The organism is Janthinobacterium violaceinigrum (genome assembly GCF_009208555.1).
Taxonomy (GTDB): Bacteria; Pseudomonadota; Gammaproteobacteria; order Burkholderiales; family Burkholderiaceae_D; genus Janthinobacterium; species Janthinobacterium violaceinigrum.
In genome coordinates, this window is record NZ_WFLI01000005.1 from 218,619 (window position 1) to 263,439 (window position 44,821).

The window sequence follows — 44,821 nt, forward strand, 5'->3', positions numbered from 1 at the left end:
CCAACTTCATCATCATGTACCGCCACTCGCTGCTCGACCTGGTCGAGGGCGGCAATACCTGGGACGACGTGGTGGCGGTGGCCAAGGCCCTGGAGCAGGCGGGCGTGACGATTCTCAACACGGGTTTCGGCTGGCATGAGGCGCGCGTGCCCACCATCGTCACCTCGGTGCCGCGCGCCGCCTTTGCCAGCGTGGCGGGCCGGCTGCGCCGCGAAGTCGCCATTCCCGTGGTTGCGTCGAACCGCATCAACATGCCGCACGAAGCGAACGCCATCCTGGAGCGGGGCGACTGCGACCTGGTGTCGATGGCGCGGCCGTTCCTGGCCGACCCGTTCTTTGTCGCCAAGGCGGCAGCGGGCCGCGCCGACGAAATCAATACCTGCATCGGCTGCAACCAGGCGTGCCTGGACCACACCTTCGCCAACAAGCGCGCCAGCTGCCTGGTCAACCCGCGCGCCTGCCATGAAACGGAACTCGTGTACGCGAAAAAGGCCGTGCCGCGCCGGGTGGCCGTCGTCGGCGCCGGTCCCGCCGGCCTGTCCGCCGCCACCGTGGCCGCCGAATGCGGGCACGAGGTGACCCTGTTCGACAGCAGCGACAGCGTGGGCGGCCAGTTCAAGGTGGCCATGCAGATACCGGGCAAGGAAGAATTCACGGAAACCATCCGCTATTTTGCCCGCCGCATCGCCTTGTCGAATATCAAGCTGCGCCTGGGCCAGCGCGTCACGCGCGAGCAATTGCTGGCCGGCGGCTACGACGACGTGATCGTCGCCACGGGCATCAAGGTGCGCCTGCCGGCCATTCCCGGCATCGACCACCCGAAGGTGCTGTCCTACCTGGATGTGCTGCAGGAGAAGAAGCCCGTGGGCGCGCGCGTGGCCATCATCGGCGCGGGCGGCATCGGCTTCGACGTGGGCGAGTATTTGCTGCACGACCCGGCGCACCCGCTGCCGCAACCCGTGGCCACGTGGGCGGGCGAGTGGGGCGTGGACCTGGATGCGGCTACCGGCGGCGGCCTGGTGCCGCCCGTGGCGCCCGATCCCGTGCGGCAGATTTTCCTGTTGCAGCGCAAGACGTCGAAGGTGGGCGCGGGCCTGGGCAAGACGTCGGGCTGGGTGCACCGGGCGGCGCTGGCGAGAAATGGCGTGGCCATGCTGGCCGGCGTCACCTACGACAGGATCGACGAACAGGGCTTGCACATCACGGTGGGCGGCGAGCAGCGCCTGCTGGCCGTGGACAACGTGGTCATCTGCGCGGGCCAGGACAGTTTGACGGAATTGATGCCGCCCGTGGACAAGGATGGCAAGCCCCTGCAGGCGGGCGGCCCCCGTTTCCACAAGATCGGCGGCGCCGCGCTGGCGGCGGAACTCGATGCCAAGCGGGCGATACGGGAAGGGGCGGAGCTGGCCGCCAGTTTGTAAATTGAGGGCTGGGGTCAGACCCGACGGGGGGATGCGCCCCAGTGGGGCACATCCCGATCCCGCAGGGACCGACCCCGGCATTTGCATGGGCTAGCGGTTCGGCATCAAGGAACCTTAATGGCCATGCCCCTTCTTGGCCGCATCAAAACTCTGCAGCACGTGCTCGGCCATGCCATTGGCCAGTTCGTGCTCGCCGATAAACACCTTGCCCGCGTTTTCCGCGCGCAGCAATTCCGCCTCTTCCTCGCTGTGCGTACGCACCACCGTCATGATGGTGGGGTTGAGCGCGCGCGCCGTCTCGATCATGGCGCGCACGTGGAAGGTGTCCGGCGTGGCGATGACGAGCATGGTGGCGTGTGTGATGTGCGCCTGGATCAGCACGGCCGGTTCGCCCGCATTGCCGGCCACGGCCGGAATGCCCTGCTTGCGCAGCTGATCGACGATTTCGCGGTTTTCCTCGGCCACGACAAAGTGGATGCCCCGTTCCATCAGGGCGGCGGCGATGCGCCGGCCCACGCGGCCGTAGCCGACCAGCACGATCTGGCCCGACAGTTTTTCTTGCGGCACCGTCATCGGCAGCTCGGCCAGCGGGTCGGTCGTGCGTTCGAACTTGCGGGCGAAATCGCTGTTGCTCATCACGCGCAGCAGCGGCTTGGCCATGCTGAACACGAGCGGGTTCAGGGCGATGGACAGGATGGCGCCGGCCAGGATCAGGCTTTGCCCTTCCTGCGGCATCAGGCCCAGCGACAGGCCCAGGGCGGCCAGGATAAACGAGAATTCGCCGATCTGCGCCAGGCTGGCCGAGACGATGATGGCCGTTTTCGGCGGATAGCGCAGGGCCATCACCAGCAGGAAGGCGGCGATCGACTTGCCGAAGATAATGATGGCGCACACGGCCAGCACTTGCAGGGGCTTGTCGATGAGGATGTTCGGCTCGAACAGCATGCCGACGGAAACAAAGAACAGCACGGCAAACGCGTCGCGCAGGGGCAGCGATTCTTCCGCGGCGCGGTGACTGAGTTCGGATTCGCGCAGCACCATGCCGGCAAAGAAGGCGCCCAGGGCGAACGATACGCCGAACAGCTTGGTGGAAGCGTAGGCGATGCCGACGGCGGCGGCGATCACGCACAGGGTAAACAGTTCGCGCGAACCGGTGCGCGCCACTTGCCACAGGATCCACGGGAACAGCTTGCGGCCCACCACCAGCATGAAGACGATGAAACCGGCCACTTGCCCCAGGGTCACGGCCAGGGTTTGCCACAGGCTGACGGCTTCGGCGCCAGGGGCGACCTTGCCGCCCAGCGCGCCGGCAAACGCGGGCAGCAGCACGAGGACCAGCACGGTGACGAGGTCTTCCACCACCAGCCAGCCGACGGCGATGCGGCCATTCAGGGAATCGAGGATGCCCCGTTCTTCCAGCGCGCGCAGCAGCACCACGGTACTGGCGACGGACAGGGCCAGGCCAAAGATCAGCCCGCCACCGAGAGTCCAGCCCCACCAGTGGGCCAGGCCCATGCCCATCGCCGTGGCGACGGCGATCTGCAGGATGGCGCCGGGCAGCGCAATCTTGCGCACGTCCCATAGATCCTCGATGGAAAAGTGCAGGCCGACACCGAACATCATCAGCATCACCCCGATTTCCGCCAATTGCCCGGCTATTTCCGCATCTGCCACAAAACCGGGCGTGGCCGGTCCGATGATGATGCCGGCGGCCAGATAGCCGACCAATGCCGGCAGTTTCAGGCGCGCGGCGATGAAGCCGAAGATGAGGCCGAACCCGAGGGCGGCGGCAATGGTGGTGATCAGGCTGATGTCATGGGGCATGCGTGGTGGGTTCCTTATGGAGACGTGCGGATGAAAAAGATGTTACTCAGCGATTGAGTATAAACGCAACAAAGCTGCGGCTGGAATTTTCCTGCCGCTTTTTTGCAAAAATTTTGCGCTGTATCTTCGTTCAGGTGGATGCGAACGCATGCCATCCACCCGCATCTGCGTCTAATTCAAGGAATCAGGCGCGACTACGTCCGCATGCTCACACCTTGCGCACGACCACGCAGCCGATGGAATAGCCGGCGCCGAACGAGCAGATGACGCCCATGGCGCCTGCCGCCATGTCATCCTGATACTTATGGAAGGCGATGATGGAACCGGCCGACGAGGTGTTGGCGTAGGTGTCGAGAATCACGGGCGCCTCGTTCGCTTCGGCGTCGCGGCCCAGGATCAGGCGCGCGATCAGCAGATTCATGTTCAGGTTGGCCTGGTGCAGCCAGTAGCGGCTCACTTGCGCCACTTCCACGCCGGCCTTGGCCAGGGTCGCCTTGATCATCTCAGCGGCCATCGGGCACACTTCCTTGAAGACCTTGCGGCCTTGCTGGCGGAACAGTTTGTCGGCCTTGCCCACGCCGGACTCGTCGAAACGGTTGAGGAAGCCGAAATTGTTGCGGATGGCATTCGAGAAGCGCGTTTTCAGTTCCGTGCCGATGATCTCGAACTGGTGCTTGGACACGGCCGTGTCTTTCGCTTCGACGATGATGGCCGTGCAGGCGTCGCCAAAGATGAAATGGCTGTCGCGGTCGCGCCAGTTCAGGTGGCCGCTGGTGATCTCGGGATTGAGGACCAGCACGGCGCGCGCCTGGCCGCTTTGCACGGCGGCCACGGCTTGCTGGATGCCGAAGGTGGCGGACGAACACGCCACGTTCATGTCAAAGCCATACCCATCGATGCCCAGCGCATCCTGTACTTCCACGGCCATGGCCGGGTAGGCGCGCTGCATATTGCTGCAAGCCACCAGCACCATGTCGATATCGGCCGGCGTGCGGCCCGCGCGCGCCAGCGCGTCATGCGCGGCAGCGACGGCCATTTCCGCCTGCAAGGACAGTTCGTCATCGCCCCGTTCCGCGATGCGCGAGACCATGCGCGCCGGATCGAGGATGCCTTCCTTTTCCATCACGAAGCGCGACTTGATGCCGGACGCCTTTTCGATGAAGGCCACGCTCGACAGGTCCAGCGCCGTCACGGTGCCCGCGGCGATCGCGTCGGCATTGTCGGCATTGAACTTTTCCGCGTAGGCATTGAAGCAGGTAACCAGCTCTTCGTTGGAGATCGAAAATGGCGGCGTGTACAGTCCGGTACCGCTGATGACGACTTGTTTCATGATTAAACTTTCAAATTTGGCAATCGGCGCGGCGCCGATAAGTGAAGCAAATTTTACACAAACAGGCTCGACTGTAGAGAGTTTCGTGTTGCGGGGACGGGGAAGTGTGGCGGAAGATTGATTTTTGTCGCGTGGACGGTTGCCGGGGGGCATTATGCCCCCCGCGATTCTGCTGGCGCTGCTGCTTACTTCTTCTGTTCCTTCTTGACGTCGGCTTGCACGACCACGGGTTCGGCCTTGGCCAGCTGCACGGGCAAACCTTTCAGGTGGTTCAGCGCCTGGTGCAGCTGGAAATCGTCCTGGCTGCCGAATTCCAGCGGCTTGCGGGTCTTTTCCAGCGCGATGATGCGCAATTGCTCTTCCATCTCGTCGTTGACGGGGGCGGCCTTGGCGCTTTCCTTGTCGCGGTCGTTGCTCAGGTGCTTGGAGAGGTCCGCTTCGCGGATGCGCAAGCCGTTCAAGCCGTCGCCATCCGCATTTTCATCGACCAGCAGGTCCGGCACGATGCCCTTGGCCTGGATCGAGCGGCCATTCGGCGTGTAGTAGCGGGCCGTCGTCAGCTTGACGGCCGTGTCGGCCGTCAATTGGCGGATGGTTTGCACGGAACCCTTGCCGAAGGTTTGCGTGCCGATGATGGTGGCGCGCTTGTAGTCCTGCAGGGCGCCGGCGACGATTTCCGAGGCCGAGGCCGAACCCGTGTTGACGAGCACCACCAGCGGTACTTTCTTGATAGCGGCCGGCAATTTCGCCAGCGCATCGCCTTCCGAGCGGAACATATAGTATTCGGCGCGGCCGTAGAACACCTGTTTCGAGTCCGGCAACTGGCCGTTGGTCGACACGATGGCCGAGTCCTTCGGCAGGAAGGCGGCCGAGACGCCGATGGCGCCCTGCAGCACGCCGCCCGGATCGTTGCGCAGGTCCAGCACCATGCCCTTGATGTTCGGGTCTTGCTGGTACAGGGCCGTGATCTGCGCGGCCATGTCGTCGACGGTCGGTTCCTGGAATTGCGACACGCGCAGCCAGGCGTAGCCCGGCTCGACCATCTTTGCCTTCACGCTTTTCTGGTGGATTTCCTCGCGCGTGATGGTAAAGGCCAGCGGCTGCGGTTCATCCTTGCGGGCAATGGTCAGCGACACCTTGGTACCCGGTTCACCGCGCATGCGCTTGACGCTGTCGTCCAGGCTGACGCCTTTCACGGGCTGGCCATCCAGGCGGGTGATCAGATCGCCAGCCTTGATGCCGGCGCGGTAGGCGGGCGAATCCTCGATGGGCGAGACGATCTTGATGTAGCCGTCTTCGCTGAGGCCGATTTCGATGCCCAGGCCGACAAACTTGCCTTCGGACCCTTCGCGCAGCTCGGCGTAGGCTTTCTTGTCCAGGTAGGCGGAATGGGGGTCGAGCGAGGCAACCATGCCGGAAATGGCGTCTTCCAGCAGTTTCTTGTCTTCCACGGGTTCCACGTAATCGGACTTGATCAGGCCAAACACATCGGCCAGCTGGCGCAGTTCTTCCAGCGGCAGGGGCGGCTCGACGGTTTTTTGCGCCATGGCGGAAAATTGCAGCGACACGGCGACGCCGGCCACCACGCCCAGGCCGATCAAGCCGGTATTTTTGAGTTTGCCCATCATTGCACCTTTGCAGCTAGCGTGTCTTGCACAAGCGCCAGTCCCCGTGGAGCGGCGCTTTTCTGAAAGTATAGACCTGAATCTCTGCCGGTGTGGGCCGGCCGTGGAAAAAGCGTACCTGGGCCCAGTCTACGCGCGAAAACGGGGCGGCCAGCTTGCCATATGTTGCGGCTTTGTATGCGATGTATAGTTACTCTTGAGGGGAGTAAGCATTTGTAAGAGTCGAAAAAAAGCGTGTGCGGCGGCCCTATAGTGGATTCGCATTCTCGACCCGAAGTGGTTTTGCCTGCGTCTGCGGACGCAGGCTTTTTTTTATCCGGAGCCCCCATGACCTCGTTGAACTTACTCCCCGCCGTGCGCCGCCTGGGCCTGGCCTTGCTGCTGGGCACCACCGCCTTGACCGCCACGGCCGTGCCGCTTGCCGACATGCGCCTGGAAGACTTGCTGCCGATGGCGCCCGATTTCAGGACGGAATTGAAACTCAATGCGAATCAAACCACCTTGTGGCAGCAGGTGGAAGGGAAATCGCGTCAACTCTTGCGCGAACGCAAGGCGCGCCGCGAACGCCTGCAAGCGGCGGTGACGCAGGGCTTGCAGGCGCCCCGGCTGGAACTGCGCGACTTGCTCGCCGGCATGGACAACGAAAGCACCGTGAGCCTGGCCGAAGAAAAGCAGCTGCGCGAGTGGTGGCTGAGCGTCAACGATGCCCTGGACGAGCACCAGCGCCAGATGGTGGCCCAGTTCATCGCCGGCCAGATGGCGCGCGTGATGGATGCCGCCGTGCCCCACAGCGAGTCGCGCGGCGCGCCAGGTGGCGAGCATGGCGGGCGCAAGGGTGGCAAGGGGGGCATGGGCGGCGCAGGCGTCAGCATGGGCAGCGGCGGCGCGGGCATGACGCTCCCCGGCAACTGACGGGGAGAACTGAGGGGCAATTCCGGGGCAGTCCGGGGGCAAGGATGGTCAAAAGGCATGATCGCGTGCTACATTCCTGCAGCGCCTGGCGCGGCGGGCTATCCGCCCGAAGCTATCTGCCCGGTCTTTTTGACATGCCCCATAAGGACAATCCGTGAATCGCTATCTCTTGAGCAGTCTGACCCTGACCCTGTTGGCTGCGTTTGCCCATGCCGCCGAACCGGCATCCGCCGCATCCGCCGTGGCAGCCCCCACCGTGGCGCCAGGCGCCGCGCCTGCCGCCGCCGGCGTCGTTTCCGGCATCGATGTGCAGTACATCGACCCCGCCGTGCGCGTGCAGGACGATTTCTTCACCCATTTGAACGGCAAGTGGCTGGCCACGGCCGAGATCCCGGCCGACAAGTCGAGCTGGGGTTCGTTCGCCAAGCTGCGCGATGACACCACGCCACAGTTGCGCGGCATCATCGAAGCCACGCAACAGGATAAAAACAAGAAGGCCGGTTCCGAAGCGCAGAAGATCGGCGACCTGTACGCCAGCTACATGGATGAAGCCAAGCTCGATGCGCTGGGCACGAAGCCGCTGGCCGGCGAACTGAACCGCATCCGCTCGCTGCGCGACAAGAAGGGCGTGCCCGCTCTGATCGCCCATTTGAGCCAGACGGGCGTGGCCACGCCGTACGCCGTCTACGTGGGCCAGGATGCCCGTGCCTCGACGAAATATGCGGCATACGTGAGCCAAAGCGGCCTGGGCATGCCCGACCGCGACTACTATCTGGAAGCCAAGCAGGCCGGCGTGAAAGAAAAATACCAGGCGCACGTGGAAAAAATGCTGGCCATGGCCGGCGACAAGAACGCCGCCGCCCGCGCCAAGGCTGTCGTGGCGCTGGAAACGGCCCTGGCCGAAGTGCAATGGACCAAGGTCGAGAACCGCGACCCTGTCAAACGCTACAACAAGACCGACATCAATCAACTGAACGATCTGACCCCCGGCTACGACCTGAAGGCAGGCCTGGCCGCCCAGGGCATCGCCAACAAGGTCGATTACGTGATCGTCAACCAGCCCAGCTACCTGGCCGGCTACAACAAGGTGCTGGCCGCCACGGACCTGGACACCCTGAAAGCGTACTTCGAATGGCAGTTGCTGCGCAGCTATGCCAGCTACCTGTCGAAAAACTTCGTCGACGAAAGCTTTGCCTTCTACGGCACGGTACTGAGCGGCGTGACGGAAAACCAGCCGCGCTGGAAGCGTGGCGTGGGTGCCGTCGAAGGCGTGCTGGGTGAAGCCGTCGGCAAGCTGTACGTGGCGCAGTATTTCCCGGCAGAGCGCAAGGCGCACATGCAGGAACTGGTGAAAAACGTGCTGGCCGCCTACAAGGACAGCATCGACACCCTGGACTGGATGAGCCCGGAAACCAAGAAGGAGGCGCAAGCCAAGCTGGCCAAGTTCACGCCGAAGATCGCGTATCCGAACAAATGGCGCGATTACACGAAGCTGCAAATCGTCCAGGGCGACCTGGTGGGCAACATGATGCGTGCCGCCAACTTCGGCTCCGCCCGCCAAGTGGCCAAGCTGGGCAAACCGATCGACCGCGAAGAGTGGGGCATGACGCCGCAAACGGTGAACGCCTATTACAGCTCGACGATGAATGAAATCGTCTTCCCGGCCTCCATCCTGCAGCCGCCGTTCTTCGACGCCAACGCGGACGACGCCGTCAACTATGGCGCCATCGGCGCCGTCATCGGCCATGAAATCAGCCACGGCTTCGACGACAAGGGCAGCCAGTCCGATGGCGACGGCAACCTGCGCGACTGGTGGACCCCGGCCGACCGCAAGAACTTCGCCGCCAAGGCCGACGCGCTGACCAAGCAGTACGACGGCTACAGCCCGCTGCCTGGCTACCACGTCAACGGCGCGCTGACCCTGGGCGAAAACATCGCCGACAATTCGGGCGTGGCGATTGCGTATAAAGCGTACAAGATCTCGCTGGGCGGCAAGCCGGCGCCCGTGCTGGACGGCCTGACGGGCGACCAGCGCTTCTACATGGGCTTTGGCCAGGTGTGGCGCAGCAAGATGCGCGAAGCGCAGCAGATCGTGCAGATCAAGACCGATCCCCATTCGCCGGGCCAGTACCGCGCCAATGGCACCATGGTCAACCAGCCTGGCTTCTACGAAGCGTTTGGCGTGAAACCGGGCGACAAGATGTATGTTGCGCCGGAAAACCGCGTCATCATCTGGTAAGCGCTGTCGCGATGAAAACGTAATCCTGTAGCAACAAAAAAGGCCACCTTGCGTGGTCTTTTTTGCATTCCGGTCAAAGTTCTTTCTGTCGTTTCAGCCGGTATGCTACAGTCAAAAACCGGGCCAGAAGCCTTGGGCCTTCTGACCCTTATATTCCACACAATACAATATTGAGGACAACCGTGAATCGTTATTTGTTAAGTGCATTGACCCTGAGTCTGCTGGCTGGCGTGTCCGGCATGGCTGGCGCCGCCGATACTGCCAAGAAAGCCGCTCCCGCCACCGCCACGGCTGCCGCGCCAGCGGCGCTGACGTCCGGCATCGCTATCGAATACGTCGACCCTGCCGTGCGCGCGCAGGATGACCTGTTCCAGCACCTGAATGGCAAATGGCTGGCGGAAACCGTCATTCCTGCCGACAAGTCGAGCTGGGGCAGCTTTGCCAAGCTGGCCGACGATACGCAAACGCAGCTGCGCGGCATCGTCGAAGGCGCGGCCGCCGACAAGGCCCGCGCGGCCGGTTCGAATGCCCAGAAGATCGGTGATTTTTATAACAGCTTCATGGATGAAGCCAAGCTGGAAAGCCTGGGCCTGACACCGTTGAACGCGGAGCTGGCGAAGATCGCCGCGCTGCAGGACAAGGCCGAGTTGCCGGCCGTGATCGCCCACTTTAGCAAGCTGGGCGTGACCTCGCCTTACGACTTCGGCATCCACCAGGACGCCAAGGATTCCACCAAATACGTGGCCGACATCGTGCAAAGCGGCCTGGGTTTGCCTGACCGCGATTACTACCTGGAAGCCGGCAAGGCCGATACGCGCGCCAAATACCTGGCCCACGTGGAAAAAATGCTCAGTTTGGCCGGCGACGCGAACGCTGCCGCGAATGCGAAAGCCATCCTCGCGCTGGAAACGGAACTGGCCAAGGCGCAATGGAGCAATGTGCAGAACCGCGACCCCGTCAAGACCTACAACAAGGTGGAGCTGGCCAAACTGGCCGCCGTGGCGCCAGGCTACGACTGGGCCCGCTATCTGAAGGACACGGGCATTGCCGGCAAGGTCAATTATGTGATCGTCAGCCAGCCCAGCTACCTGAAAGGCTTTGCCGAGATCGCCAACAAGACGCCGCTGGAAACGTGGAAAGCGTATTTCCAATGGCACTTGCTGCACGCTAACGCCGGCTACCTGCCGAAAGCGTATGTCGATGAAAACTTCGCGTTTTATGGCACCACCCTGACGGGCGTGACGGAAATGCGTCCGCGCTGGAAACGCGGCGTGGGCGCCGTCGAAGGCGCGCTGGGCGAAGCCGTGGGCCAGCTGTATGTCGAGCAATATTTCCCGGCCGAGCGCAAAGTGCGCATGGAAGCGCTGGTGAAAAACCTGATGACGGCCTACAAGCAAAGCATCGACAAGCTGGACTGGATGAGCCCTGTCACCAAGAAACAGGCGCAAATCAAGCTGGCCAAGTTCACCACCAAGATCGGCTATCCGAACAAGTGGCGCGATTATTCGGGCCTGGCGGTGGCGCAGGACGATTTGATCGGCAACATCCAGCGTTCGCACCTGCTCAATTACAACCGCGAATTGAACAAGCTGGGCCAGCCGATCGACCGCGACGAGTGGGGCATGACGCCGCAGACCGTGAACGCCTATTACAACCCCGAGCTGAACGAAATCGTCTTCCCGGCCGCCATCCTGCAAGCGCCGTTCTTCGACGCCAACGCGGACGACGCCGTCAACTATGGCGCCATCGGCGGCGTGATCGGCCATGAAATCAGCCACGGTTTCGACGACCAGGGCGCCCAGTACGACGGCGACGGCAACCTGCGCGACTGGTGGACCAAGGCCGACCATAAAAACTTCGCCAAGAAAACCAAGCAGCTGGTGGCGCAGTACAACAGCTTCAGCCCCGTGCCTGGCCACTTCGTCAACGGCGAACTGACCCTGGGCGAAAACATCGCCGACAATTCCGGCGTGGCCATTGCCTACAAAGCGTACAAATTGTCGCTGAACGGCAAGAAAGCCCCCGTCATCGACGGTTTCACGGGCGAGCAGCGTTTCTATGCGGGCTTTGCCCAGGTATGGCGCATGAAGATGCGCGAAGCGCAGCAACTGGTCTTGCTGAAAACGGACCCGCACTCGCCAGGCCAGTTCCGCGCCAACGGCACCATGCGCAACCAGCCAGGCTTCTACCAGGCGTTTGACGTGAAACCGGGCGACAAGATGTATCTGCCACCGAAAGACCGCGTCATCATGTGGTAAGACAGTTTTTTCAGGCATCAGTTGCCAGCCGCCCCGCGCAAGCCGGGCGGCTTTTTTGCGTCGTGTGATTTGGCACAAACTGCGGGCGAAAAAAAACCGCCCATGCGGGCGGTTCCTGGTGCAGCGTAGCCGCTTACTTGGCAGGCTCAGCGGCTGGCGCGGCGGCGCCGTCAGCGGCGGCGACCGGTGCCGGCACTTCCGGTTCCTTGAACTTGCCGCCCGAAGCGTTGGCGATGTAGACCACGGCGCGTGCCACTTCCACATCGTCGAGGTCGGGATTGCCGCCCTTGGCCGGCATCGCGCGCAAGCCTTCGATCGCGTGTTTCAGGACCGTATCGTAGCCCTGGGCCAGGCGGGCCGACCAGCTGCCCGCATCGCCAAATTTGGGTGCGCCAGCCACGCCGGCGCCATGGCATGCCACGCAGGTGGCCGTGTAGACGGCTTCGCCGCTTTGCAGCACCTTCGGACCGCTGGCATCCTTGAAGGTAAAGCCGGCATTGGCCACGGGGCTCAGGCGCTCGGCAATGGCTTCCGGCGACTGGCTGTCCGTACCGGCGCCCGTCAGTTTTTGCGCCGTGACGAACTGCACCAGCAAGATGATGCCGATAACGGTGATGAGGAAGAAGCCAGCTACGGCGGCAAGCAATTGTTTAGGCGTTTTGATCGCTGATTGTTGTTCGTTATGTGCGTCGCTCATGATGTCCTTAGTCCAGATTTGAAACTGATGGCCGTGTAAGGTAGCATTTTTACATGCCTGGATGTAAACCTTTATGAAACCCACAATTATAGGCACAAAAATTGAGCAGTGACATGCAATTGCCGACGATACGACAGTTTCCGTAGACGTAGGTAAAGAAAAACGGTATCCTTCGCATCACTTCAGAAATTCCCCCTACGCGGCTGTAGCTCAGTGGATAGAGTATTGGCCTCCGAAGCCAAGGGTCGTGGGTTCGATCCCCGCCAGCCGCACCAAGACACATCAAGACTTGCCGTTTCTTCCGCTAGCGCGCCGCACATTGCAACGCGCAACGGCATGACTGCGCCTGCCGCTGCGCAGCCACCCGTCTCAGCAATGAGCCTTACTTCAGCAACCCCAGCAACGCCTGCGCCGCCGCCTCCGACGAGGCCGGATTCTGTCCCGTGATCAAGATGCCGTCCGTCAGCACATACGGGGCCCAGTCCGCTCCCTTCGAGTAGATGCCGCCGTTTTCCTTGAGCATGTCTTCCACGAGGAAGGGGACGACTTTCGTCAAGCCGACGGCGTCTTCTTCCGTATTCGTAAATCCCGTCACCTGCTTGCCTTTCACCAGCGGCTGGCCGTCGCTGCCTTTGACGTGGCGCAAGACGCCGGGGGCGTGGCAGACGGCGGCCACGGGCTTGCCGGCCGCGTGCAGCGCTGCGATGAGGGCGATCGAGTCCCGGTCTTCGGCCAGGTCCCACAGGGGGCCGTGGCCGCCCGGATAGAACACGGCGTCGTAGTCGGCCGCTTTCACGCTGGACAGCAGGACGGTGGAAGCGAGCGCGGCCTGGGCGGCCGGATCGGCCTTGAAGCGGGCCGTGGCGGCCGTCTGTGATTCGGGCGCGTCGCTTTTCGGGTCCAGCGGCGGCTGGCCGCCCTTGGGCGAAGCCAGGGTGAGGCGTGCGCCCGCGTCTTTCAGCACGTAGTACGGGGCGGCGAATTCTTCCAGCCAGAAGCCGGTCTTGTGGCCCGTGTCGCCTAGCTGGTCGTGCGAGGTCAATACCATTAAAACGTTCATGCGGACTCCTGTGCAAGGGGGAATGGAAAGGCAGTGCCAAGCTTCCAGCTTAGTCCTGTTCCCGATTTCATGTTGCACGCCAGCGCTGCCTGTTTTTTGTGCATGCAACGGATGAACATGCCCGCGACGCCCTTGCCGTTGCCGGTTTACACGCTCCAACGTGCTGCCGCTGCCGATATCAAAATTGATATCAAAACAGTGTAAAAATTGATTGGAGAGATTATCGCCCAGCCCCTAAGATAAACGCCGAGCATGCGAACGACATGCAAGCAGCATAAAAATATCAAAACAATATCTGGAGATTCATGATGCGCCACGCCACCTGCCCGCTCGCGGCTACTTTTCCTCGTCCATTCACCCTGAAGGCAGCCGTTGCGGCACTGGCCGGTATCGGCTTGCTGAGCACGGCTTCGGTCTGGGCGCAGGATGCAGTGGCGGCCGATGCCGGTGCCGAGCCGGCCGCGGAAGTGTCGGTCGTGACCGTCAGCGGCGTGCGCCGTTCCGCGCAAAATTCGCAGCAGATCAAGATGCGTTCGGACCAGGTCATCGATTCCATCGTGGCCGACGACATCGGAAAATTCCCCGATAACAACGTGGCCGAGACCCTGGCGCGCATTTCCGGCATCCAGATCCGCCGCGATTCGGGCGAAGCGAGCGCCGTCATGATACGCGGCTTGCGCGATGTCACGACCCTGCTCAACGGCCGCGAGCTGTTCACCACCACGGGCCGCTATGTCAACCTGGCCGATATTCCTGCCACCATGCTGCAGCGCGTGGACGTGTACAAGTCGCAGGGCGCGGACCAGGTCGAAGGCGGCGTGGCCGGCATTATCGACGTGCGCACCAACCGCCCGTTCGACTTCAAGGAGTTCACGGCCAGCGTGAATACGCGCGCCGTCTACAGCGACAAATCGAAAGCCACGGACCCGAACATCAGCGGCATGGTGGCTAACCGCTGGAAGACGGGCATCGGCGAAGTGGGCGCGTTGCTGGGCCTGTCGCAGCAGCAGCACCGCTACCATGAAGAACGCGCATTCAATACGGCGCCCGTGGATAAAAGTTTCCTGTTGCCCGGCTTGACGGGGCCGGATCAGGTGGGCTTGCTGCCGATCAAGGGCGACCGCCGCCGCAGCACCGCCAATGCCGTGCTGCAATGGCGTCCGAATGCCGACGTCGAGCTGTATGCGGAAGGCATGGCCACGCGCTTCCTGCTCGATGCCGAGTCCGATTATTTTGTCGGCTTGCCATGGTGGGGCACGCCCGTGTCGGCCACAAAAATTCCCGGCACCAATCAGCTGCAAACCCTGACCTCGACCAACGTCAACACCATCATGTCGACACAGGCGAACAAGAACGAGACGAAGACGCATCAATTTGCCGTGGGCGGCTTGTGGGAGATCAATCCCGAATGGCGTTTCACATCGGAAGTGGCCAGTACCAAGAGCAGCTATACCTGGCGCAACCCCATCCTCGACGCCATCACGCAAGTGCCGAACGCCACCATCAATACCAACCAGAACGGCACCCTGCACGTCGATTACACGGGCATCGATTTGCAAGACCCGTCGAATTACTACCTGAAGGGCTTTTTCGACCGCTACGGCCGGGACCAGGGCAGCTCGAACGATGTGCGCGCCGACCTGGCCTACACGCCCGGCGCGGGCGGCATCTTCAAGGAAATCAGCGTCGGCGTGCGCGGCGTCAAGCGCGAAGCGGAGTCGATCAAGAGTTTCGAGGGCAATGCGGAAGCACCGGACGTGTCCGGCGCCGCGTTTCCATTCAGCCGCCAGAGCGTGACGTCGATTCCGGGCCTCAATTGCCTGTCGGAACCGATGTCCAGCGGCGGCCCCGACTATGGCTTGAAACAGTGGTACACGCCATGCGCCAGCTTCCTGCTCAATAACACGGGCACCGTGCGCCAGGCCGTCACGGGCAGCAGCGCGGCGCGCGCCATGGATCCGGGCTCGTTCTTCAAGGATACGGAAAAGACGTATTCCATCTACACCAAGGCGAAGATCGCCTTCAAGCTGGCCGACTATCCCGTCGACGGCACCGTGGGCGTGCGCGTGGTGCGCACGGAGCAAAGCCTGCAAGGCAACAGTTCACAGGATGGCGTCTATACGCCCGTCATCAGCAATACGTCCAGCACCGACGTGCTGCCGAGCGTGGCCCTGAAAATCAAGCTGCGCGCCGACCTGGTCGGCCGCTTCGCGGCGGGCCGCACCATCAGCCGCCCCGGCTTTGCCCAGCTCAATCCCGGCGTGGCCCTCGTCAACTCGACGGAAACGGTGAAGGCGACGGGCGCGGGCGGCAATCCGGATTTGAAACCGGTGACGGGCGACAATGTCGACGCCGCACTGGAATGGTATTTCGCGCCAGCTGGTTCCGTGACGGCCACCGTGTTCCACCACAAGTTCGACGGCTATATCCAGCAGCGCATTTCCAGCGAAACCATTGCCGGCAAGACGTATGACGTGGACCGTCCGTACAACACGGCGGCGGGCAAGCTGCAGGGCCTGGAGATCGGCTACCAGCAGTTCTATGACGGCTTGCCCGGCATCTTGAGCGGCCTGGGCTTGCAAGCGAACGGCACCTACATGAGCGGCACCACCGATGACGAGACGGGCAGCCATGCGATCACGGGCGTGTCGCGCTATGCCTACAACCTGGTACTGCTGTACGAAAAAGACGCGTGGTCGGGCCGCCTGGCCTACAACTGGCGCTCGAAATTCATCGACAGCTACAACCAGGGCGGCCCAGGCCTGGACCTGAAGGTGGCGCCGACGGCCCAGCTCGACGGCTCGCTGTCGTACAAGATCAACGAGCAGTTCACGGTGACCCTCGATGGGAATAACTTGCTCGATACCAAGTTCAAGGATTACTGGAACGAACCGGGCGTGTATGCGCGCGATACGCGGCGCTATGACCGCACGGTCGGTCTTTCTTTACGCTGGAAAATGTAAAACGTCCATGGCTGCGTTGCATTGCCTCGCCGTACTCCTCGTACTGTCTTCGGCAACGCGCCTTGCCCTGAACGTTTTACATGAGTGAAAAAAGCAGTATCCAAGGGCGTTGCCATGGTTTCGGCCGGCAACGCCCCTGTCAGTTGGACAGTCACGCACGATTCATCATAAAAAGAATGGACGGAAAGCATGGAGACGCAAAAATTATCCACCGTTGAAAAGGTCGGCTTCGGCGCCGGCGACATGGCGCTCAATGTCGTCATCTCGTCGATGATGCTGATCATCACCTTTTTCTATACCGATATCTATGGCTTGAAAACCACGGACCTGGCCCTGCTGTTCGTGGCCGTGAAAGTCATCGGTGCCATCGCCGACCTGGTCATGGGCCAGATCACGGACCGCTACAGCTTTGCCTCGGGCCGCTACCGCCCCTACCTGCTGTGGCTGGCCGTACCGTATGGCGTCAGCGTCTTCTTTGTCTTCAGCACGCCAGAGTGGCAGTACGACGCCAAGCTGGTCTGGGCGTATTCCACGTATATCCTGATGACCATCATGACGGCCGGCGTGGGCATCCCGTATATTTCCCTGATCAGCGGCCTGACCAGCGACCCGCAGGACCGCCTGTCGGCCAATGGCTACCGCCTGTTCTTTGCCAAGATCGGCGCCTTCATGGTGACCATCGTCGTGCCGATTTTGTCGCAGCGCTGGGGCGGCGGCAACCCGGCCGTCGGTTATCAGGCGGCCATGGCCGTGATGGCCGTGATGGGCGTGGCCCTGTTCCTGTTCTGCTATTTTTCCACCACCGAGCGCGTCGTGCATGTGGTGGAAAAGCAATCGTTGCTGGCGCAATTGAAAGTGCTGCTGCAGAACGACCAGTGGCTGGTGCTGTGCGGCGTGTGCGTCACGGGCACCATCGGCTACGTGGTGCGCGGTTCCGTCGCCATTTATTACGCGAAATACTACCTGGGCGGCAGCACGGAAACGGTGGCCGCCTTTTTGACCACGGGCGTGGCGGCGGCCATCCTGGCCATGGTTGCCTCGACCTGGATCACCAAATTCTATTGCAAGGTAAAACTGTTCCGCTACACGCAGATCGGCGTCGCGCTGATCAGCCTGGCGATTTATTTCTTTGTAAAACCGAGCGACACGGTGCTGGCCTTCGCCCTGTATTTCCTGCTGTCCTTCGTGGTGGACTTGCACGCGCCCGTGTTCTGGTCGGCCATCGCGGAAACCATCGACTATGGCCAAGTCAAAACGGGCAAGCGCGTCTCCGGCTTTGCCTTTGGCGGCATTTCCGTCTGCCAGAAGGCGGGCATGGCCGTGGCAGGCGGCCTGGTGGGCGTGCTGCTCGCGTATTTCGATTACCAGCCCAATCATGAGCAAACGCAATTCGCCCTGAACGGCATCGCCCTGATGCTGTCGATCATCCCCGGCTTTTTCCACTTGCTGATGGGTTTGCTGATGTTCAAGTACCGCATCAGCGATGCGTACTACAGCGGCGTCAAGTCGGAAATGCACAAACGCGGCTTTGTTGCCGCATGAGGACACCTGAGCTAACCTACTGCGCGTCGGTATAGGTGGCCTGCGATGCTCACCGTACTAGAGTACGGTTGCGCTTCTTAGCCACCTCTCCCTTCCGCTCGCTACGGTTTTCTCAGGTGTTGTAAGGCAAACTAATTTTATCTAATGAAATGATTTGGAGTGCTTATGGTTGAAGTACTGAAACCGCTGATCGAACAGCGTGCCGATCCGCATATCTACCGCCACAGCGACGGTTATTATTACTTTACGGCCTCCGTGCCCCAGTACGACCGCATCGAGCTGCGCCGCGCGGACAGTATTGCCGGGCTGGCCGACGCGCCTACCGTCGACGTGTGGCACAAGCCGGAAACGGGACCGTACAGCGAGCTGGTGTGGGCGCCGGAATTGCATTTCAACCAGGGCGCCTGGTATGTGTATTTCGCCGCCGCGCCGAGCCGCGAGATCAAACATAAACTGTTCCAGCACCGCATGTATGCAATCCGCAATACCAACGCCAACCCCCTGGAAGGCGAGTGGGAATTCATGGGGCCGGTCGACACGGGCATCGACACCTTCTGCCTGGACGCCACCACGTTCGAGCATGACGGCGTGCTGTATTACCTGTGGGCACAGAAGGATGTGGCCATCGAAGGCAATTCGAACCTGTACATCGCGCCGATGGCCACGCCGTGGCAGCTGGCCGGTCCGCCCGTGATGCTGAGCAAACCGGAATTCGACTGGGAAATTCGCGGCTTCTGGGTCAACGAGGGGCCGTCCGTGCTGAAACGCAATGGCAAGATCTTCATCAGCTATTCGGCCAGCGCCACCGATGAAAATTATGCGATGGGCTTGCTGTGGGCCGATGCGTCGGCCGACCTGCTCGACCCGTTCTCGTGGAACAAGTCGCCCGAGCCCGTGTTTGCCACCTGCTACGAGCACGGCATCTATGGCCCCGGCCACAACAGCTTTACGACGGCCGCCGATGGCGACGGCGTGTTGCTGGTGTACCATGCCCGCACGTACACGGAAATCGTGGGCGATCCTTTGTGGAACCCGGACCGCCACACGTTTGTGAAGCCGCTGCGCTGGGATGCGCAAGGCATGCCCGTGTTTGGCCGCTCATCGACCCTGTAACGTTCCGGACCCGACGCCATGACCCCAGTTGATTCTGTTTCAGTGACGCAAGCCCCGTTCGGCATCCTGCCCGATGGCTCCCACGTCAGCGTGTTTACGCTGAGGAACCGCCAGGGCATGCAAGTCAAGGTGCTCGACTTTGGCGCCATCATCAGCGAAATCCACGTGCCGGACCGCGACGGCACTTTTGCCGACGTGGTGCTCGGTTTCGAGCGCATCGAACCCTACCTGGCCAACAGCGCCTATCTGGGCGCCGTCATCGGGCGTTTCGGCAACCGCATCGCCGAGGGACGTTTCAGTCTCGACGGCAAGGATTACCAGCTGGCCGTCAACAATGCGCCGAATCACTTGCATGGCGGAACGCAGGGTTTTCACCAGGTCATGTGGCGGGCCGAGCCGTTCACCAAGGAGGACGCCGTGGGCATCGCGTTGACGCGCAGCAGCCCGGACGGCGAAGATGGCTACCCGGGCCAGCTGGACGTGACCGTGGTGTACGAGCTGGACAACGACAATGCGCTGAGCCTGCGCTACCACGCCGTGACGGACCAGGCCACGCCCGTCAACTTGACCAACCACAGCTATTTCAACCTGGCGGGGCAGGGCGATATCCTCGGCCACGAAGTGACGATCAACGCGGACCGCTATCTGCCCGTCGATGCGGGATCGATTCCCACGGGCGAGCTGGCGCAAGTGAACGGCACGCCATTCGACTTGCGCCAGAGCACCGTCGTCGGCGACAGCATCACCGTGCCGCATGAGCAGATCCGCATCGGCCGCGGCTACGACCATAACTTCGTGCTCAATCAAACGCCGGGCCAGCTGCTGAACCTGGCCGCCACCGTGCGCGATCCCGTGTCGGGCCGGGTGATGCAGGCGTACACGCAGGAGCCCGGTGTCCAGTTCTACTCGGGAAATTTCCTCGACGGCAGCCAGTACGGCAAGCTGCGCGCCAACAGCTACCGCAGCGCGCTGTGCCTGGAAACCCAGCATTTCCCCGATGCGCCGAACCAGGCACATTTCCCGAATACCATCTTGCGCCCGGGGCAGGTGTATCGGACGGAAACCGTGTACCGCTTTTCCGCCGAGTAAGCCTCGCATCCAAAACAGCCCACGCCCTGCCGCCATGCGCCCGCAGGGCGTTTTCATTGGGACATGCTGATATCGTTTTCGATATCGGAACGCATTAAAAATTGATTGGAAAGGCATGGCAGGATTCTTTAGTATTCCAACATCGCTGCCCGGGCCGACGACATTAGATCCGGCATGGCACAACCAGGAGAATGGCATGTCTGAGACAAAAAAGAAGGTTGCCCTGCGCTCTGCCGAGTGGTTCGGCTCGCAGGACAAGAACGGCTTCATGTACCGCAGCTGGATGAAAAACCAGGGCATACCTGACCACGAGTTTCACGGCAAGCCCATCATCGGCATCTGCAATACCTGGTCCGAACTGACTCCGTGCAACGCGCATTTCCGCCAACTGGCCGAACACGTCAAGCGCGGCATCCTGGAAGCGGGTGGTTTCCCCGTGGAATTTCCCGTCTTCTCGAACGGCGAATCGAATCTGCGTCCCACCGCCATGCTGACGCGCAACCTGGCCTCGATGGACGTGGAAGAATCGATCCGCGGCAACCCGATGGATGCCGTCGTGCTGCTGGTCGGCTGCGACAAGACGACGCCGGCGCTGCTGATGGGCGCGGCCAGCGTCGACATCCCCACCATCGTCGTCAGCGGCGGCCCCATGCTGAACGGCAAGCTCAATGGCAAGGACATCGGTTCCGGCACGGCCGTGTGGCAGCTGCACGAGCAGATGAAGGCCGGATCGATCACCTTGCACCAGTTCATGTCGGCCGAATCGGGCATGTCGCGCTCGGCCGGTACCTGCAACACCATGGGCACGGCCTCGACCATGGCTAGCATGGCCGAAGCGCTCGGTACCTCGCTGCCGCACAACGCGGCCATCCCTGCCGTCGATTCGCGCCGCTACGTGCTGGCCCACATGTCGGGCATCCGCATCGTGGAAATGGTGCACGAAGACCTGCGCCTGTCGAAAGTGCTGACGCGCGAGGCATTTGAAAACGCCATCAAGGTCAACGCCGCCATCGGCGGCTCCACCAATGCCGTGATCCATTTGAAGGCGATTGCCGGCCGCATCGGCGTGCCCCTGGAACTGGAAGACTGGACCAAGGTAGGCCGCGGCACGCCGACCATCGTCGACCTGCTGCCGTCGGGCCGTTTCCTGATGGAAGAGTTTTACTATGCGGGCGGCTTGCCGGCCGTGATACGCCGCCTGGGCGAGGGCGACTTGCTGCCGCACAAGAATGCCTTGACCGTCAACGGCAAGTCGATCTGGGACAACTGCGTCGAAGCGCCGATCTACAACGATGAAGTGGTGCGCACCCTGGACAACCCGCTGCTGGCCGATGGCGGCATCTGCGTGCTGCGCGGCAACCTGGCGCCCCGCGGCGCCGTATTGAAACCGTCGGCCGCTTCGCCGCATTTGATGCAGCACCGGGGCAAGGCCGTCGTCTTCGAGGATTTCGAACACTATAAAGCGCGCATTCTTGACCCGGATCTCGACGTCGATGCCGATTCCGTGCTGGTGATGAAAAACTGCGGCCCGAAAGGCTATCCGGGCATGGCGGAAGTGGGCAACATGGGCTTGCCGCCCAAGCTGCTGGCGCAAGGCATCACCGACATGGTGCGCATCTCGGATGCGCGCATGAGCGGTACGGCCTACGGCACCGTCGTCTTGCACGTGGCGCCGGAAGCCATGGCGGGCGGCCCGCTGGGCATCGTGCGCGACGGCGACATGATCGCCCTCGATTGCCACAACGGCAGCCTGAACATCGACATCAGCGATGCGGAAATCGCCGAGCGCCTGGCGGCCCGCGAACTGGGCAGCGCGCCGGGGCCGAAGAGCGGCTACCAGCAGCTGTACATCGAACACGTGTTGCAGGCCGACGAAGGCTGCGATTTCGACTTCCTGGTCGGCAATCGCGGTTCCGCCGTGCCGCGCCATTCACATTAAGCGGAGAATTCCATGCTGTTGCTGCAATTTACGAATGAACACGGCGGCCGCCTCGTCGGCCTGCTGCAAGACGACGTCATCCGCGTCATCGAAGGCTACAACACGACGTATGCGCTGGCGCAAGACGCCATCCGCAAGAAGGTCAACCTGGCGGAGCTGGTCAACGCCAGCGTCGGCAACGCCACGCATTCCTATGCGGACGTGGCCGCCGGCGGCCGTTTGCTGGCGCCGCTCGACCACGCCGACGAGGCGCACTGCTACGTGACGGGCACGGGCCTGACCCACCTGGGCAGCGCCGGCGCGCGCGACGCCATGCACAAGAAGATTGGCGGCGACGCCGAATCCCTGAGCGACTCCATGAAAATGTTCCGCCTGGGCGTGGAAGGCGGCAAGCCTGCTGACGGCACGGCCGGCGCCCAGCCCGAGTGGTTCTACAAGGGCGACGGCTCCATCGTGCGCGCCAGCGGCCAGCCGCTGCGCATGCCGGACTTTGCCCTCGATGGCGGCGAAGAACCGGAAATTGCCGGCCTGTACGTGATCGGCGACGACGGCCAGCCCTACCGGGTCGGCTACGCCATCGGCAATGAATTCTCGGACCACGTGACGGAGCGCCAGAACTACCTGTACCTGGCCCATTCGAAGCTGCGCATGTGCAGCGTGGGCCCGGCCCTGCTGGTGGGCGAATTGCCTGCGCACATAGACGGCGCCTCGCGCGTGCTCGATGCGGCGGGCAATGTGCGCTGGGAAAAGGCCTTTGTCAGCGGCGAAGAAAATATGTCGCACACGATTGCCAACCTCGAGCACCATCACTTCAAGTATCCGCTGTTCAAGCGCCCTGGCGACGTGCATGTGCACTTCTTCGGCACGGCCACCCTGAGCTTTGCCGATGGCGTCAGCGTGGCGCCGGGCGAAACCTTTGAAATCGAAGCGCCGGCCTTTGGCCCTGCTTTGCGCAACCGCCTCGACGTCTTCCCAACCGAATTTGCGAAAGTGAGCACATTATGAGTTTCAAAATCACTGGTGATGCATGGATCGGCGGCGTGGCCGTCAAGGGTAATGGCGGCTCCTTCGAAGCGTGGGACCCGGCCGCGCGCGCGCACATCGCACCTGCCTTCCACATGGTGGACGTCGCGCAAATCGATGAGGCGTGCCGCCTGGCGCAAGCCGCATTCGACCCGTTCCGCGCCACCACGGATGCGGAACGTGCCGACTTTCTCGATACCATCGCCGCGCAAATCGGCGAACTGGGCGACGACTTGATCGTGCGCGCCATGACGGAAAGCGGCTTGCCCCGCGCGCGCCTGGAAGGCGAACGCGGCCGCACGGTGGGCCAGTTGAAACTGTTCGCCGGCTTGCTGCGCGAAGGTTCGTGGACCGATGCGCGCATCGACAGCCCGCTGCCGGACCGCGTGCCGCCCCGTCCAGACTTGCGCTTGCGCATGATCGGCCTGGGTCCCGTCGCCGTGTTTGCGGCAAGTAACTTCCCGCTGGCCTTCTCCGTGGCCGGCGGCGATACGGCCTCGGCCCTGGCGGCCGGCTGCCCCGTCGTGCTGAAAGCCCACTCTGCCCATCCGGGCACGTCGGAACTGGTGGCGCGCGCCATCGTGAAAGCGATTGCCATCTGCAAGCTGCCGGCCGGCGTGTTCGCCTTGCTGACGGGCACGGGCAACGGCATCGGCCAGGCCCTGGTGGCCCATCCGGCCATCCAGGCCGTGGGCTTTACGGGTTCGCGTTCGGGCGGCATCGCCTTGATGAAGGTGGCGGCCGAACGTCCGCAGCCGATCCCCGTGTATGCGGAAATGAGCAGCATCAATCCCGTGTTTGTGCTGCCGCAAGCGTTGGCCGCCCGTGGCGCCGCGATTGCCAGCGGCTTTGCCGCTTCGCTGACGATGGGCGTGGGCCAGTTCTGCACGAATCCCGGCCTCGTGCTGGGCCTGGAAGGTGCCGACTTCACGGCCTTTGCCGCCGCCGCCGCCGAAGCGCTGGCGCCGGCACCGGCCGCCACCATGTTGACGGCTGGTATCGCCAGCAGCTATGCCAAGGGTGTGGCCGCCCTGGCGCAGCACGCGGACGTGACGCCGCTGGTGCAGAACGCGGGAGAAGAGGGCAAGGGCGCCGCCGCCCTGTTCGTCACGTCGGGCGAGGCGTTCCTGGCCAGGCACGATCTGCGCGACGAAGTCTTCGGTCCGGCCTCGCTGCTGGTGGCATGCCGCGACATGGAGCAACTGCTGGCGATTACGGAAAGCCTGGAAGGCCAGCTGACGGCCACCCTGCAGATGGATGCGGGCGACCTGGCAGACGCGCGCCGCTTGCTGCCCGTGCTGGAACGCCGCGTGGGCCGCATCCTGGCCAATGGTTTCCCGACCGGTGTGGAAGTGTCGACGGCGATGGTGCACGGCGGCCCGTTCCCGGCCACGTCGGACGGCCGCAGCACCTCGGTGGGCACGGCCGCCATCAACCGCTTCCTGCGTCCCGTGTCCTACCAGAACCTGCTGCAGGACTTGCTGCCGGAGTCGCTGCGCGACGATAATCCGCTGGGCATCTGGCGCCGCAAGGATGGCGTGCTGGGCAAAGACTAAAACCTGCTGCGCGGCGGGGCCGATGGCCTTGCCGCGCCGGCTTGCGTTGCACGTTGTACATAAAAAATAAACAGGTGGAGACAAGATGAAGCAATTGGCGAAATATGGCAGCTTGCGGGGCAAGCGCGTGTTCATCACGGGTGGCGGTAGCGGCATCGGCGAATCCCTGGTGGCGGAATTTGCCGCCCAGGGCGCGCTGGTGGCGTTTGTCGATATCGCCGTGGAAGCGAGCGAGGGCCTGTGCCGCCGCCTGGCCGAAGCGGGCTGGACGGCGCCCCTGTTCCGCCATTGCGACATCACGGATATCGCCTCCCTGCAAGCCGTCATGGCCGAACTGGCCGCGAAGCTGGGCGACTTCGATATCCTCGTCAACAATGCGGCCAACGACCAGCGCCACCAGGCGCAGGACGTCACCTTGGAATACTGGAACGAGCGCATTGCGATCAATCAACGTCCCATGTTCTTCACGTGCCAGGCCGTGTTCGAGGGCATGAAGCGCCAGGGCGGCGGATCCATCATCAATGTCAGCTCGATCTCGTGGCACATGAAGTCGGGCGGCTACCCCGTGTATGCCACCACCAAGGCGGCCGTCGTGGGCCTCACGCGGGGCCTGGCGCGCGATTATGGCGCCCACAATATCCGCGTCAATACGGTCACGCCCGGCTGGGTCATGACGCAGCGCCAGATCGATCTGTGGGTCGACGAGGCGGCGGAAGTGGAAATCAAGAAAAGCCAGTGCCTGCCGAATAAACTGATGCCGCAGGACATCGCCGCCATGGTGCTGTTCCTTGCCTCCGATGATGGCGCGATGTGCACCTCCCAAGAATTCATCGTCGACGCCGGCTGGGTCTGACAAAACGTCCAGGGCGTTGTTGCAGCGTCGGAAGTCATCGTACTGATGTACTAGCGTACTGTCTTCGACGCTGCGCCTAGCCCTGGGCGTTTTGTCGGCCGCGGGTTTGCCCGCAGCCATCCCCCTCCTTTGAAATACCGCTCTTGCCGCCCCAACCCTGCGGCAGGAGAGGCATCGCCACATCCATTGCCGGCTTGATCCGGCCCTTGCTTTTCACTTAAAAACAGGAGACAGCATGAAATTCATCCATACCAGCATCGTGGCCCTCGGCCTGGCCGCCGGCAGCGTCCTGGCTGCGCCCGTCAATGTCACCATCGACGTGGCCAGGCCCGGTTCCGTGATCAATAAAAATATCTACGGCCAGTTCGCCGAACACTTGGGCACGGGCATCTACGAAGGCATGTGGGTGGGGCCGGAATCGTCCATTCCGAACACCAGGGGCTGGCGCAATGACGTGCTGGGCGCGCTGAAACAGTTACACGTGCCCCTGGTCCGCTGGCCGGGCGGCTGCTTTGCCGATGAATACCACTGGAAGGACGGCATCGGCGCGCGAGACCAGCGCCCCACCAAGGTCAACACCAACTGGGGCGGCGTGGAAGAGTCGAACGCCGTCGGCACGCACGAATTCTTCGACCTGGCAGAGCTCCTGGGCGCGCAGACCTATATCAACGGCAACCTCGGTTCCGGCACGCCGCAGGAAATGTCCGAATGGCTCGAATACATGACGTCGGACAGCAAGTCCACCCTGGCCGAGCTGCGCCGCAAGAATGGCCGTGCCCAGCCGTATAAAGTCGATTACTTTGGCATCGGCAATGAAGCCTGGGGTTGCGGCGGCAATATGCGGCCGCAGTACTACGCCGACCTGTACAAGCACTATCACACCTTCATGAAGACGCCGGAAAGCGCGCGCCCGAAATTCATCGCCAGCGGCGGCAACGACGACGACATCAGCTGGTCCAGCACCCTGAGCCGCGAAATCAAGCCGAACATGATGGACGCCATCAGTTTCCACTACTACACGGTACCGACTGGCGTGTGGGAAAAGAAGGGCGCGGCCACGGGCTTTGGCGAAAATGAGTGGATTTCCACCCTGAGCCGCACCCTGCGCATCGATAGCTTGATCAAGAACAATCTCGCCGCCATCGACAAGAACGACCCCTCGAAAAAGACGGGCCTGTACGTCGATGAATGGGGCACCTGGTACGACGTGGAGCCGGGCACCAACACGGGCTTCTTGTTCCAGCAAAACAGCTTGCGCGATGCGCTCGTAGCGGCCCTGAACTTCAACATTTTCCATGCCCACGCGGACAGGGTGCGCATGACGAATATCGCGCAAATGGTCAATGTGCTGCAGGCAATGATCATCACGGACAAGGATAAATATTTCCTCACGCCTACGTATCACGCGTTTGAGATGTATGTGCCGTTCCAGGACGCCACGAGCTTGCCGGTCGCCATCAGCGGCAATGGCAAGTACAGCCTGGGCAAGGTCAGCATTCCTGAAGTGAGCGCATCGGCCGCGCGCGCCAAGGATGGCAAGGTGTATCTGTCCCTGGTCAACACGAATCCGCACAAGACCGTCGACGTGAGCGTGGCGCTGGCGGGTCAAAAAGTGACGGCCGTGACTGGCCGCGTGCTGACCGCCGGCAAGATGGATGCCGTCAACAGCTTTGCGCAACCGCAAGCCGTGCAGCCCGTGGCGTTCAGTGCCAAGGCGCAAGGCGGCAAGCTGACCGTGTCGGTGCCCGCCAAGGCCGTCGTCGTGGTGGCCGTCGACTAGCCTTTCACCCTTGTCATTCATCAAGCCGGCCCGCATGATGGGCCGGCTGACCATTTTGGAGAATTCGATGCACATGTTGACGCGCGGCGCGGCCGCCATCCTGGGCACCCTGGCGATCATGGGGGCTGCGCACGCGGCCCAGGTCAGCGTGCACGACCCCGTGATGGCCAAGGAAGGCGACACCTATTATTTGTACAGCACGGGCCCCGGCATCACGTTTTACAGCTCGAAGAACATGGTGGATTGGCAGCCGGAAGGGCGCGTGTTTGCGGGCCAGCCCACGTGGGCGAAGACGGCCGCGCCATCGTTTGACGACCATGTCTGGGCACCCGACGTGCAGTTTCATGACGGTAAGTATTACCTGTACTACTCCGTGTCCGGCTTCGGCAAGAACACGTCCGGCATCGGCGTGACCGTCAACAAAACGCTCGATCCCCGTTCGCCCGACTACCGCTGGGTGGACCAGGGCATGCTGCTGCAATCGGTGCCCGAGCGCGACGAGTGGAACGCCATCGATTCGAACATCATCACGGACAAGCACGGCACGCCGTGGATGTCGTTCGGCTCGTTCTGGAACGGCATCAAGCTGGTGAAATTGACGCCCGACTGGACCCGGATTGCGGAACCGCAAGAGTGGCACTCGCTGGCGCGCCGCGCGCCGCTGCCGCCCCGCGCGGGCGAATTCAAGCCTGCGCCGGAAGAGATCGAGGCGCCGTTCATCTTCCGGCGCGGCGACGATTATTTCCTCTTCGTTTCCTGGGGGCTGTGCTGCCAGAAGGAAAAAAGCACCTACCACCTGGCCGTGGGCCGCTCGAAAAGCGTGACGGGGCCCTATCTGGACAGGGATGGCCGCGACATGGCGCAGGGCGGCGGCACGGTGCTGCTGCAAGGCGACAAGGAGTGGCAGGGACTGGGCCACAACAGCGCCTACACGTTTGACGGCAACGATTATCTGGTGCTGCACGCGTATGAAACGGCGGACAATTACTTGCAGAAACTCAAGATCCTGCCCATGACGTGGGACCAGCAGGGCTGGCCGCAGGTCGATCCCCGCGACTTGAACCGCTATCACAGCCACCAATTGCCGGCCGCGCAACCGTAAAGGCCCCGCCATGAAAACAACCTTGTTGACGCTGGCGCTGGCCGCCGGCGGACTGCTCACGTCCGGCTTGCAGGCGGCGGAGCTGTTTCCCCTCTCGTCCGTGCGCCTGGGGGCGGGGCCGTTCCTCGACGCGCAGACGACGGACTTGCACTACCTGCTGGCCTTCGAGCCGGACAAATTGCTGGCGCCGTTCCGCCGCGAGGCGGGTTTGCCGCAGGTCCAGCCCAGCTATGGCAACTGGGAGTCGACGGGCCTCGATGGCCACCTGGGCGGACATTATCTGTCCGCGCTGGCCTTGATGGTGGCGTCCACGGGCGACGCGCAGGCGCGCGAACGCCTCGATTACGTGCTGGCGGAACTGAAGAAATGCCAGGACGCCAATGGCAACGGTTATCTAGGCGGTATTCCCGACGGCAATGCCGCCTGGCAAGCGATTGCCAAAGGCGAGTTGCAGGCCGATACCTTCTCCGTCAACGGGCGCTGGGTGCCGTGGTACAACCTGCACAAGGTGTTTGCGGGCTTGCGCGACGCCTACCAGTACGCGGGCAATCTGCAAGCGAAGGCCATGCTGATCGCCTTGTCGGACTGGGCCGTGAAACTCTCGGCATCCTTGTCCGACGCGCAGATGCAGGCGATGCTGCGCGCCGAGCACGGCGGCATGAACGAGGTGCTGGCCGACGTCTACGCGATGACGGGCGAGCAGAAATATATGGACCTGGCCGTGCGCTTTTCGCACCAGGTCATATTGCAGCCGTTGGTGGCGCAGCAGGACAAGCTGACGGGCTTGCATGCGAATACGCAAATCCCGAAAGTGATCGGCTTCGAGCGCATCGGCGCACTGACGGGCAGGCGCGACTGGCAGCAGGCGGCGCAATTCTTTTGGCAAACCGTGCACGACAAGCGCACGGTGGCCATCGGCGGCAACAGCGTCAAGGAACATTTCCACGATGAACACGATTTTTCGTCGATGGTGGAAGAGGTGGAAGGGCCGGAGACGTGCAATACCTACAATATGCTCAAGCTGACCGAGCAATTGTTCCGGCGCGACGAACAGGTGCGCTACGCGGATTACTACGAGCGCGCGCTGTACAACCACATCCTGTCGTCGCAGCGCCCCGGCACGGGCGGCTTTGTCTACTTTACGCCCATGCGCCCGAACCACTACCGCGTGTATTCGCAAGTGGACAAGGGCATGTGGTGCTGCGTGGGTTCCGGCATCGAGAGCCAGGCCAAGTATGGCGAGTTCATCTACGCGCATGCGGGCGACGCGCTGTACGTGAACCTGTTCATGGCGTCCACCCTGGAATGGAAAGAGCAGGGCGTCAAGATTATCCAGAGCACGCAGTTCCCCGACCGGGATACGACGCGCATCACGGTGCAGGGAAATAAAACCTTCAGCCTGAAGATCCGCTACCCGCAGTGGGTGGCCAAGGGCAAGCTGCGCGTCAAGCTCAATGGCAAGGCCCTGCGCGTGAACGGCGCACCGGGCGAGTACGTGAGCATCGCGCGCGCGTGGAAAGCGGGCGACACCGTCGACGTCACCTTGCCCATGACCACGCGCCTGGAGCAGATGCCGGACCAGTCGAACTACTATGCCGTGCTGCACGGCCCCATCGTGCTGGCCGCCAAGACGCAGCCGTTCGCCTATGAACAACTGAATTATTTTGCCGACGACTCGCGCATGGGCCATATCGCCCAGGGGCAAGTGTGTCCGCTGGAATCGTCACCGCTGTTCGTCAGCGACACAAAAGACTTCTTGCACAAGATCCAGCCCGTGAAGGGCCAGCCGCTGACGTTCACGGCGCCCGGCTTGATCCAGGGCAAGGATGCGGCGACCTTGCGGCTGATTCCCTTCTTCCGCCTGCACGATGCGCGCTACATGCTGTACTGGCCCGTGTCCACGCCCGCCAGCCTGGCGCAGCTGCAGGAAACGACCCGGCAGGCGGAATCCGAGCGTCTGGCGCTCGATGCGCGCACCATCGACCAAGTGGCTCCAGGGCAACAGCAGCCTGAATCCGACCATTTCTTCCAGGCCGAGGGCGGAGAAAACGGCATCAACAAGGGCAGGCACTGGCGCCACGCGACGGGATGGTTCAGCTATGTACTGAGCGACCCGCAAGCGGCAGCGAAAACCCTGCGCCTGACCCTGTCCACCCTCGATGCGGGCCGCGTGTTCGACGTACAGGTCAACGGCCTGACGGTGCAGACCATTGCCGTGGCGGCCGATGCGGCGCAGGAACTGTATGCGGTGGACGTGGCCTTGCCCGCCGAGCTGGTCAAGGCGGGCGGTGGCAAGCTGGTGGTGAAATTTGTCGCCGGCAAGGACTCCGTGGCTGGCGGCCTGTACGGGCTGCGCCTGCTGCGCTGACGGGGGAGGGAGCTGCCGCGGTCATCCACCGATACGCAAATCGGTATCGCAAGCGAAAAAGAATTGATTGGATGGCTATGTTGCTTTCTCCTACCATGGGTTCATAAAAAACCGCCCATCCGGCATCCGGCTGTGATGGTATTCCAATAAAAAACTGGAGACAAGAATGACCCTGAGCCGCCGCACCCTCCTCGCCAGCGCCATGCTGCTGGCCGCTTCCGCCACCACCTTCGCCACTTCGTCCGCGTTTGCCGCCAAGCCCCTGGTCATGGGCTTTTCGCAGGTGGGCGCCGAGAGCGAATGGCGTACCGCCAATACCGTCTCCATCAAGGATGCTGCCAAGAAAGACGGCGTCACCTTGAAATTTGCCGACGCGCAGCAAAAGCAGGAAAACCAGGTCAAGGCGCTGCGCTCGTTCATCGCGCAAAAGGTTGACGTGATCGCCTTCTCGCCCGTCGTGGAGTCGGGCTGGGATACCGTCTTGCGCGAAGCCAAGGCTGCCAAGATCCCCGTCATTTTGACGGACCGCGCCGTCAACGTGGCCGACAAATCGCTGTACGTGACCTTCATCGGCTCCGATTTCGTGGAAGAGGGCCGCCGCGCGGGCCAGTGGCTGCTCGAGTACGCCAAGAAAACCCCGGATGCCACCCTCAACATCGTGGAATTGCAGGGCACGGTCGGCTCCGCCCCCGCCATCGACCGCAAGGCGGGCTTCCAGGAAGTCATCGGCAAGAATGCCAAGCTGAAGATCATCCGTTCGCAAACGGGCGACTTTACGCGCGCCAAGGGCAAGGAAGTGATGGAAGCGTTCCTCAAGGCCGAGGGCAAGAAGATCAACGTGCTGTACGCGCACAATGACGACATGGCCATCGGCGCCATCCAGGCCATCGAAGAAGCGGGCATGAAGCCGGGCAAGGACATCATCATCATTTCCATTGATGGCGTGAAAGGCGCGTTCGAAGCCATGATCGCCGGCAAGCTGAACGTCACCGTGGAATGCAGCCCGTTGCTGGGCCCGCAACTGATGTCGGTGGCGCGCGACGTGGTGGCCGGCAAACCCGTGCCCGCCCGCATCACGACGGTGGAAGGCGTGTTCCCTGCCGAGGTGGCCGCCAAGGAATTTCCTAACCGTAAATACTAAGCTTGCCGCATGATGAAGACGCAAGCGCATCACACTGCCGCGCCAGCTCCCTTGCTGGAGTTGCGCGGCATCAGTAAGACCTTTCCCGGCGTCAAAGCCCTCAGCGATGTTGCCCTGCGCCTGTATCCGGGCGAAGTGCATACCTTGATGGGGCAGAATGGCGCGGGAAAGTCGACCCTGATCAAGGTGCTGACGGGCGTGTACACGCCCGACAGCGGCCAGATCCTGCTCGACGGCACGCCCATCGCTCCCGCGTCCACCTCGGATGCGCAGCTGCTGGGCATCAGCACCGTATACCAGGAAGTCAATCTGTGCCCGAACCTGTCGGTGGCGGAAAACATCTTTATCGGCCGTTATCCGCGCCGCTTTGGCGGCCGCTTCGGCCCCATTGACTGGCGTTCCATGCAGCAGCAGGCGCGTGCCTTGCTGCAGCAATTGCAGATCGATATCGATGTCACGGCGCAATTGTCCAGCTTTCCGCTGGCCATCCAGCAAATGGTGGCCATTTCGCGCGCGCTGAACATTTCGGCCCGCGTGCTGATCCTCGACGAACCCACGTCCAGCCTGGACGAGGCGGAAGTCACCCTGCTGTTTTCCGTGCTGCGCCGTTTGCGCGAGCAGGGCATGGCGATCCTGTTTGTCACGCACTTCCTGGACCAGACCTACGCCATTTCCGACCGCATCACCGTCATGCGCAATGGCGAGCGCGAGGGCGAGTATGCGTGCAGCGAACTGTCGCGCCTGGCGCTGGTCAATAAAATGATCGGCGTGGCGTTTGACACGCCGGAACAGGCGCTGGACCTGGCGCACGAGGCGGACGCGGCCAGCTTTGGCCCGACCGTGCTCGAAGCGCAGGGACTGGGCCGCAAGGGCGCCTTGCTGCCCATGGATTTCCACATCCGCCAGGGCGAGTTGCTGGGCCTGGCCGGCTTGCTGGGCTCGGGCCGCACGGAACTGGCGCGCCTGCTGTTCGGCGCCGACAAGGCCGACTCGGGCACCATCACCATGCAGGGCAAGCCGCGCCACTTCCACGTGCCGCGCGACGCGATTGCCCAGGATATCGGCTTTTGCTCGGAAGACCGCAAGCACGAGGGCGCGATCTTGTCGCTGTCCGTGCGCGAAAACATCATCCTGGCCTTGCAAGCCCGCACGGGCTTGCTGCGCGCCATCCCGTTCAAACGCCAGCAGGCGCTGGCCGACGAGTACGTGAAGGCGCTGGGCATCAAGACGGCCAGCATCGAGACGCCCATCGGCAGCCTGTCGGGCGGCAATCAACAAAAGGCCTTGCTGGCGCGCTGGCTGGTGACGTCGCCCGCCATGCTGATCCTCGATGAACCCACGCGCGGTATCGACGTGCGCGCCAAGCAGGAAATCATGAGCTATGTGGGTAAACTCTGCCGCAAGGGCATGGCCATCCTGTTCATCTCGTCCGAACTGCCGGAAGTGCTGCGCTGCAGCGACCGCATCGTCGTCATGCGCGACCGCAAGGCGTGCGGCGACTATGCGCGCGGCGAGCTGGACGATAGTTCCGTGCTGCAAGTGATTGCCGGAGACGCCACATGAGTTTATCCACGCCCTCCAGCGCGCCACCGGCGGCGCGCCTGGCCACCACCACGGATACGTCCATTGTGCATACCGTTCTGCATCACCCCCTGAGCCGGCCCCTGGCCGCGCTGCTGTTGCTGCTGCTGGTCGATTTCTTTGCCATTCCCGGCTTTTTCCACTTGGAAATCCGCGATGGCCATTTGTACGGCAGCGTGATCGACATCGTCAACCGCGCCGCGCCCCTGATGCTGGCGGCCCTGGGCATGACCCTCGTGATCGCCACGCGCGGTATCGACATTTCCGTGGGCGCCGTCGTGGCCCTGTCCGGCACCGTGGCCGCCATGCTGATCGGCGGCACCATGGTGATGGAGAACGGCGTGCCCACCTATGTGAGCAATATCCCCATGGGCTGGGCCCTGGCGGCCGCCCTGGGCGCAGCCCTGCTGTGCGGCGCCTGGAATGGCGTGCTGGTGGCGGGCCTGGGCTTGCAGCCCATCGTCGCCACCCTGATCCTGATGGTGGCGGGGCGGGGCCTGGCGCAATTGCTGACGGATGGGCAGATCGTCACCGTCTACTACCAGCCGTTTTTCTTCATCGGCAGCGGCTACCTGTTCGGCTTGCCGTTTTCGCTGTTCCTCGTCGCTGCCGTGTTCCTCATCACGGCCGTGCTGATGCGGAAAACCGCTTTGGGTCTGTTCATCCAGGCCGTCGGCATCAATCCCGTGGCCGCGCGCCTGGCCGGCATCAGGACGGCGACCTTGATTTTCTTTGTCTACGTCTTTTGTGCCGCCTGCGCGGGCCTGTCGGGGCTGATGATCAGCTCGAACATCAAGAGCGCGGACGCCAACAATGCGGGCCTGATGCTGGAACTCGATGCCATCCTGGCCGTCACCCTGGGCGGCACCTCGCTCGCTGGCGGCAAGTTCAGCTTGGTCGGCAGCATGATCGGCGCCCTCATCATCCAGACCCTGACCTACACGATCTATTCGCTGGGCGTGCCGCCCGAAGTGAACATGGTGGTCAAGTCCGTCGTGGTCTTCCTCGTCTGCCTGTCGCAATCGTCGGAATTCAAGCAATTGCTGCATCGGAGAAAAGCATGAAGGGCTTGCTGCACACCCCGTATTTCACCTCGCTCGTCACCGTGCTGCTGCTGGTGGTGATGCTGGGCCTGGGCGGCGCCGCCTACCCGGGCCTGCTGTCGACGCAAGTGATCTTCAACCTGTTGATCGATAACGCCTTTTTGCTGGTGATCGCCGTCGGCATGACCTTCGTCATCGTTTCCGGCGGCATCGATCTGTCCGTCGGTTCCGTGCTGGCCCTGTCGACCATGATCGCCGCCTGGCTGCTCAACGTGGCGCACTGGCCGCCAAGCCTGGTGATCGCCACCGTGCTGGCGCTGGGCGCCGTATTCGGCGCCAGCATGGGCGCGCTGATCCATTATTTCAAATTGCAGCCCTTCATCGTCACCCTGGCCGGCATGTTTCTGGCGCGGGGACTGTGCTACTTGATCAGCATCAATTCCATCACCATCGACGACCCGCTGTTCGTCGCCATGTCGCAGACGCAATTGGGCTTCCTCGGCGGTTTTGTGTCGCCCGGCGTGGTGATCGCCGTGGCAACCTTGCTGCTGGCCATCTGGCTGGCGCACGCCACGCCGTTCGGCCGCGCCGTGTATGCGATTGGCGGCAATGAACAGTCGGCCCTGATGATGGGCTTGCCCGTGGGCCGCACCAAGGTGCTGATCTACGCGTTCAGCGGTTTTTGCGCATCCTTGGGCGGCGTGCTGTTTTCGTTCTACATGCTGTCCGGCTATGGCTTGCATGCGCAAGGCACGGAACTGGACGCGATTGCCGCCGTCGTCATCGGCGGCACCCTGCTCAGCGGCGGCTACGGCTACGTGGCGGGCGCGCTGTCCGGCGTGCTGGTGCTGGGCACCATCCAGACCCTGATCGCCTTCGACGGCACGCTCAGCTCATGGTGGACCAAGATCGTCATCGGCGGCCTGCTGTTCGTCTTTTGCGTCGTGCAAAGACTGATGGCCATGGGCCAGAAAAATACCAACGGGAGTTAATCTGATGTTCAAGCAACATACACTTGCCGCAGCCATCGGCATGGCGGCGGCGCTCGCCTGTGCAGCTTTTGGCGCGCAGGCAGCCAATCCCATCGTGAAAGATATCTACACGGGCGACCCGGCCGCGCTGGTCGACAATGGCAGGGTGTACCTGTACGTCGGCCACGATGAAGCGAGCGCCACGGATACGGATTACCGCATGCACGAGTGGCGCGTGTATTCCTCGTGCGACATGGCCAACTGGACGGATCACGGCTCGCCCGTGCGCTTTTCCACCTTCGCCTGGGCGGCCAAGGATGCGTGGGCGGGCGACATCGTCAAGCGGGGCGGCAAGTACTATTTTTACTCGACCGTCGACCACAAGACCATCCCCGGCAAGGCCATTGGCGTGGCCGTGTCCGACAGCCCCACGGGCCCCTTCGTCGATGCGCGCGGCAGCGCCCTGATCACGAACGACATGACGAAGCAGACGGCGATTCCGTGGGATGATATCGACCCCGCCGTGTTCATCGACACGGATGGGCAAGCCTATATTTACTGGGGCAACACGGTCTTGAAGTACGCCAAGCTGAAACCCAACATGACGGAGCTGGACGGCCCGATTCTGACCTTCGGCATGGATGCGTTTACGGAGGCGGCGTATATGCACAAGCATGCGGGCACGTATTATCTGTCGTACTCGCGCAACTTCCCGGAAGAAACGGCGTATTCGACGGGGCCCACGCCGACCGGTCCCTGGCATTTCCGCGGCACCATCATGGACAAGAATGCCATCGTAAAAACCATCCACCAGGCCATCATCGAATTCAACGGCAAGTCCTACATCTTCTATCACAACGACAAGTTGCCGGGCGGCGGAGAATACCGGCGTTCCGTGGCCGTGGAAGAGCTGAAATACAGGCCGGACGGCACCATCGAATTCATCCATCAGACGGCGGGTCCGGCCGCCAACCCGAGTGCTGCTTGCAAGACATCTTGAACGCTCGTTGAGCACACAAAAAGGAGACACACCGATATCAACAATATCGATATCCATCAGTATTCGATATCGATCATGATATGATTTATTCATGGATACCCTCAACCCCAACTGGTTCTTGCGAGCCCGCCTGAAGACGCGGCAATTGCTGTTGTTGATCGCCCTGGACGAGCAGCGCAATATCCACCGCGCGGCGGAAGAATTGCACATGACGCAGCCGGCCGCGTCCAAGCAAATCAAGGACCTGGAAGAGATGCTCGACGTGCGCCTGTTCGACAGGTTGCCGCGTGGCATGGAGCCCACCATCTACGGCGAGACGATGATACGCCACGCGCGCATGGCGTTGACGAGCTTGTCGCTGGCGCATGACGACATCGTGGCCCTGAAATCGGGCCTCACGGGCCAGGTGGAAGTGGGCGTCATCATGACGCCGGCCATGGCCCTGTTGCCGAGGGCGATTGCCCGCATCAAGCAGCAGGCGCCGCTGATGCGCATCGGCGTGCATCTGGAGCACAGCAATACCCTGATGGACATGCTGCAGCATGGCACCCTGGACTTCATGATCGGCCGCATCCTGGAAAAGGAAAGCAGCGCCGGGCTCATCTACGAGGAATTGACGGAAGAACCGGCCAGCGCCGTGGCGCGCAATGGCCATCCGCTGCTGTCGCGCAAGAATCTGCAATTGAAGGACCTGGCGGCCCAGCCGTGGATCTTGCCGCCGCAAGGCAGCATCCTGCGCCACCGCTTCGACATGATGTTCCGCCGCGCCAGCCTGGAACCGCCCGTGGACGTGGTCGACACGACGGCCTTGCTGCTGATCACGTCATTGCTGCAGCAAACGGATTCCCTGCACGTGATGCCGACGGAAGTGGCGCACTACTACGAATCGCTGAACGTGCTGAGCATTCTGCCCATCGAACTGCCGTGCAAGATGGATGCGTTCGGCATCATCCGCCAGCAGGATCATCTGTTGTCGCCGGGGGCCGATATGCTGTTGAAGGCTGTACGGGCTACCGCCGCTGACATGTATTGAATGCTGTGCAGCGGTTGTCGGATTACGCGTTCCGCTAATCCGACCTACGCATGGTCCAGTGACAGGTAGGTTGGATTAGCCCGCAGGGCGTAATCCGACAATACCCGCACAGCATGCTTAATCGGGCACCTCAAAGAAAAACAGCTGCACCAGCCGGCCATTCTCCGGCGTGTCGCCAAACACATTGCTGATCGAGTGGAAATAATGTCCCTTGTAGACGATCAGGCGGTTGTGGCGCATCGGCACTTCCAGCAGCGCTTGCCAACTGTCGCGCTGTTCCTGTAAGTCGTTGAATTTCTGCACTTTACTGTTGGGCAACCAGCGTTTCTGGAAATCCTTGAAGCTGGCGTAGCCGCCCGCCTTCACGTCCGCTTCGGGGAGTCTGCGGTACCAGCCGCTGGGCTGGTGGCGCCAGAACGTGGTGCCGCCCTGGCATTGCTCGGGCGGGTTCAGATACAGCACGCCCGCATAGAAATTGAAATTGTTGCCCGTCTCATTGTCCACGTGGATATCCGTGCGCGCCATGGCGTCCGCATAGCTGAGGCGACAGGAACCGTTGTCGGGCGAGATGAAGCGGATGGGCCGGCCCAGCGCCGTGGCGATGCGCTCCATGATGGCCTGGCAGGGCTGGCCCGCCGTCTGGCTGCCCGGATAATTCTGTCCCGCATAGCGCTGCTGCTCGAACGGTAACGCCAATGCCTGCGCGCGCCAGGCGGCGGGGTCGGGCAGGAAGTCGTCGACGATGTGCAAGTCCGTTTCGTGGATAAAATCGTGCAGGGTGTCTACGGCATTGAGCGTCGTCAACGTTTCGGGATGTTCCGCTTGCGGACTGGCAAAGCCGATGCGGCACGTTTGCGCCAGCGCCGGGTGCAGCGCCAGGGCTTGCGCATAGCGGGCCAGCGCCGGTTCCTGCTGTCCCGTGCGGTAATACAGCTCGGCCAGGCCCTGCAGGGTTTGCCAGCGCTGCGGGCGCAGCGCGTGGGCACGTTCCAGTTCGGCGATGGTCTCCATCAGCCGCTGTTTGCCCAACAGCAATTCCGCATGGCTGATGGCGAAGTCGTGCTCGTGCGGCGCCAGCCGGGCCGCCGTGGCGTAGCTGGCCAGCGCCCCCTCGCTGTCCGTGCCGCGCAGCACATTGCCGAGGTTGTAGTGGAACAGGGCATTGTCGGGCTGCTGCTTGAGCGACAGTTTCAGCAAGCCCAGGCCGATGGCGCCCTGGCCCAGTTCCAGCATGGCCAGGCCCTGGAAATGCTGGGCTTCCGCCAGGGCCGGGTCCTGCTTGTACGCGGCCTGGTAGGCGTTGATCGCTTCGATCAGCTTGCCCGCCTGCTGCAGCCGTTGCCCGTTTGCCAGATGTTGTTCCGCCAGTGTCTGTTCGCCCATGTCGCTATCCCGATGCAATGTGGCGAACAGTGTAACGCAAAGGCTCCGGTGCTTACAGCGCTTGCTGCACAGGAATTTCCTGCCCGTTCAGCTTGATCGCCACCTTGACGATCTGCGCCTTGACCTGATTGCTGGCCATGTCCGCTTCCTGGGCGTAGGCATACACGACGATGGCGAAGTCCTTGTAGCCGCTGCGGGCCGCTTCGATCTTGCGCGCCGCCTCCTGGTCCACTTTCAGCAAGGAATAGCCGTCGCCATTCGTGAAGGCCAGCTTGTAGTCGCCGTTGTCGTAGATGTAGTAATACGTGCCCGCTTCGGCGAACTTGGCGGGGAAGGCGGCCTTGTCCATCGCGTACGGCGACAGTGCGCCCTGGCCATTGATCTGGTAGCGCAGGTAGCGCTTCGTCTTGGCCTCATTGACCTTGGCGTCGATCTGCGGTTTCAGGGCGTCCAGCACTTCCTGCTTGCGGAAGGCGTCGTTGCTGCCCGCATATTCGCGCGAGATGCGCTGCGCCACGGCCGCATAGTCGGGCGGCACGCCGGACAGGGCGATGTAGCTGTACATCAACTGGTTGCCGCTCGTGATGTCGACATAGCTGGCGCTTGGGGTGGCCGGCTCCCCCTGTGGCAGGCTGGCGGCGGCCGCTTTCACCTGGGCTTTCGCGGCCAGGTCGGCGACATTCGCGGCGACGGGGGCCGAAGCGGCAGGCGCGGCGGTGTCGGACTTGCCGCAGGCGGACAGGATCACGGCGATGGCGAACAGGGCGGGCAGGGTACGGATCATGATATTTCCTTCAAAGATGAGTTAAACGGCAATGGCGGTTTTAATTTTTTTAGAGTGACGAAAGTCACGGCAGCGCTGAAAACCGTAGCGAGCAAGCCCAATGCCGGGTTGAGTAGCGGAGCCGTACTTTATGTACGGTGAGCAACGCCGACCCGGAAGTGGGCTGCGCAGTAGGTTTTCAGTGCTTGCCTCCTAAGCGTTTGTATTCGCCGACGCCGTAGGCGGCCAGGACGATGGAAGCTGCCAGCACCAAATAAAAGCCGATGCCGAACGAGAGTCCCTGCCATACCTGGCCCAGCATTTCGCTGGCCATCTGCTCGGCCATGCGGGCCGCGCGGCTGCCCATGATGCCGCCCATGGCGTTGCCCGCGTCGCTGACGGCGCCCTTGATCTTGATGAACAGCAAGCTGCTGTGGATGACGATGAACAGCAGGGGCGCGCACTTGCCCAGCGCCGCTTTCGGGTGGCTGCTGGCCATGGTGGCGCAGCAGGCGGCAATGGCCAGCAGGAAGAAGAATTGCGCCGACGTGAAACCACTGCCGCCATCGCGGGCAAAGCTTTCCAGGCTGTCCGCGGACAGGCCCAGCAGCTGCCAATAGGTGCGCGACACGGAGGTGAACAAACGGATGCCGATGGTGTTGAAGACAAAGGCGCCGGCGATCAGCACGCCAAGGCTGGCCAGCACCTTGATGCCCAGCGCCGACACGGCCTGGCCCCACAGTTGCTGGCCCTTGTCGCGCGCCAATTTCGCCGCGCCGGCCATCTCTTCCTGCGCCAGTTGCTGCGCCGCCACGGCGCTGACGGTGGCGAGGCCGCCTGCCTCGTTGAACCGCACGTCGACGACGGCGTTGATGGCGGGCGCCACGTCCGAGCGCCAATGGGTGGCCACGTCGAAGGCATGTTGGATGCCGGCCACGCTGACGGAACCTTGTCCGCTCGGCTGGTAGGCGAGGATGCGGCCCCGTTGGCCGGTGGTGATTGTTGCTGGGCTGGATGCTTGCATGGGATTTCCCTGGTCACTGTCATGCTGTATTGCATGTACCCCCGGATAACGGGGCCAGTTCAGGGAAATCCAAAATTATTTTGAATTATTTTTTGGGCGGCTGCATCAGGTCCTTGGCGGCGCCCTGGTAATCCTTCATCAAACCCATGAAAGCGTCCTGCAAATGCCGGGCCGCATCCTGCGGCGGCGCGCCCGTGCGCCGCGCCAGGTCGAATTTATACGCATGGGCGGGGCTGTAGCCCGCTTGCGAAGCGGCGTCCAGCAGCACGCCGGCCCGTTTCAGCGAGGCGGGGTCGCCTTTGACCATCAGCAATTCCGCCAGGTAGGTCTGGGCAATGGGGAAATCCTTGGCGGCCGCCTTTTCCAGCCATTGCATGCCCGCCTTCGGCTGTTTCACACCCGCATCGCCGCCGCCGATGCCATAGCCGAGGGCCGTCAACGCCACCAGGTCACCGCCCCGTGCGCGCTTTTCCAGCTGCTGGCGGGGAAACGGGCGGGCCGCGATCTGCATGCGGATTTCATAATTGATGTCCTGTAATACATTGCCTGGCCAGACTTTCGCGCCCGGGACGGCCGGCTTTTCCATGGCTGGCGCTGGCGCGCGCATGCCGCTGTTGCCCGAGGCCAGCACGCCGGCGGAGGGCGGGCTGACGCCCTTGCCGCTGCCCATGTTCAGCACCAGGCGGGCCGACGTTTCGCCGAACGACACGCGGGGCTTTTGCACATCGTGCGTCATGGCGGCCACCCGCGCCGCCACCTGCGAAAACACTTCGCCCATGGGCAAGCCCGGGGCGTCGAGCGCGTCGAGCAGGGCGCTCGTGTACGGGCTGTTGCGCGAATCGGGCGACCAGAAATCGCGCGCCAGCGCACCCGGCCCCGCCGAATAGGCGATCACCACGCCCCGCGGCGCGGCCGTATCGGCAAAGCCGTGGCTGGCCGCGTTACCGCCGGGCACCGCCATGGGGCCGCCGCGCGTATATTCCTGGCGGCAAGCGTCGAGGATCAGCACGGCGCCGCGCGCGCCCGTGCGCTGCAGGTCGCCCGCCAGGCTGGCGACGGATACGCCCTGCGCCGCAATGGCGGACGCGCTCAGCGCGGTCATGTTGGCGCCCAGCGGCAGCACATAATTGGCTTCGCCCGCTTGCGCGCCGTGGCCCGCATAAAACACGAGGGCGATATCGGCGCCGCGCGCCTGCGTGGAAAACTCGGCCGACGCCTTTTGCAGCTGCGCCGCATTGATATCCGTGCGCAACAGCACTTCAAAGCCCAGGCGGCGCAGGCGCTCGGCCATGGCGCGCGCATCGTTGACTGGATTCAATAACGGCTGCGGATAGGCCGCGTTGCCGATCACCAGCGCGATGCGCTTGCCGGGCACCGCTGGCATGGTGGCTGGCACGGCGGCGTGCGCCACGTTGCTGCCCAGTAAAAAGAGGAGGCTGAAAAACAGGGGAATCAGGCGATGCATCGGGGTCTCGGGGGATTGTCGTGTGAGTAACAAAAGTTAGCGATTTCCACTCTGATATGAGAAAATTGCCTAAATGCATTTTACCTTACTGACAAGTTTCTCTTGTCTGTTCTCATGTCTGGCCAGCGCATTGCTTGTCTGCCCGTGCGCATTGCCGCCGGCCAGTGGCGCGTGGCGCCCAACACTCGATCGGACCGGCTGTGCAATCGGAACAATTTGAACGGATTCATGCTTTCTGGACCCGCCGCCCGCAGCTGACACAAGGCGAACTGGGCGAGTTTTACCAGCGCGTCATCGCCGCGCTGACGCCGTGCCGCCCCCGTGAAGCGGCGTCGCTGGGCGATTCGCTGGCCGACTTGCGCCACCAGTTCTTCATTGAAAAAGTCCTGCACGGCGACAGCGAGGCGGCGCCCCACCACGTCGGCGCCCTGTTTTTGTACTTCAAGCGCTTCATCATCGATCAGCTGCGCAAGCAGCGGATTGAGGAAGATGCCGATGCGCAAGACGGCTGCGAGCTGCGCGCGCCCGATGCGTATGCGGAACCGTTGCGCGACTACCAGCTCACGCCGCAGCAGGTGCGCGCCGCGGCCGACGTGTTCATCGCCACCTTGCCCCGCGACTTGATCTTGCTGCTGCGCCATTGCGGCTGCGGCGGCATGCCCGTCAAGGAACTGGCCGAGCAGATTGCTTCCGCGCATTACCACGGCGGCAAGCTGGGCCTCGTGCACAGGCAGAAGGGCGATCCCGACAGTGCCGGGCGCCAGGTGGTCGAGCCGGCCCACCGCGCCACCCTGCTGGGCAGCTGGGTCTTGAGCCTGCTCAAGCTGCGCGTGGGCGATGCCCTGGCCGCGCGCGACCTGCAGGCGGCGCAGATAGTTTTGGATATTTTGTGCGTGGCCGCGTTATCCCTGCACATGGACCCCGTGTCCACGCCGTCGAACCCGAATGAAAGGCCACCGGCATGACTGCATTGACGCCCTCGTTGACCATCGTTGCCGCCCGCTTGCCGTCGCCGCCGACTTCCGCCGAACTGTTGGAGTCGGACGTGGCGGGCGCAACCCCCGACTGGCGCGGCATTGCCGTGCCGGACCATGTCATGCAACGCTTTGCGCGCCGCAGCGATGCGGCGCCGCTGGCCGCGCGGCCCATCGCGGGCGGACAGATCCATGTGCTGGCGCGCTGTCCCGGCTTTGGCGCCGTGCTGCTCGATGCCTGGGACGGCGCGCAGCAGCGCTGGCGCGGCTGGCTCGTCACGCCCGACACGTCGTATGCGGACGCCTGCGGCCTCGTCGTCGAAGAGCGCGACGCACCCGCCGATCCCCGCGCGGGCCTGGTGCTGTGCGACATGCCGGTGACCCTGGCCGTGGCGGACCTGGGCGCCTGCTTGGGCGTGTTCAGCCAGGAGCGCCTGCAGGCGGCGCGCTGGCTGGAGCTGCACGGCCGCGCAAATGCGGCGCCGGCGGCGCCGGGCGTGATTGCCCGCGTGGCCTTGCCCGGCGACGGCTATGCGCTGACGGGCACGCCCTTGTCGACTGAGCTGGGCAAGGATGGCCGTGTGGCCTACCGGCAATTGCTGCGCCAGGGGCTGCAGCAGTTGCAGATCGCTGTGGCGCCGCCTGCAAGCGATGTTGCTGCCGTGAAACTGGTGCCGGCGGCCAAGCAAGCGGCCAACGCCAACCGCTGGCTGAAGGTCGTCACGGCCGTGGCCGCCAGCGTGATGGTGGTGCAATCGGCCTGGCTGTTCCTGCCGAAGGACAACGCCGTCGTCGGCAATGCGGAATTCCGCAACGGCGGCAGCGGCGTCGAGACGGGCGTGCGCACGCGCGTGCTGTTCCGCGCCGAGGCCACGGAGGCGGAAATCCGCACCTGGCTGCAGCGCGAGCAGCTGGAAATCGTCGCGGGGCCGGACACCCTGGGCGCGTTCACTGTGCTGTCGCGCGACCGCCGCAAAGTCTTGCCGCCGCCGGGTCCGGGCAATCCGCTGGCCGTCATCAATCCCTGATTCTGAAATAAGAGAAAGTTATCAAGTATGGCAACGTATAAAAATTTTGCATCTTCGCACTGGCGCAAGCTGATGGCTGGCGTGGCCGCCGGCGTCCTGTTGACGGGCTGTGCCATGACGCCGAACGGCCGTGGCGGCGTGATGATGGGCCTCGATACTGCCGAGCTGTTCGGCACGCCGCTGTCCACCTTCCGCTTGCGCGACGGCACGGAAGGCACTTTGCGCAAGGACCCGCAGGGCAAGTATTCCATCAAGCTGTCGCAGGCGTTTCGCGTCGTGCCGCTGGCCAATGCCATCACGGCCCGCGTGGCGCGCGTGGAAAACGTGGGCGAGCGCACCGTGGTGATCGTGGAAACCCAGGAGCGCAACTGCGCCTACCGCTATGAAGTGCTGGCCTTCCAGGGCACGGACGTGTTGCAGTGGACGGTGGGCAATTGCCAGGACCGCCCCCGCGTGGAACTGGCGGCGGACGCGAAATCGCTGAATATCGATTTTCCCAACTACAACCGCCTGTCGCGCATGATCTACACGGACAACCGCTTGCTCAACGCCAGCGTGCCCGTGCCGCCCGGCGTCGATACGCGCGCGCAGCCGTTTGCCGACGATGCCTTGCGCGCCACGGGTCCCGCCATCGCCACCGTGCCGGGCAATGACAGCGGACGCGTGATTCCCGCCGCCCCGGCCGCCGCCCCTGCGCCGGCCGCCGCGCCGAAGGCGGGCA

33 protein-coding genes and 1 tRNA gene (1 of these 34 running past the window's edge) are annotated in these 44,821 nt (G+C 62.9%); 25 read left to right on the plus strand and 9 right to left on the minus strand.

Going from position 1 to position 44,821, the window contains the following annotated elements; translation table 11 throughout:
* Positions 1-1,421, plus strand: partial view of an NADPH-dependent 2,4-dienoyl-CoA reductase gene (locus GCN75_RS06580; RefSeq protein ID WP_152281881.1) — the 3' portion only. The gene continues 625 nt to the left of window position 1, outside the view; only the last 1,421 of its 2,046 coding nucleotides appear in the window; its start codon lies off the left edge, out of view; the stop codon is at positions 1,419-1,421.
* Between the two features lie 114 nt (positions 1,422-1,535).
* Here the strand turns inward: GCN75_RS06580 and ybaL are convergent, their stop codons facing one another.
* From ybaL to GCN75_RS06595, 3 genes are all read right to left on the minus strand, one after another.
* Positions 1,536-3,245 carry a YbaL family putative K(+) efflux transporter gene (gene ybaL / locus GCN75_RS06585; RefSeq protein WP_152281882.1) on the minus strand — a complete coding sequence of 570 codons (1,710 nt, stop codon included), beginning with the start codon at positions 3,243-3,245 and terminating at the stop codon, positions 1,536-1,538.
* 208 nt (positions 3,246-3,453) lie between these two features.
* The gene (locus tag GCN75_RS06590; RefSeq protein ID WP_152281883.1) at positions 3,454-4,575 is read right to left on the minus strand and encodes a beta-ketoacyl-ACP synthase III; all 1,122 of its coding nucleotides are present in this window, start codon (positions 4,573-4,575) and stop codon (positions 3,454-3,456) included.
* Positions 4,576-4,760: 185 nt separating this feature from the next.
* Positions 4,761-6,203 carry a S41 family peptidase gene (locus GCN75_RS06595; RefSeq protein ID WP_152281884.1) on the minus strand — a complete coding sequence of 481 codons (1,443 nt, stop codon included), beginning with the start codon at positions 6,201-6,203 and terminating at the stop codon, positions 4,761-4,763.
* A 324-nt stretch (positions 6,204-6,527) separates the two neighbouring features.
* Here GCN75_RS06595 and GCN75_RS06600 point away from each other — a divergent pair, with 324 nt between their 5' ends.
* The 3 genes from GCN75_RS06600 to GCN75_RS06610 all read left to right on the plus strand — a co-directional run bounded on the left by GCN75_RS06600 (position 6,528) and on the right by GCN75_RS06610 (position 11,609).
* The gene (locus tag GCN75_RS06600) at positions 6,528-7,112 is read left to right on the plus strand and encodes a hypothetical protein (RefSeq protein WP_152281885.1); all 585 of its coding nucleotides are present in this window, start codon (positions 6,528-6,530) and stop codon (positions 7,110-7,112) included.
* A gap of 154 nt (positions 7,113-7,266) precedes the next feature.
* On the plus strand, positions 7,267-9,351 hold the full coding sequence (locus GCN75_RS06605; protein ID WP_193317399.1) for a M13 family metallopeptidase: 2,085 nt from the start codon (positions 7,267-7,269) through the stop codon (positions 9,349-9,351).
* Positions 9,352-9,533: 182 nt separating this feature from the next.
* Positions 9,534-11,609 (plus strand): M13 family metallopeptidase, encoded by a 2,076-nt coding sequence (locus tag GCN75_RS06610; protein ID WP_152281886.1) that lies wholly within the window; start codon positions 9,534-9,536, stop codon positions 11,607-11,609.
* A 133-nt stretch (positions 11,610-11,742) separates the two neighbouring features.
* On the opposite strand, the gene GCN75_RS06615 is transcribed toward GCN75_RS06610, so the two are convergent.
* Positions 11,743-12,306, minus strand: coding sequence for a c-type cytochrome (locus GCN75_RS06615; RefSeq protein WP_152281887.1), 564 nt, complete (start codon positions 12,304-12,306; stop codon positions 11,743-11,745).
* Positions 12,307-12,505: 199 nt separating this feature from the next.
* Between GCN75_RS06615 and GCN75_RS06620 the strand changes: the two genes are divergently transcribed.
* Positions 12,506-12,581: transfer RNA gene (locus GCN75_RS06620), tRNA-Arg, on the plus strand.
* 107 nt (positions 12,582-12,688) lie between these two features.
* Here GCN75_RS06620 and GCN75_RS06625 read toward each other — a convergent pair.
* Complete coding sequence (locus GCN75_RS06625) at positions 12,689-13,366, minus strand: type 1 glutamine amidotransferase domain-containing protein (protein WP_152281888.1); 678 nt, start codon at positions 13,364-13,366, stop codon at positions 12,689-12,691.
* Positions 13,367-13,671: 305 nt separating this feature from the next.
* On the opposite strand from GCN75_RS06625, the gene GCN75_RS06630 reads away from it, so the two are divergent.
* The 17 genes from GCN75_RS06630 (at position 13,672) to GCN75_RS06710 (ending at position 37,463) form a co-directional block, all read left to right on the plus strand.
* A complete protein-coding gene (locus GCN75_RS06630; RefSeq protein WP_152281889.1) occupies positions 13,672-16,329 on the plus strand; it encodes a TonB-dependent receptor in 2,658 nt (885 codons plus the stop codon).
* Positions 16,330-16,518: 189 nt separating this feature from the next.
* Positions 16,519-17,871 carry an MFS transporter gene (locus GCN75_RS06635; protein ID WP_152281890.1) on the plus strand — a complete coding sequence of 451 codons (1,353 nt, stop codon included), beginning with the start codon at positions 16,519-16,521 and terminating at the stop codon, positions 17,869-17,871.
* A gap of 165 nt (positions 17,872-18,036) precedes the next feature.
* Positions 18,037-18,984: a glycoside hydrolase family 43 protein gene (locus GCN75_RS06640; RefSeq protein ID WP_152281891.1), complete on the plus strand. Its 948-nt coding sequence runs from the start codon at positions 18,037-18,039 to the stop codon at positions 18,982-18,984.
* Positions 18,985-19,002: 18 nt separating this feature from the next.
* Positions 19,003-20,073, plus strand: a complete 1,071-nt coding sequence (locus GCN75_RS06645; protein WP_152281892.1) for an aldose epimerase family protein — start codon at positions 19,003-19,005, stop codon at positions 20,071-20,073.
* A gap of 196 nt (positions 20,074-20,269) precedes the next feature.
* Positions 20,270-22,012 (plus strand): IlvD/Edd family dehydratase, encoded by a 1,743-nt coding sequence (locus GCN75_RS06650; protein ID WP_152281893.1) that lies wholly within the window; start codon positions 20,270-20,272, stop codon positions 22,010-22,012.
* Between the two features lie 12 nt (positions 22,013-22,024).
* Positions 22,025-23,017 carry an AraD1 family protein gene (araD1, locus tag GCN75_RS06655; protein ID WP_152281894.1) on the plus strand — a complete coding sequence of 331 codons (993 nt, stop codon included), beginning with the start codon at positions 22,025-22,027 and terminating at the stop codon, positions 23,015-23,017.
* Complete coding sequence (locus GCN75_RS06660; RefSeq protein ID WP_152281895.1) at positions 23,014-24,591, plus strand: aldehyde dehydrogenase (NADP(+)); 1,578 nt, start codon at positions 23,014-23,016, stop codon at positions 24,589-24,591. Before araD1 ends, GCN75_RS06660 begins: the two co-directional genes overlap by 4 nt.
* An 85-nt stretch (positions 24,592-24,676) precedes the next feature.
* Entirely contained in the window at positions 24,677-25,444 is a 768-nt protein-coding gene (locus GCN75_RS06665) for an SDR family NAD(P)-dependent oxidoreductase (protein ID WP_152281896.1), read from the plus strand.
* A 235-nt stretch (positions 25,445-25,679) separates the two neighbouring features.
* Positions 25,680-27,224, plus strand: coding sequence for an alpha-N-arabinofuranosidase (locus GCN75_RS06670; protein ID WP_152281897.1), 1,545 nt, complete (start codon positions 25,680-25,682; stop codon positions 27,222-27,224).
* Positions 27,225-27,291: 67 nt separating this feature from the next.
* On the plus strand, positions 27,292-28,326 hold the full coding sequence (locus tag GCN75_RS06675) for an arabinan endo-1,5-alpha-L-arabinosidase (protein ID WP_226941164.1): 1,035 nt from the start codon (positions 27,292-27,294) through the stop codon (positions 28,324-28,326).
* A gap of 10 nt (positions 28,327-28,336) precedes the next feature.
* Positions 28,337-30,694, plus strand: a complete 2,358-nt coding sequence (locus GCN75_RS06680) for a glycoside hydrolase family 127 protein (protein ID WP_152281898.1) — start codon at positions 28,337-28,339, stop codon at positions 30,692-30,694.
* Positions 30,695-30,860: 166 nt separating this feature from the next.
* Entirely contained in the window at positions 30,861-31,835 is a 975-nt protein-coding gene (locus GCN75_RS06685) for an ABC transporter substrate-binding protein (protein ID WP_152281899.1), read from the plus strand.
* A gap of 9 nt (positions 31,836-31,844) precedes the next feature.
* Positions 31,845-33,398, plus strand: coding sequence for a sugar ABC transporter ATP-binding protein (locus GCN75_RS06690; RefSeq protein ID WP_226941166.1), 1,554 nt, complete (start codon positions 31,845-31,847; stop codon positions 33,396-33,398).
* Entirely contained in the window at positions 33,395-34,480 is a 1,086-nt protein-coding gene (locus tag GCN75_RS06695) for an ABC transporter permease (protein ID WP_152281900.1), read from the plus strand. The genes GCN75_RS06690 and GCN75_RS06695 overlap by 4 nt, the downstream gene beginning before the upstream one ends.
* Positions 34,477-35,451, plus strand: a complete 975-nt coding sequence (gene yjfF / locus GCN75_RS06700; protein WP_152281901.1) for a galactofuranose ABC transporter, permease protein YjfF — start codon at positions 34,477-34,479, stop codon at positions 35,449-35,451. Before GCN75_RS06695 ends, yjfF begins: the two co-directional genes overlap by 4 nt.
* Positions 35,452-35,455: 4 nt before the next feature.
* Positions 35,456-36,430 carry a glycoside hydrolase family 43 protein gene (locus GCN75_RS06705; RefSeq protein ID WP_152281902.1) on the plus strand — a complete coding sequence of 325 codons (975 nt, stop codon included), beginning with the start codon at positions 35,456-35,458 and terminating at the stop codon, positions 36,428-36,430.
* A 91-nt stretch (positions 36,431-36,521) separates the two neighbouring features.
* Complete coding sequence (locus tag GCN75_RS06710) at positions 36,522-37,463, plus strand: LysR family transcriptional regulator (RefSeq protein ID WP_070219038.1); 942 nt, start codon at positions 36,522-36,524, stop codon at positions 37,461-37,463.
* A gap of 117 nt (positions 37,464-37,580) precedes the next feature.
* On the opposite strand, the gene GCN75_RS06715 is transcribed toward GCN75_RS06710, so the two are convergent.
* From GCN75_RS06715 to GCN75_RS06730, 4 genes are all read right to left on the minus strand, one after another.
* Positions 37,581-38,846: a DUF6445 family protein gene (locus GCN75_RS06715; protein WP_152281903.1), complete on the minus strand. Its 1,266-nt coding sequence runs from the start codon at positions 38,844-38,846 to the stop codon at positions 37,581-37,583.
* Between the two features lie 52 nt (positions 38,847-38,898).
* Positions 38,899-39,630 (minus strand): hypothetical protein, encoded by a 732-nt coding sequence (locus GCN75_RS06720; RefSeq protein WP_152281904.1) that lies wholly within the window; start codon positions 39,628-39,630, stop codon positions 38,899-38,901.
* Positions 39,631-39,808: 178 nt separating this feature from the next.
* Positions 39,809-40,633 (minus strand): hypothetical protein, encoded by an 825-nt coding sequence (locus tag GCN75_RS06725; protein WP_152281905.1) that lies wholly within the window; start codon positions 40,631-40,633, stop codon positions 39,809-39,811.
* A gap of 85 nt (positions 40,634-40,718) precedes the next feature.
* Positions 40,719-42,098 (minus strand): caspase family protein, encoded by a 1,380-nt coding sequence (locus GCN75_RS06730; protein WP_152281906.1) that lies wholly within the window; start codon positions 42,096-42,098, stop codon positions 40,719-40,721.
* 200 nt (positions 42,099-42,298) lie between these two features.
* Between GCN75_RS06730 and GCN75_RS06735 the strand changes: the two genes are divergently transcribed.
* The 3 genes from GCN75_RS06735 to GCN75_RS06745 form a co-directional block, all read left to right on the plus strand.
* Entirely contained in the window at positions 42,299-43,063 is a 765-nt protein-coding gene (locus GCN75_RS06735) for a hypothetical protein (RefSeq protein ID WP_152281907.1), read from the plus strand.
* Positions 43,060-44,100: a hypothetical protein gene (locus GCN75_RS06740; protein ID WP_152281908.1), complete on the plus strand. Its 1,041-nt coding sequence runs from the start codon at positions 43,060-43,062 to the stop codon at positions 44,098-44,100. Before GCN75_RS06735 ends, GCN75_RS06740 begins: the two co-directional genes overlap by 4 nt.
* Positions 44,101-44,127: 27 nt before the next feature.
* Positions 44,128-44,821, plus strand: a 694-nt coding sequence (locus tag GCN75_RS06745) for a hypothetical protein (RefSeq protein ID WP_152281909.1), incomplete at its 3' end; no start/stop codon positions are given.

What these genes read in the sequence shown, in the direction of transcription:
- GCN75_RS06590 (WP_152281883.1), bottom strand. Translation starts at nt 4,575, where the DNA reads ATGAAACAAGTCGTCATCAGCGGTACCGGACTGTACACGCCGCCATTT.
- GCN75_RS06625 (WP_152281888.1), bottom strand. Translation starts at nt 13,366, where the DNA reads ATGAACGTTTTAATGGTATTGACCTCGCACGACCAGCTAGGCGACACG.
- GCN75_RS06685 (WP_152281899.1), top strand. Translation starts at nt 30,861, where the DNA reads ATGACCCTGAGCCGCCGCACCCTCCTCGCCAGCGCCATGCTGCTGGCC.
- GCN75_RS06725 (WP_152281905.1), bottom strand. Translation starts at nt 40,633, where the DNA reads ATGCAAGCATCCAGCCCAGCAACAATCACCACCGGCCAACGGGGCCGC.
- GCN75_RS06740 (WP_152281908.1), top strand. Translation starts at nt 43,060, where the DNA reads ATGACTGCATTGACGCCCTCGTTGACCATCGTTGCCGCCCGCTTGCCG.
- GCN75_RS06675 (WP_226941164.1), top strand. Translation starts at nt 27,292, where the DNA reads ATGCACATGTTGACGCGCGGCGCGGCCGCCATCCTGGGCACCCTGGCG.
- araD1 (WP_152281894.1), top strand. Translation starts at nt 22,025, where the DNA reads ATGCTGTTGCTGCAATTTACGAATGAACACGGCGGCCGCCTCGTCGGC.
- GCN75_RS06665 (WP_152281896.1), top strand. Translation starts at nt 24,677, where the DNA reads ATGAAGCAATTGGCGAAATATGGCAGCTTGCGGGGCAAGCGCGTGTTC.
- GCN75_RS06615 (WP_152281887.1), bottom strand. Translation starts at nt 12,306, where the DNA reads ATGAGCGACGCACATAACGAACAACAATCAGCGATCAAAACGCCTAAA.
- GCN75_RS06635 (WP_152281890.1), top strand. Translation starts at nt 16,519, where the DNA reads ATGGAGACGCAAAAATTATCCACCGTTGAAAAGGTCGGCTTCGGCGCC.
- GCN75_RS06710 (WP_070219038.1), top strand. Translation starts at nt 36,522, where the DNA reads ATGGATACCCTCAACCCCAACTGGTTCTTGCGAGCCCGCCTGAAGACG.
- ybaL (WP_152281882.1), bottom strand. Translation starts at nt 3,245, where the DNA reads ATGCCCCATGACATCAGCCTGATCACCACCATTGCCGCCGCCCTCGGG.
- GCN75_RS06645 (WP_152281892.1), top strand. Translation starts at nt 19,003, where the DNA reads ATGACCCCAGTTGATTCTGTTTCAGTGACGCAAGCCCCGTTCGGCATC.
- GCN75_RS06680 (WP_152281898.1), top strand. Translation starts at nt 28,337, where the DNA reads ATGAAAACAACCTTGTTGACGCTGGCGCTGGCCGCCGGCGGACTGCTC.
- GCN75_RS06715 (WP_152281903.1), bottom strand. Translation starts at nt 38,846, where the DNA reads ATGGGCGAACAGACACTGGCGGAACAACATCTGGCAAACGGGCAACGG.
- GCN75_RS06600 (WP_152281885.1), top strand. Translation starts at nt 6,528, where the DNA reads ATGACCTCGTTGAACTTACTCCCCGCCGTGCGCCGCCTGGGCCTGGCC.
- yjfF (WP_152281901.1), top strand. Translation starts at nt 34,477, where the DNA reads ATGAAGGGCTTGCTGCACACCCCGTATTTCACCTCGCTCGTCACCGTG.
- GCN75_RS06640 (WP_152281891.1), top strand. Translation starts at nt 18,037, where the DNA reads ATGGTTGAAGTACTGAAACCGCTGATCGAACAGCGTGCCGATCCGCAT.
- GCN75_RS06705 (WP_152281902.1), top strand. Translation starts at nt 35,456, where the DNA reads ATGTTCAAGCAACATACACTTGCCGCAGCCATCGGCATGGCGGCGGCG.
- GCN75_RS06730 (WP_152281906.1), bottom strand. Translation starts at nt 42,098, where the DNA reads ATGCATCGCCTGATTCCCCTGTTTTTCAGCCTCCTCTTTTTACTGGGC.
- GCN75_RS06660 (WP_152281895.1), top strand. Translation starts at nt 23,014, where the DNA reads ATGAGTTTCAAAATCACTGGTGATGCATGGATCGGCGGCGTGGCCGTC.
- GCN75_RS06670 (WP_152281897.1), top strand. Translation starts at nt 25,680, where the DNA reads ATGAAATTCATCCATACCAGCATCGTGGCCCTCGGCCTGGCCGCCGGC.
- GCN75_RS06595 (WP_152281884.1), bottom strand. Translation starts at nt 6,203, where the DNA reads ATGATGGGCAAACTCAAAAATACCGGCTTGATCGGCCTGGGCGTGGTG.
- GCN75_RS06720 (WP_152281904.1), bottom strand. Translation starts at nt 39,630, where the DNA reads ATGATCCGTACCCTGCCCGCCCTGTTCGCCATCGCCGTGATCCTGTCC.
- GCN75_RS06630 (WP_152281889.1), top strand. Translation starts at nt 13,672, where the DNA reads ATGATGCGCCACGCCACCTGCCCGCTCGCGGCTACTTTTCCTCGTCCA.
- GCN75_RS06690 (WP_226941166.1), top strand. Translation starts at nt 31,845, where the DNA reads ATGATGAAGACGCAAGCGCATCACACTGCCGCGCCAGCTCCCTTGCTG.
- GCN75_RS06695 (WP_152281900.1), top strand. Translation starts at nt 33,395, where the DNA reads ATGAGTTTATCCACGCCCTCCAGCGCGCCACCGGCGGCGCGCCTGGCC.
- GCN75_RS06650 (WP_152281893.1), top strand. Translation starts at nt 20,270, where the DNA reads ATGTCTGAGACAAAAAAGAAGGTTGCCCTGCGCTCTGCCGAGTGGTTC.